The organism is Comamonas sp. MYb69, from assembly GCF_037479315.1.
Lineage (GTDB): Bacteria > Pseudomonadota > Gammaproteobacteria > Burkholderiales > Burkholderiaceae_C > Comamonas.
In genome coordinates this window covers 1-54535 of the sequence record NZ_JBBGZG010000016.1, presented here as the reverse complement: position 1 = coordinate 54535, position 54535 = coordinate 1, and the positions used below count along the sequence as shown (strand labels likewise).

55 protein-coding genes, 1 pseudogene and 1 riboswitch (1 of these 57 cut by a window edge) are annotated in these 54535 nt (G+C 65.5%); of the genes and pseudogenes, 20 read left to right on the top strand and 36 right to left on the bottom strand.

The annotated features are described in order from the left end of the window. The 3 genes from WH303_RS19880 to WH303_RS19870 all read right to left on the bottom strand — a co-directional run. Nucleotides 1-546 carry the 5' portion of a DUF2721 domain-containing protein gene (locus tag WH303_RS19880; protein WP_339520586.1) on the bottom strand. 30 nt of this gene lie to the left of the window's left edge, so the window shows 546 of its 576 coding nt (coding positions 1-546); the start codon lies at nucleotides 544-546; its stop codon lies beyond the left edge, outside the window. Between the two features lie 172 nt (nucleotides 547-718). Next, nucleotides 719-934 carry a SlyX family protein gene (locus WH303_RS19875; protein ID WP_312989810.1) on the bottom strand — a complete coding sequence of 72 codons (216 nt, stop codon included), beginning with the start codon at nucleotides 932-934 and terminating at the stop codon, nucleotides 719-721. 92 nt (nucleotides 935-1026) lie between these two features. Next, the gene (locus WH303_RS19870; protein ID WP_339520583.1) at nucleotides 1027-2223 is read right to left on the bottom strand and encodes an aminotransferase-like domain-containing protein; all 1197 of its coding nucleotides are present in this window, start codon (nucleotides 2221-2223) and stop codon (nucleotides 1027-1029) included. Between the two features lie 160 nt (nucleotides 2224-2383). On the opposite strand from WH303_RS19870, the gene WH303_RS19865 reads away from it, so the two are divergent. Both WH303_RS19865 and nth read left to right on the top strand, forming a co-directional pair. Further along, nucleotides 2384-3421: a lipoprotein N-acyltransferase Lnb domain-containing protein gene (locus WH303_RS19865; RefSeq protein ID WP_339520581.1), complete on the top strand. Its 1038-nt coding sequence runs from the start codon at nucleotides 2384-2386 to the stop codon at nucleotides 3419-3421. Between the two features lie 60 nt (nucleotides 3422-3481). Further along, nucleotides 3482-4135: an endonuclease III gene (nth, locus tag WH303_RS19860; RefSeq protein ID WP_339520579.1), complete on the top strand. Its 654-nt coding sequence runs from the start codon at nucleotides 3482-3484 to the stop codon at nucleotides 4133-4135. 15 nt (nucleotides 4136-4150) lie between these two features. Here the strand turns inward: nth and cobT are convergent, their stop codons facing one another. The 15 genes from cobT to WH303_RS19785 all read right to left on the bottom strand — a co-directional run bounded on the left by cobT (nucleotide 4151) and on the right by WH303_RS19785 (nucleotide 18892). Continuing rightward, nucleotides 4151-5233: a nicotinate-nucleotide--dimethylbenzimidazole phosphoribosyltransferase gene (cobT, locus tag WH303_RS19855; protein WP_339520577.1), complete on the bottom strand. Its 1083-nt coding sequence runs from the start codon at nucleotides 5231-5233 to the stop codon at nucleotides 4151-4153. 149 nt (nucleotides 5234-5382) lie between these two features. Beyond that, the gene (locus WH303_RS19850) at nucleotides 5383-5820 is read right to left on the bottom strand and encodes a hypothetical protein (protein ID WP_339520575.1); all 438 of its coding nucleotides are present in this window, start codon (nucleotides 5818-5820) and stop codon (nucleotides 5383-5385) included. Between the two features lie 124 nt (nucleotides 5821-5944). Beyond that, entirely contained in the window at nucleotides 5945-7399 is a 1455-nt protein-coding gene (locus WH303_RS19845) for a cobyric acid synthase (protein ID WP_339520573.1), read from the bottom strand. Then, entirely contained in the window at nucleotides 7396-7800 is a 405-nt protein-coding gene (locus WH303_RS19840) for a DUF3037 domain-containing protein (RefSeq protein WP_339520571.1), read from the bottom strand. The genes WH303_RS19845 and WH303_RS19840 overlap by 4 nt, the downstream gene beginning before the upstream one ends. Beyond that, nucleotides 7787-8572, bottom strand: coding sequence for a HipA family kinase (locus WH303_RS19835; RefSeq protein WP_339520694.1), 786 nt, complete (start codon nucleotides 8570-8572; stop codon nucleotides 7787-7789). Before WH303_RS19835 ends, WH303_RS19840 begins: the two co-directional genes overlap by 14 nt. Nucleotides 8573-8624: 52 nt before the next feature. After that, nucleotides 8625-9626, bottom strand: coding sequence for an aminotransferase class I/II-fold pyridoxal phosphate-dependent enzyme (locus WH303_RS19830; RefSeq protein ID WP_339520569.1), 1002 nt, complete (start codon nucleotides 9624-9626; stop codon nucleotides 8625-8627). Further along, on the bottom strand, nucleotides 9619-10713 hold the full coding sequence (cbiB, locus tag WH303_RS19825) for an adenosylcobinamide-phosphate synthase CbiB (RefSeq protein ID WP_445228315.1): 1095 nt from the start codon (nucleotides 10711-10713) through the stop codon (nucleotides 9619-9621). Before cbiB ends, WH303_RS19830 begins: the two co-directional genes overlap by 8 nt. Further along, complete coding sequence (gene bluB, locus WH303_RS19820) at nucleotides 10710-11432, bottom strand: 5,6-dimethylbenzimidazole synthase (RefSeq protein ID WP_339520567.1); 723 nt, start codon at nucleotides 11430-11432, stop codon at nucleotides 10710-10712. The genes cbiB and bluB overlap by 4 nt, the downstream gene beginning before the upstream one ends. Nucleotides 11433-11454: 22 nt before the next feature. Next, entirely contained in the window at nucleotides 11455-12024 is a 570-nt protein-coding gene (cobO, locus tag WH303_RS19815) for a cob(I)yrinic acid a,c-diamide adenosyltransferase (protein ID WP_021026297.1), read from the bottom strand. A gap of 74 nt (nucleotides 12025-12098) precedes the next feature. After that, a complete protein-coding gene (locus WH303_RS19810; protein ID WP_339520564.1) occupies nucleotides 12099-12899 on the bottom strand; it encodes an ABC transporter ATP-binding protein in 801 nt (266 codons plus the stop codon). After that, nucleotides 12899-13876, bottom strand: a complete 978-nt coding sequence (locus WH303_RS19805; protein ID WP_339520690.1) for a FecCD family ABC transporter permease — start codon at nucleotides 13874-13876, stop codon at nucleotides 12899-12901. The genes WH303_RS19810 and WH303_RS19805 overlap by 1 nt, the downstream gene beginning before the upstream one ends. Nucleotides 13877-13953: 77 nt before the next feature. Then, nucleotides 13954-14940 (bottom strand): ABC transporter substrate-binding protein, encoded by a 987-nt coding sequence (locus tag WH303_RS19800; protein ID WP_339520562.1) that lies wholly within the window; start codon nucleotides 14938-14940, stop codon nucleotides 13954-13956. Between the two features lie 11 nt (nucleotides 14941-14951). Next, nucleotides 14952-15539 (bottom strand): bifunctional adenosylcobinamide kinase/adenosylcobinamide-phosphate guanylyltransferase, encoded by a 588-nt coding sequence (locus WH303_RS19795; RefSeq protein ID WP_339520561.1) that lies wholly within the window; start codon nucleotides 15537-15539, stop codon nucleotides 14952-14954. Between the two features lie 10 nt (nucleotides 15540-15549). After that, nucleotides 15550-16971 (bottom strand): cobyrinate a,c-diamide synthase, encoded by a 1422-nt coding sequence (locus WH303_RS19790; protein WP_339520559.1) that lies wholly within the window; start codon nucleotides 16969-16971, stop codon nucleotides 15550-15552. Between the two features lie 22 nt (nucleotides 16972-16993). Continuing rightward, entirely contained in the window at nucleotides 16994-18892 is a 1899-nt protein-coding gene (locus WH303_RS19785) for a TonB-dependent receptor domain-containing protein (protein WP_445228314.1), read from the bottom strand. Between the two features lie 84 nt (nucleotides 18893-18976). After that, a riboswitch (cobalamin riboswitch) is annotated at nucleotides 18977-19221 on the bottom strand. A 39-nt stretch (nucleotides 19222-19260) separates the two neighbouring features. Here WH303_RS19785 and WH303_RS19780 point away from each other — a divergent pair. The 3 genes from WH303_RS19780 (at nucleotide 19261) to WH303_RS19770 (ending at nucleotide 21164) form a co-directional block, all read left to right on the top strand. Then, nucleotides 19261-19476, top strand: a complete 216-nt coding sequence (locus tag WH303_RS19780) for a hypothetical protein (RefSeq protein ID WP_021027064.1) — start codon at nucleotides 19261-19263, stop codon at nucleotides 19474-19476. Further along, complete coding sequence (locus WH303_RS19775; protein ID WP_312988141.1) at nucleotides 19476-19895, top strand: cell division protein ZapA; 420 nt, start codon at nucleotides 19476-19478, stop codon at nucleotides 19893-19895. Before WH303_RS19780 ends, WH303_RS19775 begins: the two co-directional genes overlap by 1 nt. A 447-nt stretch (nucleotides 19896-20342) precedes the next feature. Then, nucleotides 20343-21164, top strand: a complete 822-nt coding sequence (locus WH303_RS19770; protein ID WP_339520557.1) for a sulfite exporter TauE/SafE family protein — start codon at nucleotides 20343-20345, stop codon at nucleotides 21162-21164. A 16-nt stretch (nucleotides 21165-21180) separates the two neighbouring features. Here WH303_RS19770 and hemN read toward each other — a convergent pair whose 3' ends face one another. Further along, nucleotides 21181-22563: an oxygen-independent coproporphyrinogen III oxidase gene (gene hemN, locus WH303_RS19765; RefSeq protein WP_021027066.1), complete on the bottom strand. Its 1383-nt coding sequence runs from the start codon at nucleotides 22561-22563 to the stop codon at nucleotides 21181-21183. Between the two features lie 150 nt (nucleotides 22564-22713). Between hemN and fnr the strand changes: the two genes are divergently transcribed. Together fnr and WH303_RS19755 are read left to right on the top strand one after the other, a co-directional pair. Then, the gene (fnr, locus tag WH303_RS19760) at nucleotides 22714-23436 is read left to right on the top strand and encodes a fumarate/nitrate reduction transcriptional regulator Fnr (protein ID WP_021027067.1); all 723 of its coding nucleotides are present in this window, start codon (nucleotides 22714-22716) and stop codon (nucleotides 23434-23436) included. 155 nt (nucleotides 23437-23591) lie between these two features. After that, nucleotides 23592-24035: a universal stress protein gene (locus WH303_RS19755; protein ID WP_021027068.1), complete on the top strand. Its 444-nt coding sequence runs from the start codon at nucleotides 23592-23594 to the stop codon at nucleotides 24033-24035. Between the two features lie 110 nt (nucleotides 24036-24145). Here the strand turns inward: WH303_RS19755 and WH303_RS19750 are convergent, their stop codons facing one another. The 7 genes from WH303_RS19750 to lgt all read right to left on the bottom strand — a co-directional run bounded on the left by WH303_RS19750 (nucleotide 24146) and on the right by lgt (nucleotide 31966). Beyond that, a complete protein-coding gene (locus WH303_RS19750; RefSeq protein ID WP_021027069.1) occupies nucleotides 24146-25702 on the bottom strand; it encodes a malonate--CoA ligase in 1557 nt (518 codons plus the stop codon). 66 nt (nucleotides 25703-25768) lie between these two features. Then, nucleotides 25769-26560: an enoyl-CoA hydratase/isomerase family protein gene (locus tag WH303_RS19745; protein WP_339520686.1), complete on the bottom strand. Its 792-nt coding sequence runs from the start codon at nucleotides 26558-26560 to the stop codon at nucleotides 25769-25771. A 16-nt stretch (nucleotides 26561-26576) separates the two neighbouring features. Next, nucleotides 26577-27593 (bottom strand): Bug family tripartite tricarboxylate transporter substrate binding protein, encoded by a 1017-nt coding sequence (locus WH303_RS19740; protein ID WP_445228139.1) that lies wholly within the window; start codon nucleotides 27591-27593, stop codon nucleotides 26577-26579. A gap of 194 nt (nucleotides 27594-27787) precedes the next feature. Further along, nucleotides 27788-29266, bottom strand: a complete 1479-nt coding sequence (locus WH303_RS19735; protein ID WP_339520554.1) for a malonyl-CoA decarboxylase — start codon at nucleotides 29264-29266, stop codon at nucleotides 27788-27790. Further along, nucleotides 29263-29931, bottom strand: coding sequence for a GntR family transcriptional regulator (locus WH303_RS19730; RefSeq protein WP_339520552.1), 669 nt, complete (start codon nucleotides 29929-29931; stop codon nucleotides 29263-29265). Before WH303_RS19730 ends, WH303_RS19735 begins: the two co-directional genes overlap by 4 nt. Nucleotides 29932-30244: 313 nt before the next feature. Further along, nucleotides 30245-31033: a transporter substrate-binding domain-containing protein gene (locus WH303_RS19725; RefSeq protein ID WP_339520550.1), complete on the bottom strand. Its 789-nt coding sequence runs from the start codon at nucleotides 31031-31033 to the stop codon at nucleotides 30245-30247. Nucleotides 31034-31135: 102 nt separating this feature from the next. Beyond that, nucleotides 31136-31966, bottom strand: a complete 831-nt coding sequence (lgt, locus tag WH303_RS19720; RefSeq protein ID WP_027010942.1) for a prolipoprotein diacylglyceryl transferase — start codon at nucleotides 31964-31966, stop codon at nucleotides 31136-31138. A 274-nt stretch (nucleotides 31967-32240) separates the two neighbouring features. On the opposite strand from lgt, the gene dapA reads away from it, so the two are divergent. Together dapA and bamC are read left to right on the top strand one after the other, a co-directional pair. Then, on the top strand, nucleotides 32241-33137 hold the full coding sequence (dapA, locus tag WH303_RS19715) for a 4-hydroxy-tetrahydrodipicolinate synthase (protein ID WP_339520549.1): 897 nt from the start codon (nucleotides 32241-32243) through the stop codon (nucleotides 33135-33137). 38 nt (nucleotides 33138-33175) lie between these two features. Then, on the top strand, nucleotides 33176-34282 hold the full coding sequence (bamC, locus tag WH303_RS19710; protein WP_116925991.1) for an outer membrane protein assembly factor BamC: 1107 nt from the start codon (nucleotides 33176-33178) through the stop codon (nucleotides 34280-34282). A gap of 440 nt (nucleotides 34283-34722) precedes the next feature. Here bamC and WH303_RS23770 read toward each other — a convergent pair. From WH303_RS23770 to WH303_RS19695, 3 genes and pseudogenes are all read right to left on the bottom strand, one after another. After that, nucleotides 34723-34936, bottom strand: a pseudogene (locus WH303_RS23770) (hypothetical protein); the annotation flags it as partial. A gap of 200 nt (nucleotides 34937-35136) precedes the next feature. Next, nucleotides 35137-35661 (bottom strand): hypothetical protein, encoded by a 525-nt coding sequence (locus tag WH303_RS19700; RefSeq protein ID WP_339520547.1) that lies wholly within the window; start codon nucleotides 35659-35661, stop codon nucleotides 35137-35139. After that, a complete protein-coding gene (locus WH303_RS19695; RefSeq protein ID WP_339520545.1) occupies nucleotides 35661-36809 on the bottom strand; it encodes a cupin domain-containing protein in 1149 nt (382 codons plus the stop codon). Before WH303_RS19695 ends, WH303_RS19700 begins: the two co-directional genes overlap by 1 nt. A gap of 53 nt (nucleotides 36810-36862) precedes the next feature. Between WH303_RS19695 and WH303_RS19690 the strand changes: the two genes are divergently transcribed. The 6 genes from WH303_RS19690 (at nucleotide 36863) to WH303_RS19665 (ending at nucleotide 40514) form a co-directional block, all read left to right on the top strand. Beyond that, a complete protein-coding gene (locus WH303_RS19690; RefSeq protein ID WP_021027081.1) occupies nucleotides 36863-37387 on the top strand; it encodes an FKBP-type peptidyl-prolyl cis-trans isomerase in 525 nt (174 codons plus the stop codon). 135 nt (nucleotides 37388-37522) lie between these two features. Next, nucleotides 37523-38083, top strand: coding sequence for a GbsR/MarR family transcriptional regulator (locus tag WH303_RS19685; RefSeq protein WP_021027082.1), 561 nt, complete (start codon nucleotides 37523-37525; stop codon nucleotides 38081-38083). Nucleotides 38084-38170: 87 nt separating this feature from the next. Further along, nucleotides 38171-38662 carry a thiol-disulfide oxidoreductase DCC family protein gene (locus WH303_RS19680; protein WP_043340161.1) on the top strand — a complete coding sequence of 164 codons (492 nt, stop codon included), beginning with the start codon at nucleotides 38171-38173 and terminating at the stop codon, nucleotides 38660-38662. Nucleotides 38663-38704: 42 nt separating this feature from the next. Next, nucleotides 38705-39634, top strand: coding sequence for an NAD-dependent epimerase/dehydratase family protein (locus WH303_RS19675; protein WP_339520541.1), 930 nt, complete (start codon nucleotides 38705-38707; stop codon nucleotides 39632-39634). Further along, complete coding sequence (locus WH303_RS19670) at nucleotides 39631-40038, top strand: DoxX-like family protein (RefSeq protein WP_339520539.1); 408 nt, start codon at nucleotides 39631-39633, stop codon at nucleotides 40036-40038. Before WH303_RS19675 ends, WH303_RS19670 begins: the two co-directional genes overlap by 4 nt. Beyond that, the gene (locus WH303_RS19665; RefSeq protein WP_339520538.1) at nucleotides 40038-40514 is read left to right on the top strand and encodes a DUF2269 family protein; all 477 of its coding nucleotides are present in this window, start codon (nucleotides 40038-40040) and stop codon (nucleotides 40512-40514) included. Before WH303_RS19670 ends, WH303_RS19665 begins: the two co-directional genes overlap by 1 nt. Before the next feature lie 168 nt (nucleotides 40515-40682). On the opposite strand, the gene WH303_RS19660 is transcribed toward WH303_RS19665, so the two are convergent. Then, nucleotides 40683-41600: a Dyp-type peroxidase gene (locus tag WH303_RS19660; RefSeq protein WP_027010944.1), complete on the bottom strand. Its 918-nt coding sequence runs from the start codon at nucleotides 41598-41600 to the stop codon at nucleotides 40683-40685. Nucleotides 41601-41805: 205 nt separating this feature from the next. Between WH303_RS19660 and WH303_RS19655 the strand changes: the two genes are divergently transcribed. Both WH303_RS19655 and WH303_RS19650 read left to right on the top strand, forming a co-directional pair. After that, nucleotides 41806-42837 carry a GlxA family transcriptional regulator gene (locus WH303_RS19655; protein ID WP_339520536.1) on the top strand — a complete coding sequence of 344 codons (1032 nt, stop codon included), beginning with the start codon at nucleotides 41806-41808 and terminating at the stop codon, nucleotides 42835-42837. Nucleotides 42838-42946: 109 nt separating this feature from the next. Further along, nucleotides 42947-44125 (top strand): MFS transporter, encoded by a 1179-nt coding sequence (locus WH303_RS19650; RefSeq protein ID WP_339520535.1) that lies wholly within the window; start codon nucleotides 42947-42949, stop codon nucleotides 44123-44125. Between the two features lies 1 nt (nucleotide 44126). On the opposite strand, the gene WH303_RS19645 is transcribed toward WH303_RS19650, so the two are convergent. Then, on the bottom strand, nucleotides 44127-44981 hold the full coding sequence (locus WH303_RS19645; RefSeq protein WP_339520534.1) for a hypothetical protein: 855 nt from the start codon (nucleotides 44979-44981) through the stop codon (nucleotides 44127-44129). Nucleotides 44982-45073: 92 nt separating this feature from the next. Continuing rightward, a complete protein-coding gene (gene fumC / locus WH303_RS19640; protein WP_116925816.1) occupies nucleotides 45074-46465 on the bottom strand; it encodes a class II fumarate hydratase in 1392 nt (463 codons plus the stop codon). Nucleotides 46466-46817: 352 nt separating this feature from the next. On the opposite strand from fumC, the gene WH303_RS19635 reads away from it, so the two are divergent. After that, on the top strand, nucleotides 46818-48371 hold the full coding sequence (locus WH303_RS19635) for a fumarate hydratase (RefSeq protein WP_339520532.1): 1554 nt from the start codon (nucleotides 46818-46820) through the stop codon (nucleotides 48369-48371). A 220-nt stretch (nucleotides 48372-48591) separates the two neighbouring features. Next, nucleotides 48592-48792 (top strand): hypothetical protein, encoded by a 201-nt coding sequence (locus WH303_RS19630; protein WP_021024730.1) that lies wholly within the window; start codon nucleotides 48592-48594, stop codon nucleotides 48790-48792. Nucleotides 48793-48881: 89 nt separating this feature from the next. On the opposite strand, the gene WH303_RS19625 is transcribed toward WH303_RS19630, so the two are convergent. The 3 genes from WH303_RS19625 to xdhC form a co-directional block, all read right to left on the bottom strand. Then, nucleotides 48882-50270 carry a GntP family permease gene (locus tag WH303_RS19625; protein WP_339520531.1) on the bottom strand — a complete coding sequence of 463 codons (1389 nt, stop codon included), beginning with the start codon at nucleotides 50268-50270 and terminating at the stop codon, nucleotides 48882-48884. 158 nt (nucleotides 50271-50428) lie between these two features. Then, nucleotides 50429-51667: a urate hydroxylase PuuD gene (locus tag WH303_RS19620; protein WP_339520529.1), complete on the bottom strand. Its 1239-nt coding sequence runs from the start codon at nucleotides 51665-51667 to the stop codon at nucleotides 50429-50431. Between the two features lie 339 nt (nucleotides 51668-52006). Next, nucleotides 52007-52822 carry a xanthine dehydrogenase accessory protein XdhC gene (gene xdhC / locus WH303_RS19615; protein ID WP_339520528.1) on the bottom strand — a complete coding sequence of 272 codons (816 nt, stop codon included), beginning with the start codon at nucleotides 52820-52822 and terminating at the stop codon, nucleotides 52007-52009. 63 nt (nucleotides 52823-52885) lie between these two features. Here xdhC and WH303_RS19610 point away from each other — a divergent pair, with 63 nt between their 5' ends. Then, a complete protein-coding gene (locus WH303_RS19610; protein WP_339520527.1) occupies nucleotides 52886-53464 on the top strand; it encodes a hypothetical protein in 579 nt (192 codons plus the stop codon). Between the two features lie 86 nt (nucleotides 53465-53550). Here WH303_RS19610 and WH303_RS19605 read toward each other — a convergent pair whose 3' ends face one another. Continuing rightward, a complete protein-coding gene (locus tag WH303_RS19605) occupies nucleotides 53551-54135 on the bottom strand; it encodes a BPSL1445 family SYLF domain-containing lipoprotein (RefSeq protein WP_021024725.1) in 585 nt (194 codons plus the stop codon). Between the last annotated feature and the right edge of the window lie 400 nt (nucleotides 54136-54535).

The window sequence follows — 54535 nt, the reverse complement described above, 5'->3', positions numbered from 1 at the left end:
GCTGGGCTCGGTGGCCGCTTTGCGCGGGGTCGCACTGGCCGCCGCACCAGCCGCCGCATTGGACGCGGCCATGCAGGGAATCGTGGCCGGCTGGCGCAGCGGGTGGAAGTTCAGCAGCTGCGTGGCCATCATGGTCTCGACCATGAAGCAGCACAGCGCCGAGACAAAGCTGACCACACCCAGGCCAAAGCTGAACATGGCGGCCAGCGACCAGCTGTTGGCGTCGATCTCGGTCTTGGTGGTCTGGCCGACGAAGAGCAGGATGATGGTCAGCGCAATCAAGGCGCCGCACAAGGTCAGCAAACCAATGCAGAGGTTGGCCAGGCGCCCGCGCCGGCGCAGAAAGTTCAGCTCCAGCAAGGAGCGCTGCACATAGTCCTCGTCCTTGGACGCCATCATGCGGTCTTCCAGCACACGGCCCCGGTCGATGATGCGCGCCAGCCGGCCGGCGACGGCGCCGATCATCCCCGCCACCCCGGTGAGAAAGAAAACGGGAGCCACAGCCAGCTGGATGCTGTGGGTGATGTTGCTGACGTCGATGGACATGGTGTTAGGGCAGAGAGGGTGGACAAACTGCGCGGCCGCACACGCCTTGTGCGGGCTGCCGCGCCTGCGATGAACACTGCAAAATTCAAGCCAACATTCTCGCACCAAATAGGTGCAAACCCTAATACCTTTTCTGCCCCGTTTCTGGGCTGATTTGCAGCAAATTGTGTGCTCAGTAGTGCGGCGGCAGCTCGTCGCGTGCACCTGGCGCAACAGATCCAGTCTCGGGCATGCGCTGCTGCAGGTCCTTGACCAGGTGCAGCAGGCGGTCGATCTGCTGCTGTTGCTTGTAGATCGTCAGGTTGAGCTCTTCGAGCAGGTCATCGGCATAGGCCGCCTTGATCTCCAAGGCTTCAAGGCGCTGCTGCAGGGGTTCGAGGGTGGACATGGCGGCTCCTGGCTAAAAAGGGGGCGGGCGAGGCAAAGAATAACGCCGGCATGTGACAGCGCACATGCCGGCGTTGGGGATGTCAAAAACGCTTACAGCGCCTTGGCCAGACGGGCAATGCCCTCTTCGATGCGGGCAATATCAGCGGTGGCAAAGGACAGGCGCAGGGTCGAGGTATCGGGGTTCTGCGCAAAGAACGGCGTGCCGGGCACAAAGGCCACGCCCTGCTCGATGGCACGCTTGGCCAGCGCATTGCCGTCCGTCTCCTGGCCACGGGCGCCCGTCAGCTGCACCCAGATGAACATGCCGCCCAGCGGCTGCACAAAGCGCACCGCATCACCCAGCTGGCTGCGCAGGCCCTCGCCCATGGCCTTGCTGCGCGCCGCGTAGGTGGTGCGCACGCGGTCCAAGGTGGCGGGCATGCGGCCGGCTTTGAGGTACTGCGCGGCGGTGGCCTGGCTGAAGGTGCTGGTATGCGCATCGCTGAACTGCTTGCACATGACGCACTTGCCCAGCAGCTCGGCCGGCGCAATCAGCCAGCCCAGGCGCAGGCCGGGGCTGAGCACCTTGCTCATGCTGCCGCAGTGAGCCAGGTAGTCGCGGCTGCCGGGCACGCTGTCCGACAGCGCCAGCATGCTGGGCGGCGGCGGCGCATCAAAGTACAGGTCGCCATAGGGGTCGTCCTCGACCACCAGGGTCTGGTGGCGCACGGCCATCTCCAGAATCTGGCGGCGGCGCTCCAGGCTCAGCAGCGCGCCGCTGGGGTTGCCAAAGGTGGGAATCAGGTAGACCAGCTTGGGCTGGTGCTCGGCGATCAGCTGCTCCAGCGCTTCGGGGATGACGCCGTTCTCGTCGGTGGGGGCGCTGATGACTTCGGCGCCGTAGAGGCGGAAGCACTGGATCGTGGCCAAAAAGGTCGGGCCTTCGACGATCACCTTGTCGCCGGGCGAGATCATCGTCTTGCCCAGCAGGTCCAGCGCCTGCTGGCTGCCGGTGGTGACGATCAGCTGCTCGGGCGTCAGCGACTGCACGCCCTTGGCGGCCATCAGGCCCACGATCTGCTCGCGAAACGGCTGGTAGCCCTCGGTCGCACCGTACTGCAGCGCGGCACCCGGCTCCTCGGTCAGCGCCGCATTGGCGGCCTCGCGCACCCCTTCCACATCGAACATGGCTGCATCCGGAAAGCCCCCGGCAAAACTGATGATGCCGGGCTTGCCCAGCAGCTTGAACAGTTCACGGATGGCGGACGTCTCGACATTGTCGAGGCGGGAGGCAAAGCGCAGTGTCATGGAGTGTTCTCTCAAATCAAAAAAGCGCAGCCAGGTCGAGCGACCGGCCGCCCTGGCATTTTGCTACTTTTTACCGGCCCCATGCGTCGCTCTGGCATCCCTGAGCCCGCCATTGGCCCCTCCTATCGACTATGCTTGCGGTCCAAAGGATTTTGTCACCATGCGCATCGCCGCTTTCTTCATTGTTTTGGTCAAATTGCTGGCCTCGCTGCTCATGCTTGCGGGCGTTGTCTGGGCCTGCGGGGCGCTGTGGTTTCAGCTGGCGCAGTCGGTCAAGTCGGGCTCGGCCCGGGGCTTGCTGCTGGGGGTCTGGGTGGGGGTGGGCCTGTACTGCATCTACCTGCTGTGGCAGCAGCGTGCGCCCCGGGGCCTGCTGATCTATGGGCTGCTGTTGGCAGCCATCCTGGCCTGGTGGGCCAGCATCCAGCCGTCCAACACGCGCAAATGGGCGCCCGATGTGGCCCAGCAGCTGTCGGGCACGGTCCAGGGTGACCTGGTGCAGCTGCACAATGTGCGCAATTTTGACTGGCAGACCGCGAGCAAGGCAACGGCGCGCTGGGAAGACCGCAACTACGACCTGCGCCAGCTCGTCTCGGTGGACATGAGCACCTCGTACTGGATGGGCCCGGCCATTGCCCACACCCTGGTGTCCTTTGGCTTTGACGACGGCAAGGGCCCGCGTCGCTACCTGACCTTCTCGGTGGAGATCCGCAAGGAGCGCGGCGAGCAGTTCTCGGCCGTAGGTGGCTTTTTCAAGCAGTTCGAGCAAAGCCTGGTCGCAGCCGATGAGCGCGACATCCTGCGCGTACGCAGCAATATGCGCGGCGAAGAGGTCTACCTCTACAGCGTGGCCATGCCGCGCGCTGCGATGCGCTCGCTGTTTATCGCCTATGTGGACAAGGCCAATGCGCTGGTCGAGAAGCCGCAGTTCTACCACACGCTGTTTGCCAACTGCACCACCATCGTGTTCGAGATGGTGCGGCGCATTGTGCCGGGCCTGCCGATGGACTGGCGCCAGCTGGCCAGCGGCTACCTGCCCCAGTATGTGGACAGCCTGGGCGCCCTCGCCCGCCCGAATGACTTTGAGGCCATCCATGAGGCGGCCCACATCAACGCCCGCGCCAAGGCCGTGCGCCCGGGTGAGGATTTCTCGGCCGCCATCCGCCAGGGCGTGCCGCAGGCGCCGCTGCAGCCCTGATGCAGGGACCCAGGCTCGGACCTTGCCAGATAATGGCAGCCGAGCCTGCACAACCACACGATGAAAACCGCTGATATCCAACCCTTCTTCGCCACCTTGAAGGCGGCCAATCCTTCGCCCCAGACCGAGCTGGAATACACCTCCGTGTTCGAGCTGCTCGCCGCCGTGCTGCTGTCGGCCCAGGCGACCGATGTGGGCGTGAACAAGGCCACCCGCAAACTCTTTCCGGTCGCCAACACGCCCCAGGCCATGCTGGCGCTGGGGTTGGAAGGCCTGGAGGGCTATATCAAGACCATCGGCCTGTACCGCAGCAAGGCCAAGCACCTGATGGAGACCTGCCGCATTCTGGTCGAGCAGCATGGAGGCAGGGTGCCCGATACGCGCGAGGCGCTCGAAGCCCTGCCCGGCGTGGGCCGCAAGACCGCCAATGTGGTGCTCAATGTGGCCTTTGGCCAGCCCACCATGGCGGTGGACACCCATATCTTCCGGGTGAGCAACCGCACCGGCCTGGCGCCCGGCAAGAACCCGCTGGAAGTCGAAAAGCAGCTGATGCAGCGCGTACCCGATGACTACGCCGTCGATTCGCACCACTGGCTGATCCTGCTGGGCCGCTATGTCTGCCAGGCGCGCAAGCCGCGCTGCTGGGAATGCCTGGTCAGCAGCTACTGCGATTTCTCGCCCAAGACGCCGCCGCCCCAAGGCGCGCTGCGCTGATCGCAGCGGCAGGCATCAAGAGCTGCTCTGGGTGCTGACCCCCGCCGATGCAAAGCTGGCCATGTCGCGCAGCATGGCGCAGGCCGACTCCAGCAGCGGCCAGGCCAGCGCCGCACCGGAGCCCTCGCCCAAGCGCAGCTGCCAGTCAAGCAAAGGCTGGGCCTGCAAGGCCGCCAGCAAATGGCTGTGGCCGGGCTCGCCCGAGCGATGGGCATAGACGCAGCGCTCCAGCACCGCCGGCTGCAGGCGCGAGGCCACCAGCACGGCCGCGCTGGTGATAAAGCCATCGACCACGATCACGCGGCGCTCCAGCGCAGCCTGCAGCACCGCGCCCACCATGGTCGCCACTTCCAGCCCCCCCATCGCGGCCAGCACGGCCAGGGGCTCGTGCACATCGGCATGGCGCGCCAGCACCCGGCGCAGCACCGCCGCCTTGCGCGCCACGCCCTCGCCGCTCAGCCCGGTACCTGCGCCAGTGACGGCTTCCACATCCAGGTTGCACAGCCGCGCCAACAGCAGCGATGCGCTGGAGGTATTGCCAATGCCCATCTCGCCCAGCAGCAAGGCATTGCCGGGCAAGGCCTGTAGCAAAGCGCGGCCATTGGCAATGGCCGCTTCGCACTGCGCCATGTCCATCGCCGGGCCCAGGCTGCTGTCTTGCGTGCCCGGAGCCACCTTGCGCAGCCACAGGCGGGGCGCGCCTGTGGGCAGCGCATCGGTCTGGGGTGCAAAATCGCGGGCCACGCCGCAATCGACCACATTCAGCGCCACGCCATGCTGGCGTGACAGCACACTCACCGCCGCCCCGCCGGCCAGAAAATTGCCCACCATCTGCCAGGTCACATCGGCCGGGTAGGCCGACACACCCTGCGCCACCAGGCCATGGTCGGCCGCAAACACCACCATCTGGGGATCGGCCAAGCGCGGCTGGGTGCTGCCCAGGATGCAGGCGATGCGCAAAGCCAGCGCTTCGAGCAGGCCCAGCGAGCCCAGCGGCTTGGTCTTGTTGTCCAGCAGCTGCTGCACTTGCTGGCGAAAGGCGGCGTCCTCGATCGAGGCAATGGAAGGGATGAGCGGGGAGAACGAGGATTCGGACATGGTCAAGCTAGAGAACGGGGCACGGCGATACGCCAAGCTGCCAGTATCGCGCTGCCCGCCCCGGTTTGCAGCCCGGCGCGCACAAACCATGCAAAAACGCTCTGCGCAGCAAAAGCTGGGCAGAGCGTTGATGGGCGAGACCAGTCAGCTTACTTGGCAGGCACCGTATAGGTGTACTCGCGCAAAATGCCACCGCCTTGCACCGAGCCGCTGTCCTGGCCCTGGGCCACGCGGCCTACGCAGGCACGGCGGTCTTCGTCGGTCTTGAAGACGGCGCAGCGTGCGGTGGCGTTCTCACGGAAGCTCGAACCCGGATCGGTCAGCTGGCCCTGGCGAGCGGCCTGGCGTGCGGCAGCTGCTTCGCGGGCGTTGGAGCTGCCTTCAGCCACATCGGCATTGGCGCGGGCATCGCCGCGCGCTTCACCGCGCTTGTGGTGGGCACCGTGCGGGCCATGCGGCATGGGCTTCATGTGCTTGGCAGGCGGTGGTGGAGGGGGCGGTGCCGATTGGGCGCTGGCATAGCCGGCGGTACCCAGCGCGAGGGCCATCGCGGCCATTTGCAAAGACTGGCGGAACATGTTTTTCATAGCGATCATCCTTATCGGTGATGGGAAGCAACACAAACAGCATGCCTGCGCTGCAAGCGCGCCCCTATCGGCCCAATCCGCCAGTGCTTGCAATATTTGGCCTACAGGCAAACACCTTGGTCATTCAGGGCAAGCGGTCGCCAAACCACTCACCCACCCCTTGGGCCATGCGCGCAAACACCTGGTCCAGGCTGGGTGCGTCGTGGCCAAACAGCGCATGGATGACGGCGGCGTTCTCAAACAGGCCATGCACATAGGTACCCAGCACCTGCGGCGCCCCGCCCTGCCACAGCAGGCCGGGCAGCAGCTCTTGCGCGGGCTGGGCTGCGCCGGCCTGCATGTCGGGGCGCAGTTCGGTCTGGCCGTGGTGGATTTCATAACCCGTCACCACCAGGCCGCTCAGGCCCTGCCAGGGCGCCTGCACGGCGGGCAACAGCAGGCGCGTGGGTTGCACATTCTTTTGCTGTGCAAACAAGGTCACCAGCGGCAGCAGGCCCAGGCCGGCGGCATTGCCGTCCACCCCATGCAGATCGACCAGCGCCTCGCCCAGCATCTGCAGGCCGCCGCAAATACCCAGCACCCGCTTGCCGGCCTGCGCATGGCGGGCAACGGCGGCATCCAGCCCCTGCTGGCGCATCCAGGCCAGATCGGCAGCGGTGGCCTTGCTGCCCGGCAGAATCACCCAGTCCGCATCGCTCAGCTGTGCGGGCGTGCGGGCCCAGAGCACGCGCACGCCGGGCAGCTGCAGCAGCGGCTGGAACTCATCGAGGTTGCTGATGCGCGGGTAGGCGACGATGGCGATGCAGGTGTGCACCGGCTGCCCAGCACCACCACTGCCCCGGTCATCAAACACGCCGTCTTCCTCGGGCAGGCCGTGCTGGAACTGCATCGGAATGCAGGCCACCGTCGGCACGCCAGTCTTGTCTTGCAGCATCTGCGGCGCCGGCGCCAGCAAGGCTGCGTCACCCCGGAACTTGTTGAGCACAAAGCCTTTGATCAGGCTTTGCTCCTCGGGCGGCAGCAGCGCCCAGGTGCCGTAGAGGTGGGCAAAGGCCCCGCCCCGGTCGATATCGGACACCAGCAGACAATGGGCATCGCAGTGGCGCGCCACGCGCATATTGACCACATCGCTGCTGTGCAGGTTGATCTCGGCGGGCGAGCCCGCGCCCTCGATCACCACCACATCGTTCTCGGCGCGCAACGCATCGAGCGCCTGCGCAATCTGCGGCCACACTTTAAGGCTGCGGCCGCGCCAGGGCATTTTGGACAGCGCCTCGTCCACCTGGCCAAACAGCACCACCTGGCTGCGGGTATCGGCCTCGGGTTTGAGCAGCAGCGGGTTCATGCGCACATCGGGCACGGCGCCTGCGGCCAGCGCCTGCAGGTACTGGGCCGTGCCGATCTCGCCCCACTGGCCATCGGGCGTGGCCACCACACGGGCGTTGTTGCTCATGTTCTGCGCCTTGAAGGGCGCCACGTTGTAGCCCTGGGCCCGGTACCAGGCACACAGCGCCGTGGCCACCCAGCTTTTGCCGGCGCCACTGCTGGTGCCCAGCACCATGATGCAGCGCGCGCTCATCGCGTTGCGCTGCCCAGCGGCAGCACCATGCGCGCCATGATGCGCTCCAGCGCCGAGCCCGCATCGCTGCACAGGCCCGTGTGCACCGGCGACGTCTGGATCATGCTGCTGCGCTTGGCGGTAAGCCAATGGAAGCGCGCGCGGTAAGGCAGCTGGCCGATGGGCCCGGCCTCGGGCACGCCAGCGCAAATGGCCACGATGCTGCCCAGGTGGCGGTAGACCGCCTGCAGATCGACTTCTGGATCCAGCGCCAGCAGGCGCGCATCATCCAGCGCGATGGCGGCCTGCAGATAGCCGCTACGCTGGCAGGACAGGATCACGCCAGCGTTGATGAACTCCTCCCGCTCGACCCGGGGCACCACGCGCACGATAGCGTAGTCATACACATCATGCGCGTGCATCGATGGCTCCTTGCAACCAGCGGCCACGCGCTTGCAGGCGGGCCAGAAAATAATTCACATAGGCGGCGCGGTGCGCCTGCGGATCGGCCAGCAACGGGCTGTTGCGGTCTTCCGCAGCCTTGGCCAAGAAGCAGTCGGGCACCGTGGCCAGAATGGCGCTCAGCACCGGCTCGGTCAGTTGCGCGGCCAGCGGCTCGTCCACCTCAGCCAGCAGGCTGGCCTGGGCCAGCAGCACATGGTCGGCAATCGGCGCAAAGGGCTTGCCCGGGTCGGCCACCGTGCCATCCCAGGCATGGTGGAAGGTCAGGGTCGCGCCATGGTCAATCAGCCAGGGCTTGCGCTGCCACATCAGCATATTGGTGTTGCGGGCCGTGCGGTCCACATTGCTGACCAGCGCATCGAACCAGACCAGGCGCGAAGCGAAATCGTCGCTGACCGCATCGACCGCAGGGTCAAAATTGACCGAGCCAGGCAGGTAGTCCAGGCCGACATTGAGGCCATCGCTGGCTCGGATCAGGTCCTGGATCTCGGGGTCGGGCTCGGTCTGCGCGAGCTTGGCGTGCAGCAGGGCCAGCACCAGCTCGGGCAGCGGCAGGCCCAGCGCGCGGGCGATGCCGCCACAGATGAGCTCGCCCATCAGCGCGCGCACGCCCTGGCCAGCCCCCCGGAACTTGAGCACATACAGGCCCAGATCGTCCGCCTCGACGACGGCCGGCATCGAGCCGCCCTCGCGCAGCGGCGTTACATAGCGCTCCACCAAGACGGTGCGCAGTTGCAAAGTTTGTAAATCCATGCCAAATGGTAGCGGTTGCCGCATGTCCTCGCTATGCATCTGCCAGCGACAGCCAGGCCCGCGCCAGCGCCGCCTGCGCCACCGGCGCCATCACGCCCAGGCGCACATGGCCGGGCAGGCCAAAGCTGCGGGCATCGCGCAGCTTGATGCCCTGGCTGCGCAGTGCTGCCAGCCGCGCGGGCAGGTCTGCCTGCGCCAGCGGCAGGCGCGCGACAAAGTAGTTGGCCTGGTGGCCGGGCAGCACCGCCCAGCCCAGGCGTTCGCACAGCGCCAGCTGCCGGCCCTTCCAGTGGCGCAGGGTGTCCAGGCTGCGGGCCAGCCAGGCCTGCACCTCGGGGGTCACCCAGGCCTGCAGCATGGCCACGCCATGGGCGCCCACCACCCAGGAAGGTGCCAGCGCCCGCAGCGCATCGACCTGCGCCTGCGCCGTGTCCTCGGGTGCAATCGCATAGGCAGCGCGGACCCCCGTCATGCCCAGGGCCTTGTTGGGCGTCCACAGCTGCCAGAGCGCGGCCATGTCGCGTGGCGGCGCAGGGCCTTCCAGCCACAGCGGCCGGTAGGCGCAATCCAGCACCAGGCCATGGTGGCTTGCGTCAGCGGGCAAAGCCTGCCACATATCTTCGACCCGGCCCAGTGGACTGGAGGGCTCACAGGCCCAGTGCAGGCCGTCACCCCATGTCATATTGCGGCTGCTGCGACGCAGGCCCCACACCTCTGCCGCCTGGGCGTAGTCGCCATAGCTATGGCGCGGCAGGCTGACCTTGGTGGCGCCCTGGCGCAGCGCATGCTGGGTCAGGCGGTGGATCAGCTCGCTGCTGCTGCCGCCAATGACCAGGCGCTCGGGCGCCACCGCATGGAAGGCCGCCAGCTGCAGGCGCAGCGCCGTGTACTGCGGATCGGGGTACTGCGCCAGGTGCGCCGCCTGCAAGGCCGCTACCGCTTCTGGGCAGGGGCCGCAGGCATTGCGGTTGGTGGAAAAATCATGCGCCGGCACGCCCAAGGCGTCGGTGCCACCATGCTCGTTATCAGCCATGGGCCAAGGCTCCTTGCGCCATCGAGGCGATTGCTATCTTTGCCGCCAAACCCAGCGCCAGCAGCAAGGCGCACAGCGCCTGCGCCCATACCACCCGGCCCGCCAAGGCCAGCGCCCGCTGCACATCCTGGGCCTGCGGAGGCCGGCCTTGCGGGTTGAGCTGGTACACGCCGGGTTTGGAAAGGTGCACACCCAGCACCCGCGCCATGGCCCCCATGGGCCAGCCGCCGTTGGGCGATGGCGTGACCGCCGCATCGCGCCGCAAGCCGGACCAGGACAGGCCACTGGCCAGCAGCGCCAGCCAGGCTGCGGTGATGCGGGCCGGCAACCAGTTCAGCACATCATCGGCCCGGGCCGCCCATTTTCCCGCCCATTGCCAGTGGCGGCGCTGCGCGCCCTGGCCGCGCCAGCCGGGGTAGCCCCACATCGCATCAGCCGTGTTGGCCAGCCGGTACAGCGCCGCGCCCGGCAGGCCAGCCACCGCAAACCAGAACAGCGGCGCCAGCACCGAATCGCTCAGGTTCTCGGCCAGGGTTTCGATCGCGCTCTCGCGCACAGTCGCTGCATCGAGCTGCGCGGTATCGCGGCTTACCAGCCAGGACAGGCGGGCCCGGCCCGCTTCCAGCGATTCGCCGAGCGCGGCCTCGACCGCCAGCACCTCGCTGCGCAGCATGCGCCAGGACAGCAGCGGCTTGAGCAGCAGCCCAGCCACAAGGCCATTCAGCCACCAAGGCGCTGCCTGCAGCAGATACATGAGGGCCGCATACACCCACCAAGCGACGCCCGCCAGCAGGCACCAGGCCAGCGCCGCCAGCACAAAGCGCCCGTAGGCACGCTGCTGCGCCTGGCACGGCGCAATCGCCTGGCCCAGCAGGCCCAGCAGCTGGCCCATATAGACAACAGGGTGCAACCGCACGGGAGGCTCGCCCCAGAGCCAGTCCACCAGCAAGGCCATCAATACGGCCAGCAAGGCGGCCATTGGCGCCTGCCAGTACACCGCAGGGCCAGCATCGGTCATAGCCTGAACCAGCTGCAGCAGCGGGCTTCCACCGGCGAGGGCCAGCTCACCCAGCCAGCCAGCCGTCATGGCTGCGGTCCTTGTTCCATCGATGCGTCCGCTCCGGCCTCGCGCCAGCACTCGTCCATCAGCATGTCCTGCAAGGGTGCACGGCTGGCCCAGCGTTCCTGCTGCAGCATCGGCTCGGCATAGTAGGCCTCCACGGGGCCCAGGCACAAAACAGCCAGCGGGTGCGCGCCATCAGGCATGGCCAGCAACTGCGCCAGCGCCTGGGGCTCGAACAGCGATACCCATCCCATCCCCAACCCTTCGGCGCGCGCGGCCAGCCAGAGGTTCTGGATCGCGCAGGCGGTGCTGGCCACATCCATCTCGGGCAAGGTGCGGCGGCCAAACACATGGGCCTCGCGCCCGGGCGGCATGGCCACCACCAGCACCTCGGCCGCCTGCAGCACGCCCTGCACCTTGAGCTGCATAAAGTCGGCCTCGCGCGCGCCCAGCGCCTGGGCGGTGCGCAGCCGCTCGTCCTCGACCAGCGCATGGATGCGGCTGCGCATCTGCGCATCGCGCACGCGGATAAAGCGCCAGGGCTGCATAAAGCCGACGCTGGGCGCATGGTGCGCCGCGCGCAGCAGGCGCAGCAGGACGGCATCGTCCACCTGGCCGCCGGCAAAGTGGCGCATGTCGCGCCGCTCATGGATGGCGCGGTAGACGGCCGCACGCTCGGCCTCGCTGAAGGCCGTAGCGGCAATCGTGGGGGCGTTGATGGGGGCGGAGTGGGTGTCGCTCATGCCAGCAATCGGCTGCGGGGCCTCAGTCTTCAATGCCGCGCTGCGCCGGGATGCCAGCCTTGAACGCATGCTTGATCAAGGTCATCTCGGTCACGGTGTCGGCCACATCGATGATCTCCTGCGGGCAGCGCCGGCCGGTGATGCAGACATGCACCTCCTTGGGCCGTGCGGCCAAGGTGTCCAGCACCTCTTGCAGCGGCAGCCAGCCATAGATCAGCGGGTAGGTAATCTCGTCGAGCACCACCAGAAAATACGCGCCCGACAGGATGGCCGCCTTGGCCTTTTCCCAGCCATCACGCGCCAGCTGGCCGCTGTGCTCCAGGTCGCGGCTCTTCCAGCTGAAGCCATCGCCCAGGCCTTCGACCGGCAGGCCCACCTGCTCGGCCAGGCGGTGCTCGCCAAAACGGGCGGTCGGCACCTTCATGAACTGGTAGACCTTCACCGCCTTGCCCCGGCCTGTTGCACGGAAGGCCAGGCCAAAGGCCGCCGTGCTCTTGCCCTTGCCGTCACCGGTGTTGACGATCACCAGGCCACGGCGCTCGCCCTCGGGCTTTTCATAAGGCTTTTCGCTGGGTGGCGTTTCAATCTGCATTGGACATCTTTCCTAGTTAGCTTGTGTCTTTGGACCTGGGCCAGGCCCAGCGTCAAGTCAGGTTCAGCTCGCCCTCAAGGGCGAGCAGCGGTGCGCGGCAAGGCCATCCACACGCCATCAATGGCACGCACCTGGATGCGGTGGTCAAACACCGCCTCCAGCGCGGCATGCGTTGCCGGGTCGTCGCAGCGGCCCTGGTGCAGCACCCTGCCCGCCTGCAGCACCAGCATATGGTCGGCCAGCAGCGCCACTGATATCTCGTGGAGCACGCTGACCACGGTGCTGCCCTGGGCGGTCAAAGCCCGCATGCTGTCCACCCAGTCGGTCTGGTGCGGGGGGTCCAGGTTGGCCAGCGGTTCATCCATCAACAGCACGGGGGCCTGTACGGCCATGGCCCGGGCCAGCAGCACGCGCTGGCGCTCACCGCCCGAAAGTTCGGCCACCGGCCGGTGGCGCCAGTCCCAGGCATGCGCTGCACGCAGGCATTGCTCCACCACTGCATGGTCTGCGCTGCTGGGCGCTGCAAACCAGGGCTGGTGCGGCAGGCGGCCGAGCATGGCCACATCCATCACCGTCAGCTCCTGCGTCACCACCTCGCCCTGGCCCAGCCAGGCCAGCGCCTGGGCGCGCTGCTTGCGCGGCCAGCGCTGCAAATCCTTGCCCAGCAGCGCCACCTCGCCCTGCAGTTGCGCCGCCGGCCACAGGCCGCCCAGCACCTTGAGCAGGCTGGATTTGCCCGCGCCATTGGGGCCGACAATGCTGGTCCAGCGGCCTTGCGCAAACTGGGCGTTGACGCCTTGCAGAATCGGCCGTGCATGCACAGCGGCATGGATATTGGTGGCGCCGAGCGCAGCGGGGGTTGCAGTGGTCGGCATCACAGGCCTCCTGCCGAGCGGGTGCTGCGGTGCATGCGCCAGAGCAGATAGCTGCCGCCCAGTGCGGCGGTGAGCACGCCCACCGGCAGCTCTTGCGGGGCCACCAGCCAGCGCGCCAGGATATCGGCAGCCAGCAGCAGCACACCGCCCATGGCCGCAGCCAGCACGGTGCTGCGGCCATGGCCCACCTGCACCAGGCTGCGCACCAGGTGCGGGGCGGCCAGGCCGACAAAGGCAATCAGCCCGGTCTGTGCGACCGAGGTGCCGGTGGCCAGGGCCAGCACGGCCACCAGGCCATAGCGCAGCGGCGCCAGCGGCAGGCCCAGGCTGGCGGCAGTCGCCTCGCCCAGGGTCAGACCATCGAGCACCCGCGCACAACACCAGGTGGCCAGCACGCAGACCAGCAGCACGGCGGCCATCAGCGCGCAGCCCTCCCAGCCGACAAAGGCCGAAGTGCCCAGGGTAAAGGCCTGCATGGCCTGCAGAATATCGGGGTGGCGCAGCTCCAGCAGATCGCGCATGGCGCCCAGCACCACGCCGACGATCACGCCGGCCAGCAGCAGGCGCAAGGTGTTTTGCACATTGCGCGCCAGCACCACCGTCAGCGCCACCGCGCAGGCGGCACCGACAAAGGCCATGCCGGTCATGCCCAGGCGGTAGAGCAGATTGAGGCTGGTGACGGACGAGCCCAGCAGCACCAGGCCCAGCGCACTGCCCAGCGAGGCGCCGGAGGCACTGCCCAGCAAATAGGGATCGGCCAGCGGGTTGCGAAACAGGCCCTGGGCCACCGCCCCGGCCAGGCCCAGCAGACCACCAGCGAGCCAGGCGCCCAGCGAGCGCGGCAGGCGGATATCGACCACGATCTGCCAGGAGGTCGGGTCATCGCGCATGCGCAGCACACTCTCCCAACCGGTGCTGCCCACACTGGCGCCGACGAGCAGCAGCAAGGCGCTGAACACCAGCAGCACCAGCGCCAGCCAGGCACTGCGGCGCAGGCCGGGCGCGGCCTCGCGCTGCGCTGCGGATGCGGGTGCAGAGCTGTGAAAAGCGGCCATCAGCGCGCCACCGCGGCCTTGCCTGGCGCCTTGTCGGCCAGGCAGCGCGCCATCAGCGCCGCGGCCTGGGCCATGCGCGGCCCCGGGCGCACGATGGCATACGACTCTTCATCGCTGAACACGCAGACACGGCCCGCCTTGACGGCCTGGAGGTTGTTCCAGCCCGGGTAGCTGGTAGCAGCCTGCATGCTGCGGTTGCCCAGCATGATCACATCGGGCTGGGCGCGCAGCAAAAACTCGGGGCTCAGCCGGGGAAACGGGCCCAGCTCAGCGGGCACCACATTGTCCACACCCAGCTGGGTCAGGGTCTCGCCAATAAAGGACTGGGGGCCGGCCGCATAGGGGCCTCGGCTCACCTCAAAGTAGACCCGGGTATGGCGCGTGCGCTCGGGCAGTTCGCGCACCACCGCATCAATGCCCGATTCCAAGTCACGCCAGACCCGGTCAGCGCCCTGCGCCTGGGGCACGCCCAAGAGCTGGCCCAGGGTGCCCAGCACGCGGTGGATATCGGCCTTGGATTTCACATCGAGCGCCACCACCTTCAGGCCCAGCGCCTGCAAACGTTCCGCCGCCTTGGAGGCATCGGACAGCAGCACCACATCGGGCTTGAGCGCCACGACCGATTCCACGCTCGGGTCCAGCCCGCCGCCCACCACCGGCAGCTTCTTGACCGAGGCAGGCCAGTCCGAATAGCGGTCCACGCCCACCAGGCGTTCGCACAAACCGAGCGCGCAGGTGCTCTCGGTCAGCGATGGCAAGAGGCTCACGATGCGTAGCGGCGGTTGTGCCAGTTGGACCTTGCGGCCCCGGTCATCGACGATGGCCGCGGGCCTGACCAGGTCCTGGTCCTTCCAGACCGGCGCGTTGGCAAAGGGTTGCAGGCGCAGTTCATCCACACTGGCAGACGGTGCCGCTTGGGCCATCGGCAATGCGAGCATCAGCGCTACCCAGGCCAGCGTTTTCCGCAGAAAGGATGGGGGAGCCATCAACAAAGCCATCATTTCATCTGCAGCGGCAAGCCCGCCGCCATCAGTTGTACGCGGTTGCAGGCCGCTGCCGCTTGCTGGTTCAGCAGTCCCAGCGCATCGACAAAGGCGCGCACCTCACGGCCCATAGGAATAACGCCCAGGCCAATCTCATTGCTGACCAGAATGATGGGGCCAGTGGCGGACTGCAGGGCTGCGATAAAGGCATCGCACTGCGCCTGCCAGGTCTGCGCAGGCTCAAGCGGTGAGGGCTCCATCGGCATCAACCAGTTGGTGAGCCACAGGGTCAGGCAGTCGACCACCAGCAGGTGTTCGGGCCGGCTGCTCGCCAGCAGCTGCTGGGCCACGTCGCGCGGCGCCTCCACGGTGGCCAGTTGCGGCACGCGGGCGCGGCGGTCTCGCTGGTGGCGCGCAATGCGCTCGTGCATCTCGGCGTCATACGCGGTGCCGGTGGCGACCAGGCTGGCGCTGCGACCGGCACCGGCCTGCAGCCAGGCACGCGCCAGCAGCTCGGCCTGGCGCGATTTGCCCGATTTCTGCCCGCCCAGCAGCAGCAATTTCAGCGGCGCTCCATCAACGTGGAAAAGAGAGTCATCCATGCCGCGCATCTTAGGCGTTCAGTGCCTCGGTATGCCAGGCCTGCGGATCGACCACGGGCATGTCCACCCCCAGCAAAGCGGCCACCGCCTGCGGGCACGAGGGAAACCAGGCATGGAAATAGCTCGCATGGATGCTGCCCTGCTGGTAGACGGCTTCGCCCTTGCCGCTCTCGGCCGCCTGGCCCGGGCGGCTGCTGCGCGCTACTTCCAGGGCCTCGCTCTGCAGCTTGGAATAGTGAAAGGTATGGCCGCGCAGCATGCCCCAGGGCGTCAGCAGCTGCTGCATGCCCAGGCCCGCCAGGCGCTGCTGCATCACGGCCTGCGCTGGCAGCAAGCCCCACAGGCTGTGCCAGCGGCTGTCCAGATCGGTCAGGCCCTCGGCCAGCGCCACCATGCCTCCGCATTCGGCCCAGACGGGCTTGCGCTCTTCCAGGTGCGCCTGCAGATCCAGCTGCAGGCCGGCATTGGCCTTGAGCGCGGGCAGGTGCAGCTCCGGGTAGCCGCCCGGCAGCCACAGCGCATCGCAGGCGGGCAGGCGGTCGCCGGCAATCGGCGAGAAAAAGGCCAGCTCGGCGCCCATGGCCTGCAGGCATTCCAGATTGGCGGTGTAGATAAAGCTAAAGGCGGCATCGCGGGCGACGGCAATGCGGCGCCCGGCCAGCCAGGCGGCCACCGGGGCGGCGGCAGCAGGCGCGGTAAAGGCCACCGTCCAGCGCTGCTGCCATTCCTGCCAAGTCAGTTGGCCCAGCGGCGTTTGCGCCAGCACATCGGCGGCGGCATCCAGGCGCTCGGCAGCGTCGTGCAGCTCATGGGCAGCCACCAGGCCCAGATGGCGTTCGGGCAGCAGGTTGGCGCGCGGTTTCGCAGCATCGAGGCTCACCTGGTTCATCGCGCCCAGCCACAGGGCCGGGTCGCGCAGGCCGCTGCGCAGCATCTCACCATGGTGGGCGGTGGCCACGCGGTTGGCCAGCACGCCGGCCAGCTGCAGGCCCGGGTCATAGTGCTGCAGGCCATGGGCAATGGCGCCAAAGGTGGCGGCCATGGCCGATGCATCCACCACCACCACAGCGGAGATACCCAGCGACTTGGCCAGCTCGGCCGCGCTGTTGGCACCGTCGAACAGGCCCATCACGCCTTCGATCAGCAGCACATCGTTGCTTTGTGCGGCCTGGAACAGGCGTGCGCGCACATCGGCTTCGCCGTTCATCCAGCGGTCCAGCGCATGCACCGGCTGGCCGCTGGCCAGGCGCAGCCACTGCGGATCGAGAAAATCCGGGCCGCATTTGAACACCTGCACCCGCCGGCCCTGGCGGGCATGCAGGCGCGCCAAGGCTGCTGTCACCGTGGTCTTGCCCTGACCCGATGCGGGCGCCGCAATCAGCAGTGCCACGCAAGGCGCTATTGGGCGGTCCTGAACCGTCGTCTCTGTCATGGCTGGCTTATCCCCTCTGCGCTCAGCGCGGCATCCACTTCACACCCACATACACGCTGCGCCCTTCGGTGGCATAGGTGCGTGCGGTCTGGTAGCGCTTGTCCGCCAGGTTGTTGATCCGGGCGATCAGGTTCACATCCTTGACGATCTCGGTCTGCGCCGACAGGTTGAACAAGGTGTAGCCGCCCAGCACGTTGGTGTTGGCGGCATTGTCAAAGCGCTTGGCGCTGGTCTGCAGGTCGGCAGCCCAGGTCCAACCGGCGGCACGGGTCTCGGCGCCCAGGGTGGCATAGCGCTTGGCGCGGCGCGCCAGCAGCTTGTCGTTTTCGGTATCGCGCGGGTTCTGGAAGTCGACCGAGCCGTGCAGGTTGAAGGCGCCCAGCTTGGTCGTGGCCGCCAGGGTAATGCCTTCCAGGCGTGCCTTGCCCACATTGGCATAGCAGCCAAATTCGCTGTCGCAGCTGCCGGGCGACGAGAAGTTGATCAGGTTGGTGACCCGGTTGCGGTAGGCCGTGGCCGAGAAGCTATCGGCACCCTGCGCCCAGCGCAGGCCCAGCTCGGCATTGCGGCTTTTCTCGGGCTGCAAGGATGCGTCGCCGTATTCGCTAAAGCGCTGGTAGAGCGTGGGCGCGCGGAAGGCCGTGCCCACGGTCGCGGTGGCGCGCCAGTTGGTTGCAAAGGCGTAGCCATAGGCGGCGCTGCCGGTGGTCTTGCCGCCAAACTCGCTGTCGTCATCCCGGCGCAGGTTCAGCTGCACGGTGTGCGGGCCGGTGTTCAGGCCATAGCCCAGCGCCAGCGCATTCTGGTGGCGGTCGCGGTCAATGCCGCCATTGGTCAGTGCGTCGTCACGCCGCTCCAGCGCGGCCGTCAAGGTGTGGACGCCCAGGCGCCAGGTATTTTGGAACAGGTAGTTGTGCAGGCGCGTGTCCGTCTGGTAGGGCGAGGGCCGGGTCTCGTAATAGTCGCGCGACTGGCTGAACTGCAGCTTGGTGCTGTAGTGCTCGGTCCACTGCGCCTGCCAGTTCAGGCCCAGCGCATACATCTTGTTGAGGCTGCGGTCGTCCTCGGTCAGGCTGCTGTCATAGCCCGAGTTCACATCGCTGGCCAGCAAGGTGGCTTCGAGCCGGTGCTGGCGGTTGATCTGGTAGCCCAGGCGGCCGCTGACGGCATTGCTGCGGTAGTCGTCCTTGTCCGGGTTGGCAGTGGCCACGGTGCGGGCGTTGAAGCCATCGGTCTGCGAGCGGTTCAGGCCCAGCGCGTAATCCCAGCCCTCGGCACTGCCGGAGATGCCGGCCTCGGCCGTGAACGTGCCCCGGTTGCCAAAGCCCAGGCCCACATAGGGCTGGGGCACGCCCTCACCTTTCTTGGTGAAGATCTGCACCACGCCGCCCATTGCGTCCGAGCCGTAGACGGCAGCGGCCGGGCCACGCAGCACTTCGATGCGGTCGATCAGCGCCAGCGGAATCGACTGCCAGGAGGCGCCGCCGGTCGATTGCGAATCCATGCGCACGCCGTCGACATAGACGGCGGTAAAGCGTGAATCGGCGCCGCGCATGAACACGCTGGTCGTCGTGCCCGGCCCGCCGTTGCGAGAAATCTGGATGCCCGGCACGCGCGCGAGCACATCGGCCACGCTGCCCGGGCCCTGGCGCTCGATGGTCTGCGCATCGATGATGGACATATCGGCCACCAGGTCGGACAGCGGCTGCTCGATGCGGTTGGCGGTCACCACCATCTCTTGCAGGTTCTTACCCTCTGTTTCCTGGGCGGCTGGAGCCTGCTGCGCCTGAGCTTGCAGCGCCAACAGGGGCAACGCCGATGCGATGGCCAAGGCAAAAAAACGGGGGGTATGGAGGGTGCCCGAGCGGGGCGCAAGCGCGGGACGCGCGCAGCGGCGTGTCGAAAAAGCAGAGGAAAACATGCACTGAGTTGGTGATGAACCACCCCGCGCCAGCCTCCCCGCCGGCAATGGGGAACACGGAAGCCGCGGCAAGGCCTCAGCCGCGCGCCTCCACTATTGTTGGCCGGTATCCGGGCTGGCGATGACACAGCACACGCCTTCCCAAACACTTGTTCAAGGTATTCAGTGGCATAGTGGTGGCTGTGGATGGCGCAAAAGCCAACCATCGCTTACCGTTGCGGGGGCAGCGCAGGTTGCGTAAGGCTTGTAGGGCACAAGCAGCGCTCCTGCTTCCCGTTGAACTGCCCCCATGTGAACCACTGGGGCGAGCACCAACGGGTACAATTTTAGCGTTAAACCCATTGCGCACTTAAGAAGACTGTCTCTCTATGGCCACTACGCCTTCTATGGATCTGATGCTTGAGCGGGTGGAGGCACTGCTGAGCCGTCATGAGGCTTTGCAACGCGCCCACGCCCAATTGCAAGAGCAAGTCACCACCCTGACCCAGGAGCGCGACTCCCTCCAATCGCGCCTGACAGCGGCCCGCGCCCGCGTGGATGCACTGATCGAACGCCTGCCCAAGACCTTTGACCAGGACGAATGATGAAACAGCTGGAAGTACACATCATGCAGCAAAGCTATATGCTGGGCTGCCCCGAAGGCCAGGAAGCACGTCTGCTGGCCGCCGTCAAGCATGTCGATGAGGCCATGAGCGGTATCCGCGACGCGGGCAAGATCCGTGGCCGCGAGCGCATCGCCGTGCTGGCGGCCCTCAATGTCGCCTTTGATCTGCTGGATTTACAGGTGCAAAACAGCCAGCTCAGCCAGACCGCCGACGCGCTGCAGGCGCAAGCCGCGGCCCAGTCTGCCGCGATGGCCGAGGCCCAGGCCCAGCCCGCCACCGGTGACCAGGCCAGCCTGGACTGGGACGAGCCCCGCCTGCAGTCGGTGATGCAGCGGCTGGACGCGGCGCTGGCGCCCGCCCCTGCCAAGGCCGCCGAAACCCTGGACACCAGCGCCTGAGGCTGGGCGGCAAGCAGGCGCCAACACCAGATTGCGGCGCCATGCAATGCCTCCTGCCAAAATATCAGCTTGGCGCTTTCTCAATCTAGCTAGCCAGCTATCTTTTTTGACCAATCCAGGCACATTGACATGCAGTTTTGGTGGGTGCAGCAGGCGCGAGCGATTACAATGGAGGCGTTCGCAGCCCTGCTGGACTTTATAGTTCCTTGAACCAATGCTCTACGAGCACGGGCTTGGTACATCACCTATTGAGCGTGATCGTCTCGCGTCAGATGAACCCAACGATAGGTTGCCCTTGCCCACCTGAACCCCCGGTTCAGGATGACGGTCCAGTGGATCCGCTGCGAACACCTGATTTTTTCGGGCAGGCTGCCCAACCTGTCTTCTCCTCTCCGCGACAGCGGGGTTTCAGGCCACCTGTTTCAGGTGGCCTTTTTACTGCGCGCCATGACTGATCCTCTTGTTTTGCTGCCGCTGTCGTTTCTGGACCTGATCGGCGGATTTCTGGCGGGCCTGCTGGGCATTGGCGGCGGCATGGTGCTGGTGCCCTTCATCACCTACATCCTGGGCAGCCAGGGGGTGGCGCCCGAGCTGGCGATCAAGATGGCGATTGCCACCTCGATGGCGACCATCGTCTTCACCTCGATGTCCAGCGTGCGCGCCCACCACCAGCATGGCGCCGTGCGCTGGGACCTTGTCAAACGCCTGGCCCCCGGCATTGTGCTGGGCGGCCTGCTGGCCAGCCTGGGCATTTTTGCGGTGCTCAAGGGCAGTTACCTGGGTTTGTTTTTTGGCCTGTTCATTGGTTACTCGGCACTGCGCATGTTCCGCAAGCCCAACAGCAAGGCCATGCGCGCCATGCCGGGCACGGCCGGCCAGGTGGCCGCTGGCGGCGTGATCGGCTGCCTCTCGGGCCTGGTGGGCGCCGGTGGCGCCTTTATCAGCGTGCCTTTTATGACCTGGTGCAGCGTGCCGATGCACAACGCGGTCGCCACCAGCTCGGCGCTGGGTTTTCCAATTGCGGTCACCAATGTCATCGGCTTCATGGTGGCCGGCCTGCACCTGCAGGGGCTGCCGCCGCATTCGCTGGGCTATATCTGGCTGCCCGGCCTGGCCGCCATTGCCACCTGCAGCGTGCTGACGGCGCCGCTGGGCGCCCGTGCCGCGCACCGCCTGCCGGTGGGCCAGCTCAAGAAGATCTTTGGCGGCATCTTGCTGTGTCTGGCCGCGTACATGCTCTACAAGAGCCTGGCGGCCTGGCAGGGCTGAGACCTGCCACAGCGGGCTAGATAATCCGCGAGAAGCGCGCCCGGTTGCGGTCGGCCTGCAGGTTCTTGTCGAACACCATGGCCACGCCGCGCACAAAGTACCAGCCCAGCTCGGTCACATTGATCGCCTCGTCGCTCAGCTGCACCAGGCCCTGGTCCTGCAGCTCGCGCAGCTGGGCCAGCTCGGCGGCAAAGTACTGGGCAAAATCAATCAGCCAGGCCTGCTCCAGCGACTCAATCGCCAGACTCCCCTGGCACATCAGGCCCATGATCACCGCGCGGCGCAGCAGGTCATCGCGCGTCAATGCCAGGCCCCGCACCACGGGGATCTGACCCTGGTCGATCAGGTCGTAGTACTCCTCCAGGGTCTTGGCATTTTGGCTGTAGGTCGCGCCAATGCGGCCGATGGCCGACACGCCCAGCGCCAGCAGATCGCAATCGGGCTGGGTGCTGTAGCCCTGAAAGTTGCGGTGCAGGCGCCCTTGGCGCTTGGCCACCGCCAAGGCATCGTCGGGCAAGGCGAAATGGTCCATGCCCACATACACATAACCGGCGCCTTCCAGCGCGGCCAGGGCCTGGGCCAGCATGGCGAGCTTGTCGGCCGGGCTGGGCAGGTCCTGCGCCTGGATGCGGCGCTGGGGCTTGAAGCGCTCGGGCAGGTGCGCATAGGCATAGAGCGCAATGCGGTCGGGCCGCAGCGCATTGACCTGCTCCATCGTGCGCACAAAGCTGGCCGGGCTTTGTTGGGGCAAACCATAGATCAGATCGATATTGATAGATTCAAAGCCGATCTCACGCGCCTGCTCGACCAAGGCAAACACCTGGTCAGCGGGCTGCTCACGGTGCACAGCCTTTTGCACCAGTGGGTCAAAATCCTGCACGCCAAAGCTCAGCCGGTTAAAGCCCAGCTGGTAGAGATGCTGCAGGCGCTCGCGGCTCACGGTGCGCGGGTCCACCTCGATCGAGTACTCGCCACCGGGCTGCAGATGAAAACGCTGCTTGACCATGTCCATCAGGCGGCTGAGGCCGGCATCGGTCAAAAACGTGGGTGAGCCCCCACCCAGGTGCAGCTGGCTGATGGTGGGACGGGCGCTGACGTGGGCCAGTTGCAGGTCCAGCTCTCGCTCGAGGTAGTCCAGGTACTCGTCGGCCCGCTCGGCATGCTTGGTGATGATCTTGTTGCAGGCGCAGTAGTAGCACAGCGAGGCGCAGAACGGCACATGCACATACAAGGACAGCGGAGCGAGCCTGCCAGCCAGGCCGGTGCCGCGTTGCGCCAGCGCCTGCTTGTACTCATTCGCAGCAAAGGCTTCAACAAATCGGTCTGCGGTAGGATACGAGGTGTAACGGGGGCCGGGAACATCAAAACGGCGCAGCAGGTCGGGGGTCAGGGAAATCATGTGGCTTCTTCCTAGCGGACCCCCAATGTGCCCCAAGCTCTGCCACGCGTCCTTGATGTACATCAAGAACCCATTTGGCGCCTGCACGCACAATAGGCGCATACGAGGAACGCCGTTCCTACATGAATATTTGTTCACGGGTATTGATACATGACATCCAACTCCATCAAAGTGGTGTGCTCCAACTGCAATTTGCGCGAGCTGTGCATGCCCGTGGGACTGTCGGCCGAACAAATGGAGCGCATCGACGAGATCGTCGCCACGCGCCGCAAGATCAAGCGCGGCAGCGCGCTGTTCCGCAACGGTGAGACCTTCACCTCCCTCTATGCGATTCGCACCGGCTTTTTCAAGACCAGCATCGCCACCGAAGACGGGCGCGACCAGGTCACCGGCTTTCAGATGGCGGGTGAGATCATCGGGCTTGACGGCATCGTCAACGACCGCCATTCCTGCGACGCGATCGCGCTGGAAGACGCCGAAGTCTGCGTGATGCCCTACTCCTCGCTCGAAGACCTGTCGCGCGAAGTGACCGCCTTGCAGCACCATGTGCACAAGGTCATGAGCCGCGAGATCGTGCGCGAGCATGGCGTCATGCTGCTGCTGGGCAGCATGCGCGCCGAAGAGCGCCTGGCCGCCTTCTTGCTGAACCTGGTGCAGCGCCTGCATGCCCGGGGCTTTTCGCAGCATGAGCTGATCCTGCGCATGACACGCGAGGAAATCGGCAGCTACCTGGGCCTCAAGCTCGAGACCGTCAGCCGCACCTTCTCCAAGTTTGCCGAGGAGAACATCATCGAGGTCAAGCAGCGCCATGTGCGCATTCTGGACACCGACAAGCTCCAGGGCCTGATCAACACCCAGGCCTGCTCGGCCTAAGCTAAGCAGCTATTCCAAGTCGCCGCGTCAGCGGATACAAACGCGGTCTGATCCGACATCCGCTCAAGCCGCAAGCGGCGATGCTCTGTGTTGAATCCACGGCAAGGCTGGCCCCTGGTCGCCCTGCCCTACGTCTGACCTGAAAGGAGCCTGCCATGTACCAACATATCCTGCTTGCCACCGATGGCTCTGAGCTGTCCGAGAAGGCCGTGCGCCACGCCCTCGCGCTGGCCAAGCTGAGCCACGCCACGGTCACCGCCGTCAACATCTCGCCCAACTACCCGCGCAGCTACTTCGAGGGCAGCACCATGCAAAACCCCGATGACATTGCGCGCATCGAGGACGGCTGGGAACGCGCCGCCCAGGGCATTGTCGACAAGGTGGTGGCCGAAGGCGCTGCCACCGGCGTGCCCATCAAGACCCTGGTGATCAAGTCCGACATGATTGCCGAGGCGCTGCTGGAGACGGCGAAAAAGGAAAACTGCGACCTGATCGTCATGGCATCGCACGGCTACCGGGGCTTGAAGCGCCTGCTGCTGGGCAGCGAAACCCAGCATGTGCTGACCCATGCGACGATACCGGTGCTGGTGCTGCGCTGATCGCCACCTAAGCGCATCCGCCCAATAGCAAACCCTCGCCTGCGGCAGCTTCTTGGCTGCCACAGCGCGAGGGTTTTGTCATGGCGGCGCAGGCCGCCATCATGGGCGCATCAGCCCTTGAACAGGCCCTGGTACTGGTCGCGCAGCAGGTTCTTTTGCACCTTGCCCATGGTGTTGCGTGGCAGCTCGCCCACGACAAAGCAGCGCTTGGGAATCTTGAAGTTGGCCAGCTGCTTTTTCAAAGTCGCAATGATGCCCTCGGCATCGAGCTGCTGGCCCGCCTTGGCAATGACCACGGCCACACCCACTTCGCCAAAATCGGGGTGTGGCACGCCGACCAGCGCGCTTTCGGCCACGCCCGGCAGTTCGTTGATGAAGCCCTCGATCTCGGCCGGGTAGACGTTGTAGCCGCCGGAGATGATCAGGTCCTTGCTGCGGCCGACGATGGTCACATAGCCACGCGCATCAATCTTGCCCACGTCACCGGTCTTGAACCAGCCGTCGGCCGTGAACTCCTGCGCGGTCTTCTCGGGCATGCGCCAGTAGCCGCTGAACACATTGGGGCCTTGCACCTGGATATGACCGATCTCGTCGGCGCCCAGCGCCTGGCCGTCATCGCCCTGCACCCGCACGCCCACACCCGGCAGCGCAAAGCCCACCGTGCCGCCCCGGCGCTCATCCTGGCCGCCATGGCGGGCATCGGCCTGGTAGGGGTTGGAGACCAACATGATGGTCTCGCTCATGCCATAGCGCTCCAAAATCGTGTGGCCGGTACGGGTCTGCCAGTCGCGGAAGGTCTCGATCAGCAACGGCGCCGAGCCGGAGATGAACAAACGCATGTGCTGGGCCGCCGCCTTGGTCAGGCCCGGCTCGGCCAGCAGGCGCACATACAGGGTCGGCACGCCCATGAAGACGGTCGCCCGTGCCATCGCGGCAATCACCGCCTTGGGCTCGAACTTGGCAAACCAGACCATCTTGCTGCCATTGAGCAAGGCCGCATGGATCGCGACAAACAGGCCATGCACATGGAAGATCGGCAGCGCATGGATCAGCACATCGCCCTTTTTCCAGCCCCAGTAGTCCTTGAGCATCACTGCATTGCTCAGCAAGTTGCCGTGGCTGAGCATCGCACCCTTGCTGCGCCCGGTGGTGCCACTGGTGTAGAGAATGGCGGCCATGTCGTCGGCAGATTTCTGCGCGGGCGTGTGTGCATCGGCGCAGTGCACGGCGCGCTCCAGCAGCGTGCCGCTGCGGTCATCGCCCAAGGTGAACACGCTTTGCGTGCCGCACTGGAAGGCGATCTTGGAGACCCAGCCAAAATTGGCCGGCGAGCAAACCACGACGGCCGGCTCGGCATTGGTGACAAAGTACTCGATCTCGGCGCTTTGGTAGGCGGTGTTGAGCGGCAGAAACACATGGCCGGCGCGCAAGGTGGCCAGGTACAGCGCCATCGCTTCGACCGACTTTTCCACCTGCACCGCCACGCGGCTGCCGGAGGGAATGTTCAGCGAATCGAGCAGGTTGGCGATGCGCGCGCTCATGCGGTCCAGGTCGCGCCAGCTGTAGTTCAGCGGCTCACCGCTGGCCGAAGTGGTCTCCACGGCGATGGCATCGAGGTCCTCAGGAAAGGCCGCGCGCAGGGCGCAGAACAGGTTGTCGTTGGTCATGTTTGTCTACTTGGTTGGTGGTTTCCTTGGCGCCTGCGGTCTGGCCGGTGGCCAGCGCAGGCACGGTCAAAACTGGGCTGCTCTTTTGGCTACAAAGGCGGCAATGCCTTCGCGGTGTTCTGCCGAATCGGCATAGGCATAGGGCTGCTGCAGCACCGGGGCCTGGGCATCGCCTTCGGCCAGTGCGCGCAGCAGCTGCTTGGTCATGCGGGCGGCCTGGGGCGCCAGGCCGCAGATGCGGGCGACGCTGCGTTCCAGCTGGGCCTGCAGGTCTTGAGCGGGGTGGACCTGGCTCAAAAAGCCCGAGGCCAGCATCTGCTCGGCGCTAAAGACCGCTGCCTCCAGCAGCATCTGCCGCGTCTTGGCAGGCCCCACCTGGCTCAGCACCAGCGCCGCCTCCTTGTGCGCCATCGGAAAGCCCAGCTTGGCAATCGGCGCGCCAAACTGGGCAGTGTCGGCCGCCAGGCGGGTGTCGCAGCAGCTGGCCAGCTCCACGCCTGCGCCCATGCAGGCGCCGTCAATGGCAGCGACCAGGGGCACATCGCATTGCAGCATGGCGTTGAGCGCCGGCCAGACCTCGCCTTCGTGGAAGGCGGCCAGGCTCTCTGGAGCAAAGCGAAAGCCGGCGTACTCCGAGATATCGCCACCGGCACAAAAGGCCTCTCCCTCGCCTTGCAGCACGATGCAGCGCAGCCCGGGCTGGCGCTGCAGGTCCTCAAACACGCTGCGCAGCTGGCGCCACATGGCGCGCGACATGGCATTGCGCTTGCCCGCATGGTCCAGCACCACGCGCACGGCCTGCGCGCGGGATGCCTCCTCGCCCGCCACCCACGATTGCACACGAACCTGCCCCGCCATCATCTCGCTCCTCTTGTCATTCAATCTTCGCGCCCGAGGCCTTGACCACCTCGGCCCAGCGCTTGACCTCGTCGGCCACAAAGGCGGCAAACTGCGGCTGCGTCATGCTGCCATATTCCGCACCATTCTTGGCCCAGATGGCCTTGATTTCTTCCGACGCGCCCATGCGTTTGGCCTCTTCGAACATGCGCGCCTGCAGCTCGGGCGAGGTGCCCTTGATGGCCCAGAGGCCGTACCAGGTGGTCACGTTGTAATCGGGCAGGCCCACTTCGGCAGCGCAGGGCACATCGGGCAGCGAAGGGTTGCGCTGGCTGCCCGAGACCATCAGGCACTTGATGCGCCCGGCGGCGATATGCGCGGCCGACGAGCCCAGGCCGTCGAACAGCATGTCCACATTGCCGGCAATCAGGTCCTGCAGCGCCGGGCCCGCACCCTTGTAGGGCACATGCAGGATGTCGGTCTGGCTCTGGATCTTGAACAGCTCGCCGGCCAGGTGGTGGCTGGTGCCGGCACCGGCCGAGGCAAAGCTCATCTTGCCCGGGTTGGCCTTGAGCTGGGCCAGCAGCTGCTGCATATTGGCCGCCGTCACCCGCTTGGGGTTGACCACCAGCACCTGCGGCACGGTGGCGAGCAAGGCCAGCGGCACCAGGTCCTTCTGGATGTCGTAGTCGAGCTTGGGATAGACCGAGGGCGCAATCACATGGTGGGTGCCGCCCATGAAGAAATGGTAGCCATCTGAGGGCTGGCGCGCGGCAAAGCTGGCGCCCAGGGTGCCGCCTGCGCCGCCCTTGTTGTCGATCACCAGGGTCTTGCCCGAGATTTTCGAGAACTGCGAGGACAGCGGCCGCGCAAAGGCATCGGTACCCCCGCCTGCCGGAAAGGGCACCACCCAGGTCACCGGCTTGCTCGGCCAGTCGCGCGCTGCGGCCGCACTGGCCCAGCTCCAGGCGGGCAGCGCGCTGCCCGCCATGCCAGCGGCCAGGCCCAGCAGGGTTCGTCTTCTGGACGGGAACGGTGTATTGCTCTTGGTCATCTTGTCTCCTAACGGTTATTTTTAAAGATCCACGCACACCCGCCTGCGCGCGCCGACAGCAACACGCTGGCCCTGGGTGGTCAGCAAAGAATGCCTACCACCCAGGCTGCGGCCCTTATGGGGGCCTGCAGCTCTCTCCAGACCAGCGCAGCGCCCGGGGGCGCGATGCTGGCCTGCCATCCTCAAAAACAGGTTCAGACCTTGGCCAGCGCCTCGATGCCCGATGACATCGGAATCTTGCCCTGGGCGAGCGCATTGCGGTGCTTGTCCAGGCGCTTCAAGTCGTACAGGTAGTTCACCATCAAACCATAGGACTGCTTGATGCCCTTGGCCGAGGTATCACCCGCCCAGTTCAGGCGCTCGACGCGTGAGCCATTACCCAGGTGAAAGCGCGCGACCGGGTCCACCGGTTTGTCCTTGACCAGGCTCTTGCCCAGGTAGCGGGCAGCAGCATGCAGCAGCAGCTTGGCGGCCGCATCGCCCGCCTGCCACTGGCCCGGTTGCTCCAGCGCAGCCATCCAGTCGTCCACCGTGGGCTCGGCCTTGTCCAGTGCCTTGCCCAGCTCGGCGCGCAGGCGCTTGTCGGCGCCCTCCCAGACCTCGGCCGCGTTCTTGCTCAGCCAGCTGCGAAAACCCGGTATCGGTGACAAGGTGGCGAACTGGCGCAGCTTGGGAAACTCCTGCAGCAGCTGCTCGACCACGGTCTTGATCAGCGAATCGCCAAAACTCACGCCGCGCAGGCCCGTCTGGGTGTTGCTGATCGAGTAGAAGATCGCCGTGCTGGCCTTGTTCACATCGGCTGCAGCAGCGGCCTCGTCCAGCAGCGGCGCAATGCTGTCCGACATCTTGTCGACCAGGGCCACCTCGACAAAGATCAGCGGCTCGTTGGGCAGGCGCGGGTGGAAAAAGCCGTAGCAGCGGCGGTCGCTGTCGAGGCGGTTTTTCAGGTCCGTCCAGCTGCGGATGTCGTGCACCGCTTCGTACTTGATGAGTTTTTCGAGCAAGGACGCGGGCGAATCCCAGCTGAGGCTGCGCAGCTCCAGAAAGGCGATGTCAAACCAGGTCGAAAACAGGTATTCCAGATCGGCGTCCACGGCGACCAGCCATTCCTGGCTCTTGAGCTGGGGCAGCATCTGCGCGCGCAGATCGAGCAAGAAGCGCATGCCCTGCGCGGGCACCGCAAAGCGCTGGAACAGGCGCATGCGCGGCGTCTGCAAGGCCTTGCGCAGGTGGCGCTCGGCAGCGGCCATGCTGGCGGTGCCGATCGCGTCTTCGTAGCGCTGGCGGGCCTGGCCGATCTTGGCCACATCGGGCACAAACTGCTCGCACAGCAGGCGCCAGCAGTCCAGGCGCTGCTCGGGCTGGGCGGCGGCATACCACTGCATCACCGGCTCGGCCAGGCGCCCGCCTTCGGCATCGCTCACCTCGCTGGCGCCCACGGCCTGCAGGTCGGCCAGCAGGCGGCGCAGCTCGCGCGGCGACAGCGCCTCATTGCCCCGGCGCAAGGTGGCCTTGAGGCGCTCGGTGGTGCTGCGCTCGCCTTCGGCAGCGCTGCTGCTGCCCAGCTCGGTAGGAATGCCGACCGAGCGCAGCCAGGCCGCGCTTTTTTGCAGCCAGCTGTTGGCGGCGCTGTCCACCCCAGTGGCGGGCGAAGTTTCGGTAGCGGTGGTCATAAAGCAATCCTTGACAGTGAAAGGGGGGTCGTGCGCAGCAGGGCCTTGCGCTGCTGCAGCAAATGGTTGCGCATGGTCTGCTCGGCGGCATCGGCGTCGCCCGTCAGCATCACGGCATAGATATCGAGGTGTTCCTGCAAGCTGGCCTGCAGGCGGCCGGGCGCACGCAGCTGGTGCAGCCGTGCCAGGCGCAGAATGCGGCGCAGATCGGCAATGGCCTGGGCCAGCCAGCGGTTGTCGGCCAGGGTGATGAAGGCCTCATGGATCTGGTGGTTCATGCGGTAGTAGGCCGCGATGTCACCCGCCTCGGCGTAGTGGGCCAGCTGCTCGTGCATCACATCGAGCACGGCGCGGTCGGCGCTGCTGAGTTTCTTGGTGGCCTCGTAGGCGGCGCGCCCCTCCAAGAGCGCAATGACCGGAAAGATATCGTCCAGATCGCGCTCGGTCACGGTCTCGACAAAGCAGCCGCGCCGGGGCTCATGGCGCAGCAGCCCTTCGGAGACCAGCAGTTTGAGCGCTTCGCGCAGCGGTGTGCGCGAGACGGACAGCTGGTCGCACAGCGCCTTTTCATCCAGCAGTTCGCCTGCCGCCAAGGTGCCGGCAAAGATCAGGTCACGCACCTGGATCGCCACCGTGTCGTGCAAAGGCTGTCCGGCAACCGCCATCCGCTCACTCCTTTGGGAAAAATTCGCTCTGCACCGCCCGCCCCAGACTCCCACTTTGTCATTGGAATTGGCTTTGGCTTTGTCTCTTGCTCAGAGACCAGTCCAGCAGTGCAATGCTGTAATTATGAGAAATTACAGCGCATTTTGTCCCCCGTGTTAACACCCGGTTCATACCCCGCGACCACTGTTACCGGTGCAAACGCTTACCTTCCTCGGCTGCGGGCACAAAAAAAAGCAGGCACCGGTTGCACCAGGCCTGCTTGCGTCACGAGTGGGGGCCACGCCCCCACCCGTTGCGAACTGCGTTGCGTTCTCAGTCCTTGCCGTAAGGGTCAAAGTCAAAGTACTTGTCGGCGATCTGCTTGTAGCGGCCGTCCGCGCGGATGGCGGCAATCGCATCGTTGAGCGACTTCTTCAGCTCGGGCTGGCCCTTGCGCATCGCAATGCTGGCGCCTTCGCCAAAGATCTTCTTGTCCACCAAGGTGTCGCTGACAAACTCAAAGTTCTGGCCCTCGGGCTTTTTCAAAAAGCCGTAGGCGATCTCGACGCTGTCGGCGACCGAGCCGTCCAGGCGGCCGGAGTTGATGTCCAGGTAGACCGGGTCACGGCCGGGGTAGGAGACAACATCGGCGCCTGCGGGCTTGAGGTAGGTCAGCGCCCACTTCTCCTGGATGCTGGCCTTGAGCACGCCCATCTTCTTGCCCTTGAGCGACTCGGGGCCGGTGTACTTGAAGCCTTTGGGCATCACGATGCGCGCACCGGTGTGGTAGTACTTGTTGGTGAAGTCCACGACACGGGCGCGGTCCTCGTTCTTGGCCATCGAGCTGATGATCACGTCGTATTTCTTGGCCTGCAGACCGGGGATCATGCCGTCCCAGACCTGCTCGACAAACACGCATTTGCGCTGGATCTGGGCGCACAGCGCGTTGGCGATGTCGACGTCGAAACCGGCGGGCTGGCCCGTGGGCAGCTTGTAGGTAAAGGGCTCGTAGCTCAGGTCTACGGCGACTTTCAGATCGGGCAAGGCCTGCTGCGCAGACACCGCTGCACTGCCCAGCACGCACACACCGGCCACCAGGCCCAGCACCCATTTTTTGGTCATATCGTCTTCTCTCCGCTCAGGCAAAAAACAAAGCCGCTGTGCCAGAGAGTTCCGGCACAGCGGCTGGTCAGTATAGCCCTATAAATCCAGGGGATACGCGGTTCAGGCCGTCGTCAACACCGGCTGCTTGCGGCCCCGGCTCCAGAGGTAAATCCCCAGCAGCACCATCGGCAGGCTGAGCCACTGGCCCATGCTCAGGTTCAGCGACAGCAGGCCCAAAAAGTCATCGGGCTCGCGGAAATACTCGGCAATGAAGCGCAGCAGGCCGTAGCCAATCAGGAACACGCCAGCCACCTGGCCCTCGCCACGCGGCTTGCGCGAGTACAGCCACATGATGACGAACAGCAGCACGCCTTCGAGCAAGAACTGGTAGATCTGCGAGGGGTGGCGCGGCAGCATCGAGCCGCTTTGCGGAAACACCATGCCCCAGGGCAGATCGGGGCTGGAAAAGCGCCCCCAGAGCTCGCCATTGATGAAGTTGCCCACGCGGCCCGAGGCCAGGCCCAGCGGAATACAAGGCGCGACAAAGTCGGCCACCTGCAGCCAGGGCCGGCCCTTGAGCTTGGCAAACAGCACCATGGACACAATCACGCCCACCAGGCCGCCATGGAAGCTCATGCCGCCCTGCCAGACCGCCAGGATCTCCAGCGGGTTGCTGAGGTAGTAACCGGGTTTGTAGAACAGGCAGTAGCCCAGGCGGCCACCGACGATGACGCCCAGCACGCCATAGAACAGAATGTCCTCGACATCCTTGCGCAGCCAGCGCGTGGGCGTGGTGACCGAGGCAAAGGGCTGGTCCTTGAGGCGGCGTATGCCCAGGAACAAAAACAGGCCAAAGGCGACCAGATAGGTCAGTCCATACCAGTGCACAGCCAGCGGGCCGAGCTTGATGGCAATCGGGTCAAATTGGGGATACATCAGCATGGCAGGCATTGTGCCGCAGTTCACGGCGGGCAGCGCCATCCCCGGTGGGGCCACAGGACTTACCCGCGCCCATGCGCATTCAATTACACAATCGATATCAAGCAATCGCCCTCAAATTTACGTCAAATTAACCAAATAACCGATACAAAACATTCAAAATGACCAAACAATAAAGGCGTTTGCAATCAATATGACAGCGATTGCCGCTGGGCACGCTATACTGCCTGCGGCGGCGGCAGTCCAGCCACCGCTAGAATCTTCCATCCAGCTTTCATTCCACGCTATGACTTCCACCAGTGTTCCATTGACCGGTAGTATTGTTGCCCTGATCACCCCCCTGCTTGCCGATGGCAGCGTGGACTATGCAAGCCTGCGAAAACTGATTGACTGGCATATCGCCGAAGGCACCAACTGCATCGGCGTGGTGGGCACCACGGGCGAGTCGCCCACGGTCACCGTCGAAGAGCACATGGAGATCATCCGTGTCTCGGTCGAGCAGGCCAACAAGCGTGTTCCCATCATGGCCGGCTGTGGCGCCAACTCCACCCACGAAGCCATCACGCTGGCCAAGTACGCCAAGAGCGTGGGCGCGGACAGCCAGCTGCAGGTCGTGCCCTACTACAACAAGCCGACCCAGGAAGGCCAGTTCCAGCACTTCAAGGCGATTGCCGAAGCGGTGGGCGACCTGCCCATCTTCCTCTACAACGTTCCGGGCCGCAGCGTGGCCGACATGCAGCACGACACCGTGCTGCGCCTGGCCGAAGTGCCCGGCATCGTCGGCATCAAGGAAGCCACCGGCAACATCGAGCGCGCGCAGTGGCTGATCAAGGATGCGCCAGACGGCTTTGGCATCTACTCGGGTGATGACCCCACCGCCGTGGCCCTGATGCTGTGCGGCGGACACGGCAATGTCAGCGTCACGGCCAACGTCGCGCCACGCCTGATGAGCCAGCTATGCCAGGCGGCAATTGCCAAGGATGTTGGTCGGGCTATGGAAATTCAGAATAAACTGCTGCCGCTGCATAAAGCCCTCTTCTTGGAGGCCAACCCCATTCCGGTAAAGTGGGCGGCCAACAAGATGGGCCTGTGTGGCCCGACCCTGCGCCTGCCGATGACCGAGCTTTCCGCCGGTCTGCATGGCACGGTGGAAGCTGCAATGCGCGGAGCCTCCTTGCTCTAAAGCAACATCTGCGCGTTGCCTCTGTTAAGGATTTGAACGTGAATTCCCTCGCAAAACTCAGCGTGCTGAGCCTGTCTGTCACTTTGGCCGCTTGCGGTACCGGCAATATTCTCGAAGGCGACAAGATCGACTACAAGAGCGCCTCCAAAGGGCCAACGCTGGAAGTCCCCCCGGACCTGACCCAGCTGTCCAAGGACTCGCGCTATGTCGTGCCTGGCGGCACGGTCTCGGCTGCGGCCTACCAGGTGCAAAAGGATGCCGCCCCCAAGGGCACGGCCAACACCGCCGCGTCGCAGATTGGCGATGTGCAAATCGAGCGCGATGGCAACCAGCGCTGGCTGGTCATCGACCGCCCCGCAGACAAGGTCTGGGAGCCGGTCAAGGACTTCTGGCAGGAAAGCGGCTTTGCGCTGACCATCGAGCGCCCCGACATCGGCATCATGGAAACCGACTGGGCCGAGAACCGCGCCAAGCTGCCGCAGGATTTCATCCGCCGCTCCATTGGCAAGGTGTTTGACTCGATCTACTCGACCGGTGAGCAAGACAAGTTCCGCACCCGCATCGAGCGCCGCCCCGATGGCAAGACCGAAATCTATGTCAGCCACCGCGGCATGGAAGAGGTTTACTCCAACAAGGAAAAGGACAGCACCATCTGGCAGCCGCGCAAGGCCGATCCAGAGCTGGAAACCGAATTCCTGCGCCGCATCATGGTCAAGCTGGGCGTGAGCGAAGAGCAGTCCAAGGCGATTGCGGCTGCGCCACTGGCCCCTGTGAGCACCTCCAAGATCGCGACCGCGGCCGATGGCTCGCCGGTGCTGCAGGTCAGCGATCCATTTGACCGCACCTGGCGCCGTGTGGGCCTGGCGCTGGACCGCACCGGTTTCACCGTCGAGGACCGCGACCGCAGCCAGGGCGTGTACTTTGTGCGTTACATCGACCCGACCGATCTGAACAAGAAGCCCGATGGTTTCTTTGCCAAGATCTTCAACCGCAACCCCGATGCACCGGACCCGATCAAGTACCGCATCCAGGTCAAGAGCGAAGCCAACACCAGCAATGTCACCGTGCTCAACGAGAGCGGCAAGGCCGACACCTCGGCGAACGCCCAGCGCATTCTGAAGGTGCTGGCAGACGACATGAAGTGATGCACTGCGCGGCCTAACTTGGCCGTGTACCGCCCCCCCCCGAAGCCACTGCGCAGCCGCAGTGGCTTTTTTCATGGGCGCGGGCTTGGGGCACTAAGAACCTGTTCGAAAGGGCCTAGGGTGCAAAGGCACGCCCTTCCATCGGCCATCGGCCATCAGCACCCCCAGCGCCCAACAAAAAAGCCCGTGCAAAGCACGGGCTCGTTCAGGCAAGTCTGCAGCGCAGGCCCGGCATCCACCAGGCCAGCGGCTCAGCGCTTACTTGCTCACCGATTCCTTGGCAGCGGTAGCGGCGTTGGCAGCAGCGTCAGCAGCCGACTTGGCAGCGTCAGCGGCAGCAGCGCCTGCGTCCTTGGCGGCTTCAGCGGCATTGTGGGCAGCGTCCTTGGTCGCATCGACGGCATTGCCAGCAGCTTCCTTGGTAGCGTCTGCAGCCTTCGAAGCAGCAGCGCTGGCATCGGCAGCAGCGTCCTTGGCAGCATCAGCAGCAGCGTTGGCGGCGTCCTTGGCAGCTTCAACAGCAGGTGCGGGTGCAGGTGCTGGCGCTTCCACGGGCGCAGGTGCTGGTGCGGGCACAGCAGCTTCTTCCTTCTTGCCGCAAGCAGCCAGAGCAACAGCAGCCATCAACGATGCGATAACAAGGGATTTCTTCATTTGGATATTCCTAACGACGGTGGATTTTTGTGGAACGGGCCAGGGCAAACAGAACGCCCGGGCCAAGAGTGCGTAGCACAAAGTAATTAACGCCTCAGCGTCTGAAATGAATTATAGGGATTACCCGTGCTGGCTGACTATGCCAGGCGTATGTCTTTCGTTGCCGCGCAGCAACGAAAGACACGCTTGTCAACAATGACCTACAAACCCAGCACCGTCGCGGCAAAGTCCGGCGTGCTGGCCGAGCGCACCCACTCCTGCAATCGCTCGCCCAAGGGCACGATGGCGCTGCGCTCGGCACTGGCCACACCCACGCAGCGCGCCACATCCAGGCGCTGCACGGCCCACTGGGGCGACCACAGCGCGCTGGGGATCTGCGCCTCATCGCGGCTGAGCAGCCTGCGGCACTGCAGGCGGTGGTCCCAGGTCCTGCGCCATTGCACCCAGCGCGGGTGGCGCTGCACCAGGCGGTCAAAGCGGTGGGCCAGTACCGTCATCTGCCCGCCCTGGCGCGCCCAGTGGTGCAGCAGCTCCACCGCATCGGCGCTGCCCCAGGGCCAGTCGGCAAAATCCAGGTCGGCGACGATGACCTCGCGCCAGCCCTGCACAGCTGCCTGCTGCAGAAAATGCAGCACCTGCGCATCAAACGCAGCCCGGCCCTCAAAGCGGCCACTCAGGCCATCGGCGGGCTGCCATGCAGCGGGGGCTGGGCTGGCGCTGGCCATCACTGCGGCACCGCGTGGGCCCAGCCATCCTCGCACCACTGCGACAGCAGCTGCAAGGCATCGTCGCTGGCGCCGCTGATATCGCGCCGGTCCAGGTGGCGGCCATCGGCCAGCTTCTTCATCAGGCTGAAGTCGCGGCCTGCGGCGCGGTAGCTCTCGCCATTGATGAAGACATGGTGTTCGTCGTACACCATGCGGGTCTTGCGGTCCAGCGCCACGGCTTCGAGCATGGCGGGCGAATCCTCGGGCTCGAACCAGACATTGGCCTTGGGCTCGGTCAGCGCCTCGCCCAGCGCACGGGCCAGCGCCAGCGGCTCGGCCAGGCGCCTTTCGATCGCCGCGCGGGCAAAGTCCAGCATCGCAGGCGGTATCGCGCCAGGCGCCTGCACCGCCGCCTGCTTGGGGTCCTGGTAGATCGGCGAGCCGGCCTTGGCGTTGACCTCGTCCATCTCATCGCTCTCGGACATGCGCATCAGCAGCTCGCCGGCCAGCTCCTGCTGCGCCGGGGAGCGGAAACCGATCGAATAGGTCATGCACTCGCCTTCGGCCACGCCGTCGTGCGCATAGCGCGGCGGCAGGTAGAGCATGTCGCCGGGCTCGAGCACATACTCCTCTTGCGCTTCGAACTCGGCCAGGATCTTGAGCGGAATGCCGTCCTTCAGCGCCAGGTTCTTTTGCTTGCCGATGCGCCAGCGGCGCTTGCCATGGGCCTGCAGCAGGAACACGTCATAGCTGTCGAAATGCGGGCCCACGCCGCCGCCATCGCTGGCGTAACTCACCATCAGGTCATCGAGGCGCGCGGCCGGCACAAAGGCAAAGCGCTGCAGCAGCGCATGGGCGGCATCGCTGTGCAGATCCAGGCCCTGCAGCAGCAAGGTCCATTCCGGCGTCTTGAGCGAGGGGATGGCACGGCGGCTGAAGGGCCCGTGCTTGACCGTCCAGGCACCCGCCTTGTGCTGGATCAGGCGCGACTCCACGCCCTCTTCGCCGGCCAGCGCAAACAGCTCGCTGCGTGGCAGCGGCAGCTGCAGGTCTTTCCAGTCGCTGACGGCGCCGCGCACCAGCAGTGGTTTTTTCTGCCAGTAACGGCGCATGAACTGGGCCGGGGAGATGCCCCCCAGCAGAGGCAGTGCTTGTTCGATTTGCATGGCTTTCTCGGTAATCCTCTGGGCGCCCGGGCCCAAACTGCGACAATTGTCCTATGGAAATCATTGATCAATGCGTGGTCGCACTGACCTGGACGCTGAAAGACACTTTGGGCGAGACCCTGGATGTGCTCGACGAGCCCGTGGAATTCCTGGTCGGAGGCCAGGATCTGCTGGCGCGCGTGGAGCAGGCGCTGCAAGGCCATACCGTCGGTAGCCGCGTGCAGCTGCACCTGGAGCCCGAAGACGCCTTTGGCGATTACGACGAAGAAAAGGTCTTTTTGGAATCGCGCGCGCTGTTCCCGGCTGATCTGGAAGAAGGCATGACCATCGAAGGCCATGCCTTGCCCCAGGGTACCAACCCCGATGCGCCGCGCGACATGATCTACACCGTCACCGAGCTCTACCCCGAGCATGTGGTGCTGGACGGCAACCACCCGCTGGCCGGCATCGCCATTCGCCTGGACATCCAGGTGGCTGCCGTGCGCGAGGCGACCGAAGAAGAGATCGGCACGGGCACCTGCGGCACCGGCTTCTTCCGCGTGCAACCCCAGGCGCCAGGCAACAACCTGCTGCACTAAGCACGGCGCTGGCGGCATCTGCGACCAGGCGGCCAGCAAAACAACCCAAACCAAGGCCATCCATCCGCGATGGCCTTTTTATTGCATCTTTATTTCTGTCTTGACAGAAATAAATGAATCTCTAGAATCTAACCCATGCAAATGACCGACATCCAACAACAATTTGTGCTGCACTGGGGCGAGATGGGATCGCTGTGGGGCGTCAACCGCACGGTCTCGCAAATCCATGCGCTGCTGTTTGTGCTGGGCAAGCCGCTCAATGCCGAGCAACTGAGCGAGACCTTGAATGTGGCGCGCTCCAATGTCAGCAACAGCTTGAAGGAGCTGCAATCCTGGCAGCTGGTGCGGGTGACGCACGTGCTGGGCGACCGGCGCGACTATTTCGAGACCAGCGTCGATGTCTGGGAGTTGCTGCGCACCATCGTGCGGGAGCGCAAGGAGCGCGAGTTCGATCCCACCACCCGCCTGCTGCAGTCCTTGGTCAACAGCCCCGACTTTGCCCGCGAAAGCCCCGATGGCCAGGACCGCATCCTGGCGACCCTGGAGCTGATGCAAAAGCTGGGCGCCTGGAGCGACGAGATGCTACGCCTCTCGCCCGCCACCCTGGACAAGATCCTGACCCTGGGCGCGACCGTGCAGCGTTTTGTGCGCGGCAGTGCTGCGGCGCAGGAGCCCGAGGCGCTGAGCAAGCCCTGAGAACCCCATGGCCGTGCCCTGCAAGGAGAGCGGCCTTTTTTTGGCACCATTATTTCTGTTTTGACAGAAACATCGAAAGGAATGCATATGCTGAGCCGTGATACCGCCGACACCCGCTTCCCGCTGACCATCTACTACGACGCCAGCTGCCGCATGTGCAATGCCGAGATGCGCCATCTGATGCTGCGCAACCAGGCGGGCAAGCTCATCTTTATTGACGCCAGCAGCGCCGACCTGAGTGAGGCCCCGGCCGACAAGGCCGCGCTGATGCAGGCCATCCATGGCGTGGGCGCCGATGGCCAGATCTACATCGGGGTCGATTGCCTGACCCGCGCCTACCTGGGTGTGGGCTGGGCCTGGGTGCCCCGGCTGGCCGGGCTGCCGCTGGTGGCCGATGCGCTCGACAAGCTCTACCCGCTGCTCGCGCGCAACCGCTACCGCCTGCCACTGGCACCGATGGCCTGGGTGCTGGAGCAAGGCTTGCAATGCACCGTGCGGCGCCAGGCCCGGCAGGCTGCTGCACGCAGTGCGGCCTGTGCACGCGGCAGCGATGCCTGCGATATCGATCGGCCGCGCTAAACGCGCTGCAACCCTCAACGCCCTTGGCCACCAGGAGAGACCATGCACAGCCCCAACACCCCCCAGCCCACCGTCCTGCTCTGCGGCGGCCAGGGCTTTATCGGCCAGGCGCTGGCGCGCCAGCTGCGTGCCCAGGGCCTGCGCGTTATTGCCGCCAGCCGGCGCTCGCAACCGCCGCTGCAGTTTGGCAAGATACAGCAGCCTGCCGATTGGCTGCCCCATCTGCAAGGCGTGGACATGGTCATTAACGCCGTGGGCAGCCTACGCGACCAGCCGGGGCCCGACGGTGCCAGCCTGGAAGCCCTGCACCAGACCAGCCCGCAAGCGCTGTTCGAGGCCTGTGCCCAGGCAGGGGTGCGGCGCGTGATGCAGCTCTCGGCCCTGGGGGTGGAGGGCAACGACACCGACTACGCCCGCACCAAGCGTGCTGCCGATGCCCATTTGCTGGCCCTGACCGCGCAGGGCCAGCTCGATGGCATTGTTGTGCGGCCCAGCATCGTCATCGGCGCGCAAGGCGCCAGCACCCAGCTGTTCATGCGCCTGGCGCTGCTGCCGGTGCTGGTGCTGCCAGCGGTGATGCAGCAGCGCCTGATGCAGCCCGTCGCCGTTGATGAACTGGCCGAGGTGATGGTACGGTTGCTGCAGTCCCCCACCACCGGCATCGTGCCGCTGGGTGGGCCCCAGCGCCTCAGCATGGCGCAGATGATTGCCAGCCTGCGCCAGCAAGCGGGCCGCAGCCAGCCGCTGCAGCTGCGCCTGCCCGGCTGGGCCACCCAGGCCAGTGCACGGCTGGGCGATGCGGTGCCCAGCAGCCCCTGGTGCAGCGCCTCCTTGCAGCTGGCATCGCTGGACAACTGCTGCGACCCGGCGCCAATGGCCCAGTGGCTCGGGCGTGCGCCCACAGATCCGGCGCAGATGCTGGCCCTGATCCGCAACCCGGCAGCCACCCCATCGCCCGAAAGCTGCGCATGACCACCCCGCCGCGCGCTCAGCCCATGCACCCGCCCTTGCAGCTGTTGCGCCTGAGCCTGGTCGCCGTCTGGCTGTGGACGGCCGCCGCCAGCCTGCTGCAGTGGCAGGGCGAAAGCACCGCTTTGCTGGCGGCCGGCGGCATCACATCGCCCCAGATCCAGGCCTGGCTGATTGGCGCTGGCGTGGCGCTGGATCTGCTGCTGGGCCTGTGGCTGCTGTGCCGGCCCGGGCGTGCGGCCTATGCCGCTTCGTTGGCAGCCATGCTGGCGATGACCCTGGCCGCTACCGCCCTGCTGCCCAGTCTCTGGCTGCACCCGCTGGGCCCCTTGTCCAAGAACCTGCCGATTGCTGCTGCGCTCTGGTTGCTGTGGCAGAGCAGCCCCTGCGACGGAGGGAGTGAATGATGAACACCTATTTGCTGCTCAAAACCCTGCATATTCTGTCGAGCGTGCTGATGGTCGGCACCGGCTTTGGCTCGGCCTTCTATATGTTCTTTGCCAACCGCAGCGGCAATGTGGCGGCCCAGGCCGTGGTCAGCCGGCTGGTGGTGCGGGCCGATTGGTGGTTCACGACGCCGGCGGTCATCATTCAGCCGATCAGCGGCTGGGCGCTGATGGTGATGGCCGGCTGGCCCTGGCACACGCCCTGGCTGCTGCTGTCGATGGCACTGTATGTGCTGGCGGGCCTGTGCTGGCTGCCGGTGGTGGGCATGCAAATTCGCATGGCCCGCCTGGCTGCGAATGCCGACGCACAAGGCCAGCCGCTGCCCGACGAATACCGGCGCCTGGCCAGCCGCTGGGAGGCACTGGGCTACCCAGCCTTTGTGGCAATGCTGGGTGTGTATTACCTGATGGTCAACAAGCCCACGCTCTGGGGTTGAGTCACTAACACAGCCCTTGATACGTCGTTACCTGGCCGGCCGCACCCTGCCTTGTCGTACTGTTGTACTGCCTGCGGCAGGGCGCCTAGTCGGGGACGCCTAGTCGGGGACGCCTAGTCTCAACCGCAAACCTGCGGTTTGCTGGGCCGTGTTAGCGCCTCAATATACTTACAGCCCCAACGCGCGCAGATCAACACGGCCATCCCGCATCGGCGGGCACCAGTAGTAGGCGTTGGTAACGGGGTTGGACATCTGGAACAGGCCGTCCGCAATGCCGTCTTCCTCGCCCGCCATGCGGCGCATCTGCGCTTCAAAGGCGTCATAGCTGCGGCCAAAACCGGCAAAGATGGCGCCCACGGCGTCGCTGCCATCGGGTTGCACCTTCCACCAGGGCATATTGCGTCGCAGGATAAAGGCTTCGGGCTCGAAACTCTCCTGCGCAGTGCGCTTGACGTGGGCCGACTCGGGCGCGTCGTCCAGCTCCTCGTTGTCGCTCAGGCGCCGGCCAATCATGTGGTCCTTTTGCAGCGCACTCATGCGGGCAAAGGCGTCCATGTCATGCAGCCACTGCTGCACGGCAAAGTAGCTGCCGCCATCCAGCCCCGGGCCCATGCCATCGGCAATGGCGGCGTGCACGGCGTCGTCGTCCTTGGGGTTTTCGGTGCCGTCTTCGTAGCCGGTCAGATCGCGCACCGCATCCTTGCCGTTCCAGCCGTGGCGGAAGCAATCGACCACCTTCTCGCGGCTGAAGGCCGGCGCCAGCAGCGCAGCGGCCTCGCGCGACAGACGCAGCAGATCGCCCTGGTCATTGCCGCGCAGCCACAGGCACAGCGCATGGGGCGTCAGCGCCAGCGGGCCTTGGGGCCCGGTGATGGCCGGGAAATTGCGCAAGCCTGGCACCTGCACACCCAGCAAATCGGCCACCGGCTGGCCGATGCAGACGACGGCCTGCTCGCCATCGGCCCATTGCTGCAGGCGCGCCAGCGCGGCGCGCACGGCCGGGGCGTCGCCCGAGATGTTCCAGAGTTGGTAGCGGCTGGCAGCGGGCAGCGCCAGCAGGATTCCGGGTTGGTTCAAGGCAGTCATCGTATGGGGGACGCGCAGCTGTGCCGCTGCGTCTTCGCTGTTGGATTGCAATCGGCTATTGTCGCGCAGCTGTCCTACAAACTCCGCGCTTGGCCGTTTGCATTGCCCAATCACCCCCATAGCTGTTGCGCTTTAACTGCAGCTTGGCAGAATCTGTGCGATCAATGTCATTGCTGCCACATCGCGCTGCATGCACACTGTGTGCATGTCTCCATCCCGCACCACCGCCGCCCACAGCGCCCAGCCCGGCCACCGCGTCATCTGCATCGCCTACCCGCGCGCGATGAGCCTGGACATCACCGGGCCCATGCAGGTGTTTGCCACCGCCAACGATGTGCGCCAGCGCCAGGGCCAGCCCGCCTTCTACCAGCTGGTCTTTGCCGGGCTGGAGGCGGGGCCGGTAACCCTGTCCTGCGGTTTGCAGACCATCGCCACCCAGGGCCTGGGCCAGCTGCGCCCGGGCGCCAACAGCACCGTGCTGGTGCCGGGGGGCGATGGCGTGGTCGATGTGCAGCACCACAGCGGCCTGCGCCAATGGCTGCAGCGCACGGCGCCCCAGGTGCAGCGCCTGGGCTCGGTCTGCTCGGGTGCGCTGATCCTGGCGCGCGCCGGCCTGCTCGATGGCCTGCCTGCCACCACCCACTGGTGCCGCCTGGCCGAGCTCGCGGCGATGGAGCGCCCCATCCAGGTCGATGGCGACCGGCTGCACACCTTTGATGCCAGCCATCCGCAGCAGCGCCATATCTTCACATCGGCGGGGGTGACCTCGGGCATCGACCTGGCGCTGAGCCTCGTCGAAGCCGACCTGGGCCGCAGCATGGCGCTGGCCGTGGCCCGCCACCTGGTGATGTTTGTGCGCCGGCCCGGTGGCCAGGCGCAGTTCAGCCCACTGCTGGCGGCCGAGACCACGCAGGCGCCGCGCCTGGCTGGCCTGCTTGAATGGATTCCCGGCCACCTGGGCGAGCGCCTGGGTGTGGAGCAATTGGCCGCGCAGGCCTGCCTGCCGCCCCGCACCTTGGCACGCGTGTTCCAGCAAGAGCTGGGCATCACGCCGGCCCGCTATGTGGAACGGGTGCGGCTGCAGGCTGCCACCACCTTGCTCAGCCAGCGCCAGGCCTCCGTCTCCACGGTGGCGCGGCTGTGCGGCTTTGGCCACCCGGAAAACCTGCGCCGCAGCTTTCACAAAACGCTGGCCGTCAGCCCCCAGGCCTTTGCCGAGCGCTTTGGCGTGGGTTAACCAGCGCCCGCCGCTGGGCGGCTGAACCCTCCTGCCCAAACCATGCGATCCGGACAGCCGATGCTGCCCGGCAGCTCCCCCACGCCCCGTTATTCCCAAATCACCGCCCATGCTGCTCCAACGCCATCCCCAACTGCTCACCCTCAGCATCGCGCAAGCGCTGTACTGGTCCTGCTCCATCATCGGCATCGCCCTCACCGGCCTCGTGGGCCGGCAGCTGGCGCCCTGGCCGGTGCTGGCCACAGTGCCGCTGACCTTGCTGGTGGCAGGCAATCTGCTGTCGATTGGCCAGTTGGCCCGCTGGATGCAGCGGCTTGGCCGGGCGCGGGGCCTGCAATACGGGGCACTGCTGGGCGTAGCGGCCGGGCTGCTGGCCGCCTGGGCGGTGGTGCAGGCCAGCTTTGGGCTGTTTTGCCTGGCGATGCTGCTGCTGGGCGGCTACCAGGCCTCTGCCGGTTTTTACCGCTTCACGGCGCTCGATGGCATGCCGGCCGAGCACAGCGGCCGTGCCGCAGCCTGGGTGCTGGCCGGCGGCATCGCGGCCGCCCTGCTCGCCCCCAGCCTGGCCATCCACACCGCAGGTGCGCTGGCCACACCGCTGGCCGGCGCCTACCTGGCCATTGCGGTGCTGGCCCTGCTGGCCTGCGCGCTGCTGCAATGCCTGCCGCCCCGCCTTCAGCTGCCGATGCAGGCCAAGTCCGCCGCCAAGCCCCCACTTTCGCGGCGCCAGTTGTGGCAGCGCCCTGCGCTGCGCCAGGCCATTGTGCTGAGCGCCTGCGGCCATGGGCTGATGGTGCTGGTGATGAACGCCACCCCGCTGGCCATGCATGGCGCGGGCCACTCGCTGGCCAGCTCCACCCAGGTGATCCAGTGGCATGTGCTGGGCATGTTTGCGCCGTCCTTGTTCGCGGGCCGCGCGGTGGACCGCTTTGGCGCCCGGCGCCTGGCCTGGCTGGGCGCGGCGCTGCTGGCCGCCAGCGCAGGCGTGGCGCTGATCGGCACGGAATTTGTGCCGTTCTTGCTCAGCTCCTTGCTGCTGGGCGCCGGCTGGAACCTGATGATCCTCGCCGGCATCAGCCTGCTGAACCAGGCCTGCAGCCCCGAGGAGCGCCCCCAGGCCCAGCCGATGATGGAATGGACCAACAATGGCAGCGCCGCGCTGATGTCGCTCAGCTGCGGTGTGCTGATCCAGACCCTGGGTTGGCAGGCCGTGAATGTGGCGATGCTATTGACCCTGGCACTGCTGGCCTGGCAAGGCGGCCGCTCGGCCTGGGCAGCGCGGGCCTAGATCACCGAATGCTTGGAGCAGGCCTGCGTGCCAGGCGCTCACGCCAGATGCGCTCCACCCAGGGGGCAAATCCGCCGTCCACGGCGCTGAGCAAGGGCAGGCGCGTGTCGGCTAGCGCCTGTGGCAGCGCATCAGCCCAGGCTGGGCTGCCCCAAAGGGCTTGCAAGGGCCCAGCCAGCACCCACTCCTGGCCCCAGAAATACAGCAGGCTCGCCTGCACATTTGCCTGCATCTGCTGCACGTCGGCCAGCGCCTGGGGCTCGGCCAATTGCAGCCAGATATCGGCATACAGAAAGTCCACCGGCTGCTGCGGCGCTGGGCGCCATTGCAGCGCATCGGCTTGGACGATATGGATCTTGGCGGCGACCTCTGCCTGCAAGCCTTCCAGCACCTGCATATGCTGGAATAGCGCGATCACCTCCGGATCACGCTCGACCACGGTGATCCGCTCCACGGCCGGGTTCAGCGCTATATTGGCCGTCACCCATCCCATCCCCAGGCCCATGACCACCGTGTGGCCATGCGCATGGCGGCAGGCCAGCTCCTGGCTCTCGATCTCGAAAGGCGACAGCGACATCCAGGTGTCCCAGCCGCCTTGTGCGTTCTGGCGCAACAGCGCGGTAGAGCCCCCATAGACGCAGCTGCCGCTGTAGTAACCCCTGTCCAGCCCCATGCCGCCGCGCAGCAGCCGCCAGGCGCCCTGCTCACCCAGCTGGTACTGCGGCATATGCCAGGGCGTCTCGAGCACCGGCACGCCCAGCGCCTGGGCCAGCACATGGATATCCACGCCGTCCTCGAGCAAGCCTGTGCCGGGCGGGGAAGAGGCGGTCGACGCTTGCATAGGCTCTGAGGGCATGAATGGTCCAAAGGGAAAAGGCAGAAACCGCCAGTGTAAAAGCACAAGGCCCGCAGTGATGCGGGCCCTGGAACGTTCAAGCGTCTAGACGCTTACAGATTGCCCACCATGTGCTCGGGCACGACCCACTGGTCAAACTGCTCGGCCGTCACATGGCCGCTGGCCACGGCCGCATCGCGCAGGCTACTGCCTTCTTTATGCGCCTTCTTCGCAATATAGGCCGCCTTGTCGTAGCCGATATGGGTGTTCAGGGCGGTCACCAGCATCAGCGAGCGGCTGACCAGCTCGGTGATGCGCTCGCGGTTGGGCTCGATGCCGACGGCGCAGTGGTCGTTAAAGCTCACCATGCCATCGGCCAGCAGGCGCACGCTTTGCAGGAAGTTGTGCGCCACCATGGGGCGGAACACATTGAGCTCGAAGTTGCCCGAGGCACCGCCCACATTGATCGCGGCATCGTTGCCAAACACCTGGGCGCAGAGCATGGTCATCGCCTCGCACTGCGTGGGGTTGACCTTGCCCGGCATGATCGACGAGCCCGGCTCGTTCTCGGGGATGGAGATCTCGCCCAGGCCGCTGCGCGGGCCCGATGCCAGCCAGCGCACATCGTTGGCGATCTTCATCAGGCTGGCGGCCAGCGTCTTGAGGGCGCCATGGCCAAACACCAGCGCGTCGCAGGAGCCCAGCGATTCGAACTTGTTGGGCGAGGTGATGAAGGGGTAGCCGGTCAGCTTGGCCAGCTCCTGGGCCACGCCTTCGGCATAGCCCTTGGGGGCGTTGAGGCCCGTGCCCACGGCCGTGCCGCCCAGCGCCAGCTCATACAGATGGGGCAGCGCCGACTTGATGTGCTTGGCGCCGTGTTCGAGCTGGGCCACCCAGCCGGAGATCTCCTGGCCCAGGGTCAGCGGCGTCGCATCCTGCAGGTGGGTGCGGCCGATCTTGACGATGTCGTTGAAGGCCTCGCTCTTGGCCTGCAGGGTGCGGCGCAGCTTCTCCAGCGCAGGCAGCAGCTTGCGCTCGATGGCGGTGACGGCGGCCACATGCATGGCGGTGGGGTAGACGTCGTTGCTGGACTGGCTTTTGTTCACCTCGTCATTGGGGTGCACCAGGCGCGACTCACCGCGCTCGCCGCCCAGCAGCTCGCTGGCGCGGTTGGCCAGCACTTCGTTGACGTTCATATTGGTCTGCGTGCCCGAGCCGGTCTGCCAGACCACCAGCGGGAACTCATCGGGGTGCTGGCCGGCAATCACCTCGTCGGCCGCCGCATTGATGGCCTTGGCCTTCTTCTCGTCGAGCAGGCCCAGCGCGTGGTTGACGGTGGCACTGGCCTTTTTCACCTGCGCCAGCGCGTGGATGATCTCGCCGGGCTGCTTCTCGCCGCTGATGTCAAAGTTCTGCAGCGAGCGCTGCGTCTGGGCACCCCAGAGTTTGTCGGCCGGCACATCGATCAGGCCGAAGGTGTCTTTTTCCTGGCGGGTAGCTGTCATGTCTGGATCACTCCTTGTATCTCAACAATTGCAACGCGGCTCGTCTGGCTGGTAAGCGTGTGGCTGGTGGGCCGCAGGATTCGTAAATAGGATGCCGCCCGCTTTGCGGCAAAGCGGGCGCGGCATCGCATCCTAACGCAGGCAATGACAGCCGTTCTCATCTGCATCAAGCAGCCATACTGGGCGCATGCTCTTGCGCCATCTCGACACCTGCGCGACACCTGACTCTTCTAGAAGACTTATCGGGCATTTGCCACCACCGGCCTGGCGAAAGGCCGATAATTGCCCCCGTGATACCGAGCGCCAACGGCACCATAGCCTTGCGCAATCCAAAACCCACCCCACAAGCACGATGACCACCTCCATCCGTCAGCAGGACCTGATCGACTCGATCGCGGGCGCCCTGCAGTACATCAGCTACTACCACACACCGGATTTCATCCAGCACCTGGCACGGGCCTATGAGCGCGAGCAAAGCCCGGCGGCCAAGGATGCGATGGCCCAGATCCTGACCAACTCCAAGATGAGCGCCACCGGCCAGCGCCCCATCTGCCAGGACACCGGCATCGTCAACGTGTTCCTGAAGGTGGGCATGGAGGTGAAGTGGGAAGACTTCACGATGGGCCTGGAAGACGCGATCAACGAAGGCGTGCGCCGGGGCTACAACCACCCCGACAACACCTTGCGCGCCTCCGTGGTGGCCGATCCCCAGTTCGCCCGCAAGAACACCAAGGACAACACGCCCGCCGTCATCAATGTGCAGATCGTGCCGGGCGACAAGCTGGATGTGACCGTGGCGGCCAAGGGCGGCGGCTCGGAGAACAAGTCCAAGATGATCATGATGAACCCCAGCGACAGCATCGTCGACTGGGTGCTCAAGACCGTGCCGACCATGGGCGCGGGCTGGTGCCCACCGGGCATGCTGGGCATCGGCATTGGCGGCACCGCTGAAAAGGCCGTGCTGCTGGCCAAGGAAAGCCTGATGGAAGACCTCGACATGTACGAGCTGCAGCAAAAAGCTGCCAGCGGTGCCGAGCTCGACCAGGTGGAAAAGCTGCGCCTGGAGCTGTTCGAGAAGGTCAACGCCCTCGGTATTGGCGCCCAGGGCCTGGGCGGCCTCACCACCGTGCTGGACGTCAAGATCAACATGTACCCCACGCACGCGGCCTCCAAGCCCGTGGCGATGATCCCCAACTGCGCCGCCACCCGCCACGCCCATTTCGTGATGGACGGCTCCGGCCCCGTATACCTCGATCCCCCATCGCTGGACACCTGGCCCAAGATCGACTGGGCGCCGGACTACAACAAGTCCAAGCGCGTGGACCTGAACACCCTGACCAAGGAAGAAGTGGCCAGCTGGAAGCCGGGCGACACCCTCTTGCTCAACGGCAAGATGCTGACCGGCCGCGACGCTGCGCACAAGCGCATCCAGGACATGCTGGCCAAGGGCGAGCCGCTGCCCGTCGACTTTGCCAACCGCGTGATCTACTACGTGGGCCCGGTGGACCCGGTGCGTGACGAAGTCGTTGGCCCTGCCGGCCCGACCACCGCCACCCGCATGGACAAGTTCACCGACATGATGCTGTCGCAGACCGGCCTGATCGCGATGATCGGCAAGTCCGAGCGCGGCCCGGTCGCCATCGAAGCGATCAAGAACCACAAGTCGGCCTACCTGATGGCCGTGGGCGGCGCCGCTTACCTGGTCTCCAAGGCCATCAAGCAGGCCAAGGTGGTCGGTTTTGCCGATCTGGGCATGGAAGCGATCTATGAATTCGACGTGGTCGACATGCCCGTGACCGTGGCGGTGGATGCCGGCGGCACCAGCGCCCACATCACCGGCCCGGCGATCTGGAAGGAAAAGATCGCCACCGGCGAATTCAAGGGCATTGAAGTGGCAGGCGCCTGATCGTCCGGCACCGCTCCCCATAACCGCCTTCGGGCGGTTTTTTGCTGCCTGCAGCCCGCATTCCCAGCCGTTGGGAGCAGCACCTACATCCTGACCGCCTCGGCCAGGCCCCCAAACCGCCCACTTTACCCATTGCGGCCTTCAAACAATCCTATGGCGGCGCCCCGAGTACGGCGCATGCTGTATGGTGGAGGCTGCACACCGATAAGGAACAAAAAACATGGCCAAGCCGAATTACCAGTATGAAAAGCGCCAGCGCGAGCTGGAAAAGAAGAAGAAAAAGGAAGAAAAAGCCCTGCGCAAGGCCAGCGGACATGCCTCGGACGCGCCGGAAGGCGCTGATGGCGACGCCCCCGAGCAGGAGCCAGCGACCGGCGCGGACAGCAGCGACGCGCCTGCGCAAGACAAGCCGGCCGACTGAGCGCAGCGCCCTTGTGCGCAAAAAAAATGGGCCGCCAGCATTGCTGCTGCGGCCCTTTTGCTTTGAACAGGTTCTTATGGGAAAAAGCGCTATCCGCCCAGCGCCGGCAAGGCGTTGAACAGCAGCACCATCAACAGGCCCACAAACGAGACGATGGACTGCACCACGGTGATCGTGCGCGTCGCCTCGCCCATGGTCATGCCAAAGGATTCCTTGACCATCCAGAAACCGGCATGGTTGGCATAGTTGAAGAACAGCGAGCCGCAGCCGATCGACAGCGCCAGCAAAGGCAGGTTCAGGCTGGGGTCGGCAGCGGCGAGCGGCGCGAGCAAACCGGCCGCACCCACGATGCCCACGGTGGCCGAGCCGGTCGACACCGACAGCAGCATCGCAATGAGCCAGCCCAGCACCAGCGGCGGAAACGCAAACTGGTGCGTCAGGTGCACGATGGCGTCACCCACCTTGGCACTGGTCAGCACCTGCTGGAAAGCGCCGCCGCCAGCAATGATCATGATGATGCCGGCAATCGGCTTGAGGCTGGCGCCCAGGGTGTCGCGCAGCTTTTCGGCATCGCCGCCGCGCAGGTAGACCAGGGTGAAGGCGGCAAACAGCACACCCAGCAGCATCGCAATCAGCGGGTTGCCCAGGAAGCTTGCCACCTGCAGCAGGGCCGAGCCCTTGGGCAAGGCCATCTCGGCCAGCGCATGGGCGAGCATCAACAGCGCGGGCAGCAGGGCAGACAGCACGCCCATCGCGATGCCGGGTTGGTCCTTGCCGCTGTCGGGCTTGGCTTCGGTGAACTGGTCCAGCAGCGCCTGCTCAGGCCGGGTGGTCATGCGCGGGGTGATGAAGGCGCCGTACAGCGGCCCGCCCAGCACCATCGCGGGCAAGGCGGCCAAAAAGCCGTACAGCATCGTTGGGCCGACCGTGGTCTTCAAGGTGGCAATCGCGGTCAGCGGGCCCGGATGGGGCGGCACCATGCCGTGCATCGAGGCGAGCGCCGCAATCACCGGCACGCCCACATAGACATAGGCCGAGCCCTTGAAGTTCTCGCGGCTCTCGAGCTTGCGCGCCACGCTGAAGATCAGCGGCAGCATCACCACCAGGCCCACTTCGAAGAACATTGGGATGCCGATGATGAAGGCCACCAGGGTCATCGCCCAGGGAATCATGCGGTCCGAGGTGTGGCGCAGAATGGCGCTGGCCAGGCGCTCGGTGGTGCCCGAATCGGCCAGGATCTTGCCGAGCATTGCACCCAGCGCAATCACCACGCCGACCGCGCCCAGCGTCTTGCCCGCGCCATTGGTGATGTTCTTGGCAATGTCGCCCGGCGCCATGCCGGTGGCAAAGCCCACACCGATACAGACGATCAGCAAGGCCAGCAAGGGGTGCATGCGGATGCGCGAAACAATCAGCGCCACCAGCACCAGCACGCTCACCAAGGCGGTCAGCAGCAATTGGATATCGAAATTTGACATGCGAGAAGATGTGGATTTGTGACACGCATCCCCAGCCACCCACCGCAAAGAGGGGCTTGGGCATGCCCCAACCCTCCCATCCTACGCCGATCAGCCACCCCAGGCTGTAGTCGGATTTCGGCGGGCGGGGCGGCTGCCCCGCTCCCTGCCACCCGCCATCAAGGCGCGGTAGAGGCGCCGGATTCAAACCAGCGCTTGACCAGATCGCGCTCGTCGGCACTCAGCCCATCGGGGTTGCCAAAGGGCATCTTGCGCAGCACCACCACCTGCTGGTAGATCTGCTGGGTGTGCTGGGCCACCTCGCCGGGGCTGTCGAGCTTCACATTCTTTTGCGCCAGGCCCGTGGCGCTGTGGCACAGCACGCAGTGCTGGGCAAACACCTTGGCCACCTCACCATAGGGCACGGCGCCAGCTGCGGGCTGGCTGGCGGGGGCCGATGTGGGCGCAGCGGCTGCTGCGGGCTTGGGGCCGGGGCGCAGCCAGGCGATCACGCCCAGAATCACCAGCACCCCGATCAGCGCATAAGGCCAGGGGTGCTTGTTGCGGCCGAGCTTGTGGCCATGGCGCAGCACAAAGAACTGGCGAATGGCCGCGCCGGCAAACATCATGCCGATGAGCACCAGCCAGTTGTACTTCTGGTTGTAGAGCCAGCCGTAGTGGTTGGACAGCATCGCAAACAGCACCGGCAATGTGAAATAGGTGTTGTGCACACTGCGCTGCTTGCCGCGCTTGCCGTAGATGGGGTCGACCGGGTCGCCATTCTTGAGCGCCCGCACCACGGTGCGCTGGCCCGGGATGATCCAGAAGAACACGTTGGCGCTCATCGAGGTGGCCAGCATCGCGCCCATCAGCAAGAAGGCCGCCTGGCCCGGGAAGATATGGCAGGCCAGGTACGCGGCAATGCAGACCTGCACCAGCACCATCGCGCCCACAATCGCATCGCCATGCTTTTTGAAGCCAAACACGCGGCAGATGCCGTCGTACAGCAGCCAGAACACCGCCAGAAAGCTCAGTGCGGTGAACACCGCCAGTGGCGCGCTCATCGCATTCGGGTCGGCCGGGTTGACCAGGTAGATATTGGCGTTCCACAGGTAGGACACCGTCAGCAGCGCAAAGCCCGAGAGCCAGGTGGTGTAGCTCTCCCAGTAGAACCAGTGCAGATGGTCGGGCAGCTTGGGCGGCGAGACATTGAACTTGACCGGGTGGTAAAAACCCCCGCCATGCACGGCCCAGAGCTCACCGCTCACACCCTGCTTTTTCAGGTCTTCGTCTTCCGGCGGGGTCAGGCTGCTGTCGAGAAACACAAAATAGAACGACGAACCGACCCAGGCGATGGCTGTGATCACATGCAGCCAGCGCAACAACAGGTTCGCCCAATCGAGGATATAGCCTTCCATTGCTCTCATCCTTGGCAGCGTGGGGTCTGCCAGTGCGAGGGAGGGGTGATGCCCGCTCTCCTCATCAAGCAGCCAGCGTGGAGGCACCGGCCACTTGTTGAACCTGCTCACCACGGCGGGCGATCTGAGCAGCAGACAGGCCGCAATCCACAGCCATCATCGGGATGACCGGGGCACCGCTGCGACCTTTTGTAGACTCAAAGTGTATGCAATTTCTGCCGCCCAAAGGTCGGCAAAAAGCTGCACAGCCCCTAGATAAAACCCTGATGCAACGCAGCAAACTCACTGCAGGTGGCCTCTACACCGCATGCATGGCACCTGCCCAGGGGGGAAGCCCCATCAGGCATGCTGCGTCCGCTGCAGATGCTGCAGCAGCTGGGCAGCCACAGCAATCGCAATCACCTCCGGGGCCTTACCCTGGATGCCCGGCAGCCCGATCGGGCAGGTGATGCGGGCAAACTCTGCATCGGCAAAACCCCGCTCGGCCAGCCGGTGCGCAAAGCTGGCGCGCTTGGTGGCGCTGCCAATGAGCCCGATCAGGTCCAGATCGCCGTGCTGGCGCTGGCGCTGCAGGCAGGCCTGGGTGATCTGCAGGTCCTGCTGGTGGTCATGGGTGAGGATGAACACACTGCTGCCCGGCGCCAGGGCGGCCACCGCGCCCTCGATGGGATCGGAATACTCGGTCTGCACATGGGCCGGCAACGCGGGCGGAAACAGCGCCTCGCGGCTGTCCACCCAGGTGATGGCAAGCGGCAGGTTGCTCAGCACCTGCACCAGCGCTGCGCCCACGTGGCCCGCGCCAAACACCGCCACGGGGCTGCACTCGGGCGCCAGCTGCTGCGCCAGCGGCTCGCTGTCGGCCTGCGCAATGCGCTGAAACCGCAGGTGCACCACGCCGCCGCAGCATTGGCCCAGGCGCGGGCCCAGCGCAAACCGCTCGCTTTGCGGCGCGCCGCCACGGGCCAGCAGATCACGGGCCCTGTTGGCGGCCTGCCACTCCAGGTGGCCACCGCCAATCGTGCCCAGCTGGTCCTGGGCAAACACGGCCATCCAGGCACCGGCATCGCGCGGAGCCGATCCCTGGGTAGACTCCACCTGGACCAGACAGGCATCCTGCGTCGCCAGGCGCGCCAATAATTGCTGCAGTACGGGCATGCCTTGTTCCATGATGAAGATCGGCCTGCCATACTGCAGGGCCGCTATAGACGGATTTGTACCATGAGCGATCGACCCTCCACCTCCCTGCTGTCACGACTTTGGCATACGCTTTTTCGTATACCGCAAACGTCGCCCGCGCCCCCACGGGCAGCAGCCGGCGGGCCCGCAAAGCCGCCCCACGCCCCCGAGCAGGACGACGACCAGGACAGCTATCTGTCGGTGCTGACCCAGTTGCCCGGCGCGCGCATACCCCAGTGGTCCCCGGAGGCCGATGGGCAGGACTCGGTGCTCAACCCGGTCGCCGACGAGGCTTACCGCAAGCGCTGCGCCCAGCACCTGTATGAGCGCTACCCCGAGCGCATCTACCCGGGCATGCTGCCGCCCATGCTCTATGCCATTGGCGTGCTGGAGCTCTTGCTCGATGAAGACGGCCATATCCAGGACATGAACTGGATGCGCGAGCCCGCGCAGGCCCAGGAAGTGCCGCCCCTGATCGAGGCACTGGTGCAGGCCGCTGCGCCCTTTCCCGCCCCCCAGCACTTGCGCCACGGCGAAGTCATGGTCTCCTACACCGAGACCTGGCTCTGGGATGCCTCGGGCAAGTTCCAGCTGCACACCTTGAGCGAAGGCCAGCAGTAAAAAGGCAGGCATAGGACAGGCGCGACAAGCGCAAAAAAACCGGCCTGCTGGCCGGTTTGTGCTTTGCAGACGCGGTGGGCGCTGCCTTATTCCTTGATCTTGGTGATCTTGGCGCCTTGCAGCGACACGCCCGCTTCCAGGCCGGCATTGTTCAGCACAAAGCTGGTCACCGGGGCCTGGGCCGAGGTGGTGTCGATGCTGCCGTTGGCGCCAACGCGGCCTGCGGCCACGGTGGCATCTGCACCCACTGACCAGCCGTTGCTCTGGCGGAACTTCGCCAGCGCTTCGGGCGTGTTGAACACATAGATCACAGCCTTGGACTGGCCACCGGCCTGCCAGCCGATCGACGCGCCCGTGGTGCTGTAGTAGCTGTCGCTGCGGCTGCCCACGCGCAGCACGCCGCGGCCGTGCTCCACGCCCACCACAAAGCTGCCACCAATCACCGATGGGAACACCAGCACGCCCTTGGAGCGTGCGACCAGGTCCTTGGAGCCAGGGGCGGTCTGGTACAGGCGCTCCAGCGCGGCGTTGGCACGGGCGTCTACCGACGTCTCATCGGCACGAGGCGCATTGCTGGTTTCAGGCTTGGTGACCGTGCAGGCCGCCATCGACAGAGCGCCGGCAACCACTGCAGCGGCGACACCCAGGGTGCGCATGGAAAAACGTTGCATACCTACTCCTTTGAAATTTGCTGTTATGTCAATCAGGTTGGCACCGCTGTGAATCCTGCGATGCGCCTAGGAGCAAATAGTAGCCATCCCCGATGACGCTGGAAGGCCGCAGCCGCAACTTGCGGCTTCGGCCTACAGTTTTGGCGATGCGCGTTTGAGACAGGTCAAGGGCCGATGAAGGATGACGCCTTGGCTCACATCGGCTCTCTAATAGCACCCTCGTCAACTCAATCCAGTCAGGCGGTATGAGCCCGTTGTGACTGCCTCACGCATCGCGTGCTCAATCCAATCGACTTCATCGTTATGGTAGATTTAAACTATTTACCATCACTTTTCGATTGGAACTTGCATGTCAGGAAAACCCGCCGCCCGCATCGATGACAAGGTCAAATACGCACGC

What these genes read in the sequence shown, in the direction of transcription:
- cobT (WP_339520577.1), bottom strand. Translation starts at nt 5,233, where the DNA reads ATGTCCGAATCCTCGTTCTCCCCGCTCATCCCTTCCATTGCCTCGATC.
- WH303_RS19800 (WP_339520562.1), bottom strand. Translation starts at nt 14,940, where the DNA reads ATGGCTCCCCCATCCTTTCTGCGGAAAACGCTGGCCTGGGTAGCGCTG.
- WH303_RS19795 (WP_339520561.1), bottom strand. Translation starts at nt 15,539, where the DNA reads ATGGATGACTCTCTTTTCCACGTTGATGGAGCGCCGCTGAAATTGCTG.
- WH303_RS19870 (WP_339520583.1), bottom strand. Translation starts at nt 2,223, where the DNA reads ATGACACTGCGCTTTGCCTCCCGCCTCGACAATGTCGAGACGTCCGCC.
- nth (WP_339520579.1), top strand. Translation starts at nt 3,482, where the DNA reads ATGAAAACCGCTGATATCCAACCCTTCTTCGCCACCTTGAAGGCGGCC.
- WH303_RS19780 (WP_021027064.1), top strand. Translation starts at nt 19,261, where the DNA reads ATGGCCACTACGCCTTCTATGGATCTGATGCTTGAGCGGGTGGAGGCA.
- cbiB (WP_445228315.1), bottom strand. Translation starts at nt 10,713, where the DNA reads ATGACGGCTGGCTGGCTGGGTGAGCTGGCCCTCGCCGGTGGAAGCCCG.
- WH303_RS19785 (WP_445228314.1), bottom strand. Translation starts at nt 18,892, where the DNA reads ATGTTTTCCTCTGCTTTTTCGACACGCCGCTGCGCGCGTCCCGCGCTT.
- WH303_RS19605 (WP_021024725.1), bottom strand. Translation starts at nt 54,135, where the DNA reads ATGCAACGTTTTTCCATGCGCACCCTGGGTGTCGCCGCTGCAGTGGTT.
- WH303_RS19865 (WP_339520581.1), top strand. Translation starts at nt 2,384, where the DNA reads ATGCGCATCGCCGCTTTCTTCATTGTTTTGGTCAAATTGCTGGCCTCG.
- hemN (WP_021027066.1), bottom strand. Translation starts at nt 22,563, where the DNA reads ATGATTTCCCTGACCCCCGACCTGCTGCGCCGTTTTGATGTTCCCGGC.
- WH303_RS19830 (WP_339520569.1), bottom strand. Translation starts at nt 9,626, where the DNA reads ATGGCTGATAACGAGCATGGTGGCACCGACGCCTTGGGCGTGCCGGCG.
- WH303_RS19670 (WP_339520539.1), top strand. Translation starts at nt 39,631, where the DNA reads ATGACCACCCCGCCGCGCGCTCAGCCCATGCACCCGCCCTTGCAGCTG.
- WH303_RS19665 (WP_339520538.1), top strand. Translation starts at nt 40,038, where the DNA reads ATGAACACCTATTTGCTGCTCAAAACCCTGCATATTCTGTCGAGCGTG.
- WH303_RS19740 (WP_445228139.1), bottom strand. Translation starts at nt 27,593, where the DNA reads ATGACCAAGAGCAATACACCGTTCCCGTCCAGAAGACGAACCCTGCTG.
- WH303_RS19845 (WP_339520573.1), bottom strand. Translation starts at nt 7,399, where the DNA reads ATGAGCGCGCGCTGCATCATGGTGCTGGGCACCAGCAGTGGCGCCGGC.
- WH303_RS19735 (WP_339520554.1), bottom strand. Translation starts at nt 29,266, where the DNA reads ATGACCACCGCTACCGAAACTTCGCCCGCCACTGGGGTGGACAGCGCC.
- WH303_RS19745 (WP_339520686.1), bottom strand. Translation starts at nt 26,560, where the DNA reads ATGGCGGGGCAGGTTCGTGTGCAATCGTGGGTGGCGGGCGAGGAGGCA.
- lgt (WP_027010942.1), bottom strand. Translation starts at nt 31,966, where the DNA reads ATGCCTGCCATGCTGATGTATCCCCAATTTGACCCGATTGCCATCAAG.
- WH303_RS19645 (WP_339520534.1), bottom strand. Translation starts at nt 44,981, where the DNA reads ATGCCCTCAGAGCCTATGCAAGCGTCGACCGCCTCTTCCCCGCCCGGC.
- WH303_RS19685 (WP_021027082.1), top strand. Translation starts at nt 37,523, where the DNA reads ATGCAAATGACCGACATCCAACAACAATTTGTGCTGCACTGGGGCGAG.
- WH303_RS19755 (WP_021027068.1), top strand. Translation starts at nt 23,592, where the DNA reads ATGTACCAACATATCCTGCTTGCCACCGATGGCTCTGAGCTGTCCGAG.
- fnr (WP_021027067.1), top strand. Translation starts at nt 22,714, where the DNA reads ATGACATCCAACTCCATCAAAGTGGTGTGCTCCAACTGCAATTTGCGC.
- WH303_RS19695 (WP_339520545.1), bottom strand. Translation starts at nt 36,809, where the DNA reads ATGCAAATCGAACAAGCACTGCCTCTGCTGGGGGGCATCTCCCCGGCC.
- WH303_RS19660 (WP_027010944.1), bottom strand. Translation starts at nt 41,600, where the DNA reads ATGACTGCCTTGAACCAACCCGGAATCCTGCTGGCGCTGCCCGCTGCC.
- WH303_RS19770 (WP_339520557.1), top strand. Translation starts at nt 20,343, where the DNA reads ATGACTGATCCTCTTGTTTTGCTGCCGCTGTCGTTTCTGGACCTGATC.
- WH303_RS19690 (WP_021027081.1), top strand. Translation starts at nt 36,863, where the DNA reads ATGGAAATCATTGATCAATGCGTGGTCGCACTGACCTGGACGCTGAAA.
- bluB (WP_339520567.1), bottom strand. Translation starts at nt 11,432, where the DNA reads ATGAGCGACACCCACTCCGCCCCCATCAACGCCCCCACGATTGCCGCT.
- WH303_RS19635 (WP_339520532.1), top strand. Translation starts at nt 46,818, where the DNA reads ATGACCACCTCCATCCGTCAGCAGGACCTGATCGACTCGATCGCGGGC.
- WH303_RS19655 (WP_339520536.1), top strand. Translation starts at nt 41,806, where the DNA reads ATGTCTCCATCCCGCACCACCGCCGCCCACAGCGCCCAGCCCGGCCAC.
- cobO (WP_021026297.1), bottom strand. Translation starts at nt 12,024, where the DNA reads ATGCAGATTGAAACGCCACCCAGCGAAAAGCCTTATGAAAAGCCCGAG.
- WH303_RS19625 (WP_339520531.1), bottom strand. Translation starts at nt 50,270, where the DNA reads ATGTCAAATTTCGATATCCAATTGCTGCTGACCGCCTTGGTGAGCGTG.
- WH303_RS19630 (WP_021024730.1), top strand. Translation starts at nt 48,592, where the DNA reads ATGGCCAAGCCGAATTACCAGTATGAAAAGCGCCAGCGCGAGCTGGAA.
- fumC (WP_116925816.1), bottom strand. Translation starts at nt 46,465, where the DNA reads ATGACAGCTACCCGCCAGGAAAAAGACACCTTCGGCCTGATCGATGTG.
- dapA (WP_339520549.1), top strand. Translation starts at nt 32,241, where the DNA reads ATGACTTCCACCAGTGTTCCATTGACCGGTAGTATTGTTGCCCTGATC.
- WH303_RS19620 (WP_339520529.1), bottom strand. Translation starts at nt 51,667, where the DNA reads ATGGAAGGCTATATCCTCGATTGGGCGAACCTGTTGTTGCGCTGGCTG.
- xdhC (WP_339520528.1), bottom strand. Translation starts at nt 52,822, where the DNA reads ATGCCCGTACTGCAGCAATTATTGGCGCGCCTGGCGACGCAGGATGCC.
- WH303_RS19810 (WP_339520564.1), bottom strand. Translation starts at nt 12,899, where the DNA reads ATGCCGACCACTGCAACCCCCGCTGCGCTCGGCGCCACCAATATCCAT.
- WH303_RS19850 (WP_339520575.1), bottom strand. Translation starts at nt 5,820, where the DNA reads ATGAAAAACATGTTCCGCCAGTCTTTGCAAATGGCCGCGATGGCCCTC.
- WH303_RS19650 (WP_339520535.1), top strand. Translation starts at nt 42,947, where the DNA reads ATGCTGCTCCAACGCCATCCCCAACTGCTCACCCTCAGCATCGCGCAA.
- WH303_RS19840 (WP_339520571.1), bottom strand. Translation starts at nt 7,800, where the DNA reads ATGCACGCGCATGATGTGTATGACTACGCTATCGTGCGCGTGGTGCCC.
- WH303_RS19730 (WP_339520552.1), bottom strand. Translation starts at nt 29,931, where the DNA reads ATGGCGGTTGCCGGACAGCCTTTGCACGACACGGTGGCGATCCAGGTG.
- WH303_RS19875 (WP_312989810.1), bottom strand. Translation starts at nt 934, where the DNA reads ATGTCCACCCTCGAACCCCTGCAGCAGCGCCTTGAAGCCTTGGAGATC.
- WH303_RS19725 (WP_339520550.1), bottom strand. Translation starts at nt 31,033, where the DNA reads ATGACCAAAAAATGGGTGCTGGGCCTGGTGGCCGGTGTGTGCGTGCTG.
- WH303_RS19750 (WP_021027069.1), bottom strand. Translation starts at nt 25,702, where the DNA reads ATGACCAACGACAACCTGTTCTGCGCCCTGCGCGCGGCCTTTCCTGAG.
- WH303_RS19700 (WP_339520547.1), bottom strand. Translation starts at nt 35,661, where the DNA reads ATGGCCAGCGCCAGCCCAGCCCCCGCTGCATGGCAGCCCGCCGATGGC.
- WH303_RS19790 (WP_339520559.1), bottom strand. Translation starts at nt 16,971, where the DNA reads ATGACAGAGACGACGGTTCAGGACCGCCCAATAGCGCCTTGCGTGGCA.
- WH303_RS19610 (WP_339520527.1), top strand. Translation starts at nt 52,886, where the DNA reads ATGAGCGATCGACCCTCCACCTCCCTGCTGTCACGACTTTGGCATACG.
- WH303_RS19675 (WP_339520541.1), top strand. Translation starts at nt 38,705, where the DNA reads ATGCACAGCCCCAACACCCCCCAGCCCACCGTCCTGCTCTGCGGCGGC.
- WH303_RS19680 (WP_043340161.1), top strand. Translation starts at nt 38,171, where the DNA reads ATGCTGAGCCGTGATACCGCCGACACCCGCTTCCCGCTGACCATCTAC.
- WH303_RS19775 (WP_312988141.1), top strand. Translation starts at nt 19,476, where the DNA reads ATGAAACAGCTGGAAGTACACATCATGCAGCAAAGCTATATGCTGGGC.